32 protein-coding genes, 9 tRNA genes and 10 rRNA genes (2 of these 51 cut by a window edge) are annotated in these 57671 nt (G+C 46.7%); 10 read left to right on the forward strand and 41 right to left on the reverse strand.

Features of this window, described 5'->3' with window-relative positions; translation table 11 throughout:
- The 8 genes from H9L11_RS05710 to zntR all read right to left on the reverse strand — a co-directional run.
- Window positions 1-1342 (reverse strand): 16S ribosomal RNA (locus H9L11_RS05710) (it extends 211 nt beyond the left edge of the window).
- A 318-nt stretch (window positions 1343-1660) separates the two neighbouring features.
- Window positions 1661-1777 (reverse strand): 5S ribosomal RNA (gene rrf / locus H9L11_RS05715).
- A gap of 94 nt (window positions 1778-1871) precedes the next feature.
- Window positions 1872-4761, reverse strand: a 23S ribosomal RNA gene (locus H9L11_RS05720).
- 306 nt (window positions 4762-5067) lie between these two features.
- Window positions 5068-6617: ribosomal RNA gene (locus H9L11_RS05725) — 16S ribosomal RNA — on the reverse strand.
- Together the 16S, 23S and 5S rRNA genes form the textbook arrangement of a ribosomal RNA operon.
- 817 nt (window positions 6618-7434) lie before the next feature.
- Window positions 7435-9570, reverse strand: coding sequence for a lysine decarboxylase CadA (locus H9L11_RS05730; RefSeq protein WP_005451159.1), 2136 nt, complete (start codon window positions 9568-9570; stop codon window positions 7435-7437).
- Window positions 9571-9687: 117 nt separating this feature from the next.
- On the reverse strand, window positions 9688-11031 hold the full coding sequence (gene cadB / locus H9L11_RS05735; protein WP_205391030.1) for a cadaverine/lysine antiporter: 1344 nt from the start codon (window positions 11029-11031) through the stop codon (window positions 9688-9690).
- A gap of 709 nt (window positions 11032-11740) precedes the next feature.
- Window positions 11741-13303 carry a lysine decarboxylation/transport transcriptional activator CadC gene (cadC, locus tag H9L11_RS05740; RefSeq protein WP_005382530.1) on the reverse strand — a complete coding sequence of 521 codons (1563 nt, stop codon included), beginning with the start codon at window positions 13301-13303 and terminating at the stop codon, window positions 11741-11743.
- A gap of 163 nt (window positions 13304-13466) precedes the next feature.
- Entirely contained in the window at window positions 13467-13865 is a 399-nt protein-coding gene (gene zntR, locus H9L11_RS05745; RefSeq protein WP_005382529.1) for a Zn(2+)-responsive transcriptional regulator, read from the reverse strand.
- Between the two features lie 265 nt (window positions 13866-14130).
- Here zntR and purH point away from each other — a divergent pair, with 265 nt between their 5' ends.
- Window positions 14131-15723: a bifunctional phosphoribosylaminoimidazolecarboxamide formyltransferase/IMP cyclohydrolase gene (purH, locus tag H9L11_RS05750; protein WP_033907147.1), complete on the forward strand. Its 1593-nt coding sequence runs from the start codon at window positions 14131-14133 to the stop codon at window positions 15721-15723.
- 194 nt (window positions 15724-15917) lie between these two features.
- Complete coding sequence (purD, locus tag H9L11_RS05755; RefSeq protein ID WP_054577303.1) at window positions 15918-17207, forward strand: phosphoribosylamine--glycine ligase; 1290 nt, start codon at window positions 15918-15920, stop codon at window positions 17205-17207.
- Between the two features lie 83 nt (window positions 17208-17290).
- Here the strand turns inward: purD and H9L11_RS05760 are convergent, their stop codons facing one another.
- Both H9L11_RS05760 and hupA read right to left on the reverse strand, forming a co-directional pair.
- Entirely contained in the window at window positions 17291-17989 is a 699-nt protein-coding gene (locus H9L11_RS05760; RefSeq protein WP_033907149.1) for a DUF1481 domain-containing protein, read from the reverse strand.
- A 39-nt stretch (window positions 17990-18028) separates the two neighbouring features.
- Window positions 18029-18301, reverse strand: a complete 273-nt coding sequence (gene hupA, locus H9L11_RS05765) for a nucleoid-associated protein HU-alpha (RefSeq protein ID WP_005382524.1) — start codon at window positions 18299-18301, stop codon at window positions 18029-18031.
- A gap of 253 nt (window positions 18302-18554) precedes the next feature.
- On the opposite strand from hupA, the gene H9L11_RS05770 reads away from it, so the two are divergent.
- A complete protein-coding gene (locus H9L11_RS05770; protein ID WP_205391031.1) occupies window positions 18555-19688 on the forward strand; it encodes a hemolysin family protein in 1134 nt (377 codons plus the stop codon).
- A 79-nt stretch (window positions 19689-19767) separates the two neighbouring features.
- On the opposite strand, the gene H9L11_RS05775 is transcribed toward H9L11_RS05770, so the two are convergent.
- The gene (locus H9L11_RS05775) at window positions 19768-20355 is read right to left on the reverse strand and encodes a DUF416 family protein (RefSeq protein ID WP_005382520.1); all 588 of its coding nucleotides are present in this window, start codon (window positions 20353-20355) and stop codon (window positions 19768-19770) included.
- Window positions 20356-20421: 66 nt separating this feature from the next.
- Here H9L11_RS05775 and H9L11_RS05780 point away from each other — a divergent pair, with 66 nt between their 5' ends.
- Both H9L11_RS05780 and H9L11_RS05785 read left to right on the forward strand, forming a co-directional pair.
- Complete coding sequence (locus tag H9L11_RS05780; RefSeq protein ID WP_205391032.1) at window positions 20422-21345, forward strand: D-2-hydroxyacid dehydrogenase; 924 nt, start codon at window positions 20422-20424, stop codon at window positions 21343-21345.
- Between the two features lie 2 nt (window positions 21346-21347).
- Entirely contained in the window at window positions 21348-21920 is a 573-nt protein-coding gene (locus tag H9L11_RS05785; RefSeq protein ID WP_005382518.1) for a uracil-DNA glycosylase family protein, read from the forward strand.
- A gap of 241 nt (window positions 21921-22161) precedes the next feature.
- Here H9L11_RS05785 and hemE read toward each other — a convergent pair whose 3' ends face one another.
- A complete protein-coding gene (hemE, locus tag H9L11_RS05790) occupies window positions 22162-23229 on the reverse strand; it encodes a uroporphyrinogen decarboxylase (RefSeq protein ID WP_005397282.1) in 1068 nt (355 codons plus the stop codon).
- A gap of 247 nt (window positions 23230-23476) precedes the next feature.
- Window positions 23477-24274 carry an NAD(+) diphosphatase gene (gene nudC / locus H9L11_RS05795; protein WP_005382516.1) on the reverse strand — a complete coding sequence of 266 codons (798 nt, stop codon included), beginning with the start codon at window positions 24272-24274 and terminating at the stop codon, window positions 23477-23479.
- Window positions 24275-24451: 177 nt separating this feature from the next.
- Here nudC and H9L11_RS05800 point away from each other — a divergent pair, with 177 nt between their 5' ends.
- On the forward strand, window positions 24452-24943 hold the full coding sequence (locus H9L11_RS05800) for an Rsd/AlgQ family anti-sigma factor (RefSeq protein WP_005382515.1): 492 nt from the start codon (window positions 24452-24454) through the stop codon (window positions 24941-24943).
- A gap of 173 nt (window positions 24944-25116) precedes the next feature.
- Here H9L11_RS05800 and rpoC read toward each other — a convergent pair whose 3' ends face one another.
- From rpoC to H9L11_RS05865, 13 genes are all read right to left on the reverse strand, one after another.
- Complete coding sequence (rpoC, locus tag H9L11_RS05805) at window positions 25117-29319, reverse strand: DNA-directed RNA polymerase subunit beta' (protein WP_005382514.1); 4203 nt, start codon at window positions 29317-29319, stop codon at window positions 25117-25119.
- A 104-nt stretch (window positions 29320-29423) separates the two neighbouring features.
- Window positions 29424-33452 (reverse strand): DNA-directed RNA polymerase subunit beta, encoded by a 4029-nt coding sequence (gene rpoB, locus H9L11_RS05810; protein WP_005384685.1) that lies wholly within the window; start codon window positions 33450-33452, stop codon window positions 29424-29426.
- Between the two features lie 252 nt (window positions 33453-33704).
- Window positions 33705-34073, reverse strand: a complete 369-nt coding sequence (gene rplL, locus H9L11_RS05815; protein WP_005382540.1) for a 50S ribosomal protein L7/L12 — start codon at window positions 34071-34073, stop codon at window positions 33705-33707.
- Between the two features lie 57 nt (window positions 34074-34130).
- A complete protein-coding gene (rplJ, locus tag H9L11_RS05820) occupies window positions 34131-34625 on the reverse strand; it encodes a 50S ribosomal protein L10 (RefSeq protein WP_005382538.1) in 495 nt (164 codons plus the stop codon).
- Window positions 34626-34918: 293 nt separating this feature from the next.
- Entirely contained in the window at window positions 34919-35620 is a 702-nt protein-coding gene (rplA, locus tag H9L11_RS05825) for a 50S ribosomal protein L1 (RefSeq protein WP_005384683.1), read from the reverse strand.
- 4 nt (window positions 35621-35624) lie between these two features.
- The gene (gene rplK / locus H9L11_RS05830) at window positions 35625-36053 is read right to left on the reverse strand and encodes a 50S ribosomal protein L11 (RefSeq protein WP_005384682.1); all 429 of its coding nucleotides are present in this window, start codon (window positions 36051-36053) and stop codon (window positions 35625-35627) included.
- 164 nt (window positions 36054-36217) lie between these two features.
- Complete coding sequence (gene nusG / locus H9L11_RS05835) at window positions 36218-36766, reverse strand: transcription termination/antitermination protein NusG (protein WP_005384681.1); 549 nt, start codon at window positions 36764-36766, stop codon at window positions 36218-36220.
- A gap of 13 nt (window positions 36767-36779) precedes the next feature.
- On the reverse strand, window positions 36780-37160 hold the full coding sequence (gene secE, locus H9L11_RS05840; RefSeq protein ID WP_005384680.1) for a preprotein translocase subunit SecE: 381 nt from the start codon (window positions 37158-37160) through the stop codon (window positions 36780-36782).
- Between the two features lie 266 nt (window positions 37161-37426).
- Entirely contained in the window at window positions 37427-38611 is a 1185-nt protein-coding gene (tuf, locus tag H9L11_RS05845) for an elongation factor Tu (RefSeq protein WP_005381361.1), read from the reverse strand.
- Between the two features lie 102 nt (window positions 38612-38713).
- Window positions 38714-38789: transfer RNA gene (locus tag H9L11_RS05850), tRNA-Thr, on the reverse strand.
- Window positions 38790-38802: 13 nt separating this feature from the next.
- Window positions 38803-38877 (reverse strand) — tRNA-Gly (locus tag H9L11_RS05855).
- A gap of 35 nt (window positions 38878-38912) precedes the next feature.
- Window positions 38913-38997 (reverse strand) — tRNA-Tyr (locus H9L11_RS05860).
- 36 nt (window positions 38998-39033) lie between these two features.
- Window positions 39034-39109, reverse strand: a tRNA-Thr gene (locus tag H9L11_RS05865).
- 205 nt (window positions 39110-39314) lie between these two features.
- Here H9L11_RS05865 and coaA point away from each other — a divergent pair.
- Window positions 39315-40238, forward strand: a complete 924-nt coding sequence (gene coaA / locus H9L11_RS05870) for a type I pantothenate kinase (RefSeq protein WP_005388683.1) — start codon at window positions 39315-39317, stop codon at window positions 40236-40238.
- 7 nt (window positions 40239-40245) lie between these two features.
- Here the strand turns inward: coaA and birA are convergent, their stop codons facing one another.
- Together birA and murB are read right to left on the reverse strand one after the other, a co-directional pair.
- Complete coding sequence (gene birA / locus H9L11_RS05875) at window positions 40246-41211, reverse strand: bifunctional biotin--[acetyl-CoA-carboxylase] ligase/biotin operon repressor BirA (RefSeq protein WP_033907505.1); 966 nt, start codon at window positions 41209-41211, stop codon at window positions 40246-40248.
- A complete protein-coding gene (murB, locus tag H9L11_RS05880; RefSeq protein WP_033907506.1) occupies window positions 41208-42251 on the reverse strand; it encodes a UDP-N-acetylmuramate dehydrogenase in 1044 nt (347 codons plus the stop codon). The genes birA and murB overlap by 4 nt, the downstream gene beginning before the upstream one ends.
- A 101-nt stretch (window positions 42252-42352) precedes the next feature.
- Between murB and H9L11_RS05885 the strand changes: the two genes are divergently transcribed.
- Window positions 42353-42784, forward strand: coding sequence for a GNAT family N-acetyltransferase (locus H9L11_RS05885; RefSeq protein ID WP_031781233.1), 432 nt, complete (start codon window positions 42353-42355; stop codon window positions 42782-42784).
- 71 nt (window positions 42785-42855) lie between these two features.
- Window positions 42856-44196 carry a CDP-diacylglycerol--serine O-phosphatidyltransferase gene (pssA, locus tag H9L11_RS05890; protein WP_033907507.1) on the forward strand — a complete coding sequence of 447 codons (1341 nt, stop codon included), beginning with the start codon at window positions 42856-42858 and terminating at the stop codon, window positions 44194-44196.
- A 672-nt stretch (window positions 44197-44868) separates the two neighbouring features.
- Here the strand turns inward: pssA and H9L11_RS05895 are convergent.
- The 11 genes from H9L11_RS05895 to H9L11_RS05945 form a co-directional block, all read right to left on the reverse strand.
- Window positions 44869-44945 (reverse strand) — tRNA-Asp (locus H9L11_RS05895).
- Window positions 44946-45022: 77 nt separating this feature from the next.
- Window positions 45023-45139, reverse strand: a 5S ribosomal RNA gene (gene rrf, locus H9L11_RS05900).
- A 94-nt stretch (window positions 45140-45233) separates the two neighbouring features.
- Window positions 45234-48123, reverse strand: a 23S ribosomal RNA gene (locus H9L11_RS05905).
- Between the two features lie 303 nt (window positions 48124-48426).
- Window positions 48427-48502 (reverse strand) — tRNA-Val (locus tag H9L11_RS05910).
- Between the two features lie 38 nt (window positions 48503-48540).
- Window positions 48541-48616, reverse strand: a tRNA-Ala gene (locus tag H9L11_RS05915).
- A gap of 9 nt (window positions 48617-48625) precedes the next feature.
- Window positions 48626-48701, reverse strand: a tRNA-Lys gene (locus H9L11_RS05920).
- Between the two features lie 2 nt (window positions 48702-48703).
- A tRNA-Glu gene (locus H9L11_RS05925) sits at window positions 48704-48779 on the reverse strand.
- An 89-nt stretch (window positions 48780-48868) separates the two neighbouring features.
- Window positions 48869-50419 (reverse strand): 16S ribosomal RNA (locus tag H9L11_RS05930).
- Between the two features lie 318 nt (window positions 50420-50737).
- Window positions 50738-50854: ribosomal RNA gene (gene rrf / locus H9L11_RS05935) — 5S ribosomal RNA — on the reverse strand.
- A 94-nt stretch (window positions 50855-50948) separates the two neighbouring features.
- Window positions 50949-53839, reverse strand: a 23S ribosomal RNA gene (locus H9L11_RS05940).
- Window positions 53840-54146: 307 nt separating this feature from the next.
- A 16S ribosomal RNA gene (locus tag H9L11_RS05945) occupies window positions 54147-55698 on the reverse strand.
- 554 nt (window positions 55699-56252) lie between these two features.
- Between H9L11_RS05945 and H9L11_RS05950 the strand changes: the two genes are divergently transcribed.
- The gene (locus H9L11_RS05950; RefSeq protein WP_017821270.1) at window positions 56253-56708 is read left to right on the forward strand and encodes an RNA-binding protein; all 456 of its coding nucleotides are present in this window, start codon (window positions 56253-56255) and stop codon (window positions 56706-56708) included.
- Here the strand turns inward: H9L11_RS05950 and murI are convergent.
- Window positions 56671-57474 carry a glutamate racemase gene (gene murI / locus H9L11_RS05955; RefSeq protein ID WP_205391033.1) on the reverse strand — a complete coding sequence of 268 codons (804 nt, stop codon included), beginning with the start codon at window positions 57472-57474 and terminating at the stop codon, window positions 56671-56673. The genes H9L11_RS05950 and murI overlap by 38 nt on opposite strands.
- A 31-nt stretch (window positions 57475-57505) precedes the next feature.
- On the reverse strand, window positions 57506-57671 hold the final stretch of the coding sequence (locus H9L11_RS05960) for an ATPase (protein ID WP_017821272.1). The gene runs 527 nt beyond the window's last position; the window shows 166 of its 693 coding nt (coding positions 528-693); its start codon lies beyond the right edge, outside the window; its stop codon occupies window positions 57506-57508.

Below are 57671 nucleotides of genomic sequence, written 5' to 3' on the forward strand. Positions count from 1 at the left end.
CATGGAGTCGAGTTGCAGACTCCAATCCGGACTACGACGCACTTTTTGGGATTCGCTCACTTTCGCAAGTTGGCCGCCCTCTGTATGCGCCATTGTAGCACGTGTGTAGCCCTACTCGTAAGGGCCATGATGACTTGACGTCGTCCCCACCTTCCTCCGGTTTATCACCGGCAGTCTCCCTGGAGTTCCCGACATTACTCGCTGGCAAACAAGGATAAGGGTTGCGCTCGTTGCGGGACTTAACCCAACATTTCACAACACGAGCTGACGACAGCCATGCAGCACCTGTCTCAGAGTTCCCGAAGGCACCAATCCATCTCTGGAAAGTTCTCTGGATGTCAAGAGTAGGTAAGGTTCTTCGCGTTGCATCGAATTAAACCACATGCTCCACCGCTTGTGCGGGCCCCCGTCAATTCATTTGAGTTTTAATCTTGCGACCGTACTCCCCAGGCGGTCTACTTAACGCGTTAGCTCCGAAAGCCACGGCTCAAGGCCACAACCTCCAAGTAGACATCGTTTACGGCGTGGACTACCAGGGTATCTAATCCTGTTTGCTCCCCACGCTTTCGCATCTGAGTGTCAGTATCTGTCCAGGGGGCCGCCTTCGCCACCGGTATTCCTTCAGATCTCTACGCATTTCACCGCTACACCTGAAATTCTACCCCCCTCTACAGTACTCTAGTCTGCCAGTTTCAAATGCTATTCCGAGGTTGAGCCCCGGGCTTTCACATCTGACTTAACAAACCACCTGCATGCGCTTTACGCCCAGTAATTCCGATTAACGCTCGCACCCTCCGTATTACCGCGGCTGCTGGCACGGAGTTAGCCGGTGCTTCTTCTGTCGCTAACGTCAAATAATGCAGCTATTAACTACACTACCTTCCTCACGACTGAAAGTGCTTTACAACCCGAAGGCCTTCTTCACACACGCGGCATGGCTGCATCAGGCTTGCGCCCATTGTGCAATATTCCCCACTGCTGCCTCCCGTAGGAGTCTGGACCGTGTCTCAGTTCCAGTGTGGCTGATCATCCTCTCAGACCAGCTAGGGATCGTTGCCTTGGTGAGCCCTTACCTCACCAACTAGCTAATCCCACCTAGGCATATCCTGACGCGAGAGGCCCGAAGGTCCCCCTCTTTGGCCCGTAGGCATCATGCGGTATTAGCCATCGTTTCCAATGGTTATCCCCCACATCAGGGCAATTTCCTAGGCATTACTCACCCGTCCGCCGCTCGACGCCGTTATCGTTCCCCGAAGGTTCAGATAACTCGTTTCCGCTCGACTTGCATGTGTTAGGCCTGCCGCCAGCGTTCAATCTGAGCCATGATCAAACTCTTCAATTTAAGATTTTGTTCGGCTCAATGAATACTGAACATTACATAAAGTAATGTTTGAATTGACTGTGCTGAATCCGAAGATTCAATGGTCACTTCGTTTCATTGAAACCTAATTTGATACCGAGGTATCGAATTGGATTATCATCAACGAGTGCCCACACAGATTGATAGGTCTATATTGTTAAAGAGCTTGGCTTTCAGTGCCTTAGCACTTAAGCGAGGTGCGTATAATACGCTTTCCACTTTGAAAGTCAACATAAAATTCTAAACTTTTGTTTAAAACCTTATGTTGACTCGTCTATATTCAGACAAGTCGGAAATAAAGCCTGGCGATGTCCTACTCTCACATGGGGAAACCCCACACTACCATCGGCGCTATTTCGTTTCACTTCTGAGTTCGGCATGGAAATCAGGTGGGTCCAAAACGCTATGGTCGCCAAGCAAATTCTTTAATTCGGAAAGCTGTTTTTTTAATTCTCGTTCTTACACATTCAATGTTCTTTCATTGAGTCCATCAAAACCCCTTGGGTGTTGTATAGTTAAGCCTCACGGGCAATTAGTACAGGTTAGCTCAACGCCTCACAACGCTTACACACCCTGCCTATCGACGTCGTAGTCTACGACAACCCTTTAGGATACTTAAAGTATCAGGGAGAACTCATCTCAAGGCTCGCTTCCCGCTTAGATGCTTTCAGCGGTTATCGATCCCGAACTTAGCTACCGGGCAATGCGTCTGGCGACACAACCCGAACACCAGAGGTTCGTCCACTCCGGTCCTCTCGTACTAGGAGCAGCCCCTTTCAATTCTCCAACGCCCACGGCAGATAGGGACCGAACTGTCTCACGACGTTCTAAACCCAGCTCGCGTACCACTTTAAATGGCGAACAGCCATACCCTTGGGACCGACTTCAGCCCCAGGATGTGATGAGCCGACATCGAGGTGCCAAACACCGCCGTCGATATGAACTCTTGGGCGGTATCAGCCTGTTATCCCCGGAGTACCTTTTATCCGTTGAGCGATGGCCCTTCCATTCAGAACCACCGGATCACTATGACCTGCTTTCGCACCTGCTCGAATTGTCATTCTCGCAGTCAAGCGGGCTTATGCCATTGCACTAACCTCACGATGTCCAACCGTGATTAGCCCACCTTCGTGCTCCTCCGTTACGCTTTGGGAGGAGACCGCCCCAGTCAAACTACCCACCAGGCACTGTCCGCAACCCCGATAAGGGGTCAACGTTAGAACATCAACACTACAAGGGTGGTATTTCAAGGACGGCTCCACGCAATCTAGCGACTGCGTTTCAAAGCCTCCCACCTATCCTACACATGTAGGGTCAATGTTCAGTGCCAAGCTGTAGTAAAGGTTCACGGGGTCTTTCCGTCTAGCCGCGGGTACACTGCATCTTCACAGCGATTTCAATTTCACTGAGTCTCGGGTGGAGACAGCGTGGCCATCATTACGCCATTCGTGCAGGTCGGAACTTACCCGACAAGGAATTTCGCTACCTTAGGACCGTTATAGTTACGGCCGCCGTTTACCGGGGCTTCGATCAAGAGCTTCGACCGAAGTCTAACCCCATCAATTAACCTTCCGGCACCGGGCAGGCGTCACACCGTATACGTCATCTTGCGATTTTGCACAGTGCTGTGTTTTTAATAAACAGTTGCAGCCACCTGGTATCTGCGACTCTCAATAGCTCCATCCGCGAGGGACTTCACCGTCGAGAGCGTACCTTCTCCCGAAGTTACGGTACCATTTTGCCTAGTTCCTTCACCCGAGTTCTCTCAAGCGCCTTGGTATTCTCTACCCGACCACCTGTGTCGGTTTGGGGTACGATTCCTTACAATCTGAAGCTTAGAGGCTTTTCCTGGAAGCATGGCATCAATGACTTCACTACCGTAGTAGCTCGACGTCGTGTCTCAGCCTTAGAAAGAGCCGGATTTACCTAACTCTTCAGCCTACGCACTTGAACCTGGACAACCGTCGCCAGGTCCACCTAGCCTTCTCCGTCCCCCATCGCAATTGTAAGAAGTACGGGAATATTAACCCGTTTCCCATCGACTACGCCTTTCGGCCTCGCCTTAGGGGTCGACTTACCCTGCCCCGATTAACGTTGGACAGGAACCCTTGGTCTTCCGGCGAGGAGGTTTTTCACCCCCTTTATCGTTACTCATGTCAGCATTCGCACTTCTGATACGTCCAGCATGCGTTACCACACACCTTCAACCGCTTACAGAACGCTCCCCTACCCAATATACAAAAGTATATTGCCGCAGCTTCGGTTTACTACTTAGCCCCGTTACATCTTCCGCGCAGGCCGACTCGACCAGTGAGCTATTACGCTTTCTTTAAATGATGGCTGCTTCTAAGCCAACATCCTGGCTGTCTGAGCCTTCCCACATCGTTTCCCACTTAGTAGTAATTTGGGACCTTAGCTGGCGGTCTGGGTTGTTTCCCTCTCCACGACGGACGTTAGCACCCGCCGTGTGTCTCCCGGATAGTACTTACTGGTATTCGGAGTTTGCAAAGGGTTGGTAAGTCGGGATGACCCCCTAGCCTTAACAGTGCTCTACCCCCAGTAGTATTCGTCCGAGGCGCTACCTAAATAGCTTTCGGGGAGAACCAGCTATCTCCAGGTTTGATTGGCCTTTCACCCCTAGCCACAAGTCATCCGCTAATTTTTCAACATTAGTCGGTTCGGTCCTCCAGTTGATGTTACTCAACCTTCAACCTGCCCATGGCTAGATCACCTGGTTTCGGGTCTATATCCAGAGACTGAACGCCCAGTTAAGACTCGGTTTCCCTACGGCTCCCCTAGATGGTTAACCTTGCCACTGAATATAAGTCGCTGACCCATTATACAAAAGGTACGCAGTCACAGGACAAAGCCTGCTCCTACTGCTTGTACGTACACGGTTTCAGGTTCTATTTCACTCCCCTCACAGGGGTTCTTTTCGCCTTTCCCTCACGGTACTGGTTCACTATCGGTCAGTCAGTAGTATTTAGCCTTGGAGGATGGTCCCCCCATATTCAGACAGGATATCACGTGTCCCGCCCTACTCGATTTCACTGAACACACGTCGTCAACTACGGGACTATCACCCTGTATCGTCGGCCTTTCCAGGCTGTTCGTCTAACGCGTGTAAAGCTTAAGGGCTAGTCCAATTTCGCTCGCCGCTACTTTCGGAATCTCGGTTGATTTCTTTTCCTCGGGGTACTTAGATGTTTCAGTTCCCCCGGTTCGCTCTGTTGAGCTATGTATTCACTCAACAGTAATACCTTATGGTATTGGGTTTCCCCATTCGGAAATCCCAGACTCAAATGGTTTTTACTACCTAATCTGGGCTTATCGCAAGTTAATACGTCCTTCATCGCCTCTGACTGCCAAGGCATCCACCGTGTACGCTTAGTCACTTAACCATACAACCCGAAGGAGTTTCGAGTTGATGTTCAAATCACCAAAGTTGTCTCTCATTATTTGAATGAGCGAGAGACATTTCGATTTTGCCGGACTCAATTTCGAATAATCACTGTAAAGTGATATTCCCAAGAACACTTGAATGTGTTTTTTGGTGTTTGTCTTAAAGACAAACATTGAGAACTTTACAATCAACAATAAATTGTTGATTTGTCAGCTTTCCAAATTGTTAAAGAGCTATGTTAACTACAAGCTTACGCTTGTGAACTATCAATCTGTGTGGACACTCATCGTGAGTAATCATCGTTTAAGGAGGTGATCCAGCGCCAGGTTCCCCTAGCGCTACCTTGTTACGACTTCACCCCAGTCATGAACCACAAAGTGGTAAGCGTCCCCCGAAGGTTAAACTACCTACTTCTTTTGCAGCCCACTCCCATGGTGTGACGGGCGGTGTGTACAAGGCCCGGGAACGTATTCACCGTGGCATTCTGATCCACGATTACTAGCGATTCCGACTTCATGGAGTCGAGTTGCAGACTCCAATCCGGACTACGACGCACTTTTTGGGATTCGCTCACTTTCGCAAGTTGGCCGCCCTCTGTATGCGCCATTGTAGCACGTGTGTAGCCCTACTCGTAAGGGCCATGATGACTTGACGTCGTCCCCACCTTCCTCCGGTTTATCACCGGCAGTCTCCCTGGAGTTCCCACCCGAAGTGCTGGCAAACAAGGATAAGGGTTGCGCTCGTTGCGGGACTTAACCCAACATTTCACAACACGAGCTGACGACAGCCATGCAGCACCTGTCTCAGAGTTCCCGAAGGCACCAATCCATCTCTGGAAAGTTCTCTGGATGTCAAGAGTAGGTAAGGTTCTTCGCGTTGCATCGAATTAAACCACATGCTCCACCGCTTGTGCGGGCCCCCGTCAATTCATTTGAGTTTTAATCTTGCGACCGTACTCCCCAGGCGGTCTACTTAACGCGTTAGCTCCGAAAGCCACGGCTCAAGGCCACAACCTCCAAGTAGACATCGTTTACGGCGTGGACTACCAGGGTATCTAATCCTGTTTGCTCCCCACGCTTTCGCATCTGAGTGTCAGTATCTGTCCAGGGGGCCGCCTTCGCCACCGGTATTCCTTCAGATCTCTACGCATTTCACCGCTACACCTGAAATTCTACCCCCCTCTACAGTACTCTAGTCTGCCAGTTTCAAATGCTATTCCGAGGTTGAGCCCCGGGCTTTCACATCTGACTTAACAAACCACCTGCATGCGCTTTACGCCCAGTAATTCCGATTAACGCTCGCACCCTCCGTATTACCGCGGCTGCTGGCACGGAGTTAGCCGGTGCTTCTTCTGTCGCTAACGTCAAATAATGCAGCTATTAACTACACTACCTTCCTCACGACTGAAAGTGCTTTACAACCCGAAGGCCTTCTTCACACACGCGGCATGGCTGCATCAGGCTTGCGCCCATTGTGCAATATTCCCCACTGCTGCCTCCCGTAGGAGTCTGGACCGTGTCTCAGTTCCAGTGTGGCTGATCATCCTCTCAGACCAGCTAGGGATCGTCGCCTTGGTGAGCCCTTACCTCACCAACTAGCTAATCCCACCTAGGCATATCCTGACGCGAGAGGCCCGAAGGTCCCCCTCTTTGGCCCGTAGGCATCATGCGGTATTAGCCATCGTTTCCAATGGTTATCCCCCACATCAGGGCAATTTCCTAGGCATTACTCACCCGTCCGCCGCTCGACGCCGTTATCGTCCCCGAAGGTTCAGATAACTCGTTTCCGCTCGACTTGCATGTGTTAGGCCTGCCGCCAGCGTTCAATCTGAGCCATGATCAAACTCTTCAATTTAAGGTTTTGTTCGGCTCAATGAATACTGAACATTACATAAGTAATGTTTGAATTGACTGTGCTGAATCTTTCGATTCAATGGTCACTTCGTTTCATTGAAACCTAATTTGATACCGAGGTATCTAATTGGATTATCATCAACGAGTGCCCACACAGATTGATAGGTTCTTATTTTTAAAGAGCTTTTCTAACATTTTCAGCAACTTAGTTGCTCGTCGTTAGGGGTGCGTATCTTACTTCACACCGTGAGAGAGTCAAGCATTTTTTCAAATTTCTTTTCTCTCAATTCCGACTCGCTGTGTGACTTTCGTCTCACTCCGTGTCGGTGGATGCGCAGTATAGGGAGTTGAGAAATTAGTACAAGCGTTTTTTGCAAAAAAACTCTCAACCGAACAAATAACGAGCATTCTGCATAGATGCTCAACGATCTTGTCTAATATTTCGGGTTGCAGAGGATCTTTTCATGATGAAACACCTGACTTCTGCATTAAAAGATCGCCGATTTCTTTGTGATTTTGATTGCTGATCTTATCTCTCTTGGTTCTTTTTTCTCTTTCTATCTATATAAAGACGAAAAAAGAGCAGAACGATGACGAACTGCTCTTTTGGTCTTTGCTTTTTATTTGGGGTACTTCAGGTGAAGTCTTGGAAAAGTGTTTCTTCTATATATAGAAGAAAAGATCAGAGCATCCTTGCCCTTCTCTTTACGACAGATTAGTTAGGGGTATATCTAAATGTCGTTATTGTTCGATGACGCATTGAGCTCGTAAGAGTGGAGCATGCTTGCATTCCCAATGACGTCATCTTCGAGAGGAACTTAGTTCTTCAATACTTTTACGGTGTAGCTACCATCTTTTTGTTGGTATAAACCGTGGATGTCGGTTTCGAAACCTGGGTAATGCGCACCGATCTCACAAAGCATCTCTAGGAAGTCCAGCACAGGGCGAGACTCTTGAGTCACCATTTCACCAGGAAGTACTAGTGGCACACCTGGAGGGTAAGGAAGGATCATGTTCGCACTTACGCGGCCAACCATTTCTTCCAGTTTGATTTCTTCTACGTTACCGCGAAGCTCTTCTTGCCATGCTGCGTGTGGTGTTACTTTCATTTCTGGAAGTACATCGAACGCTTTGTACATTAGCTCTGGTAGGTTGTATTTCTTAGTTAGGTCATGAATTGCTTGTGCTAGTTCTTGAACGCGCATGCCTTCATAGAAGCTTGGGTCTTCGTTGTATAGCGAAGGTAGGAAGCTCTTGATGGTTAGGTTCAAGTCGTAGCCACGTTTAAATTCAGTTAGGCCGCGTAGCAATTGCATTGCTTTTGATTTGTCGATACCGATTGAGAATAGGAACAACAAGTTGTATGGACCTGTTTTCTCTACCACGATGCCGCGCTCGTCTAGGAATTTAGCCACCAGCGAAGCAGGAATACCTGATTCTTCTAGTTCGCCTTCTTTATTCATCCCCGGAGTCAGTAGCGTTACTTTGATTGGGTCAAGATACATGTGGTTGTCATCCATGTTCTTGAAGCCGTGCCATGTGTCGCTAGGGTCTAGTTTCCAACATTCCGTGGTATCGATGTTTTCTGGTTGCCATACATCGAAGAACCAGCTGTCGCTTTCTGCTTCTAGACGTTTGATCTCTTTACGGAAGCGGATTGCGCGATCGATAGAGTCTTGCATCAACTTCTTACCAGTGTTGCCGCGCATCATTGCCGCTGCAGTTTCAGTAGAAGCAACAATGCCGTACTGAGGTGAAGTTGAAGTGTGCATCATGAATGCTTCGTTGAAAGATTCTTTATCAAAGTCGCCTTTCACGTGAATCATTGAAGCTTGTGAGAACGCTGCCAACAGTTTATGTGTTGATTGTGTTTCGTAGAACACTTTGCCTGGCATAGCTTCACCACTCATACCACATTTACCTTCGTAAATTGGGTTGAAGTTAGTGTAAGGCACCCAAGCACTGTCGAAGTGGATGTGTTTACAATCTAGCGACTCTTTGATGAATTGTGTGTTGTACAACAGGCCATCGTAAGTTGAGTTAGTCACTACTGCGTAAGTTGGTGCTGTTGCACCTGGTGTCTTCGCCACTTTCTCTGCAATGACATCGCGGCTGAATTCGCTTTGTGGAATACCACCAAGGATGCCGTATGCGTTACGAGTTGGGCGGAAGTAGATTGGTGTCACGTCGCTCATCATCATTAGGTGAGTCAGAGATTTGTGACAGTTACGGTCAATCAGTACTGTGCTGCCAGCAGGTGCTGAGTACATACCAACGATTTTGTTCGATGTAGACGTACCGTTAGTTACGATGTACGAGCTGTCTGCATTGAATGTGCGTGCGATGTATTCTTCTGCATCTTTATGTGGACCTGAGTGGTCGAGCAGAGAACCTAGCTCAGGCATTGAGATTGATACGTCCGCTTTGAATGTGTTTGGACCGTAAAAATCGTAGAAGATGCTACCAGCAGGGCTTTTCTGGAATGCAGTACCGCCCATGTGACCTGGAGTACAGAAGGTGTATTTACCTTCTTCTACGTATTTGAATAGCGCTTTAGTGAATGGAGGCATGATGGCATCTTTGTATGCCTCAGTCGCTTGGTTGATTTTGATAGCGATGTCGTCAGCCATACCTAAAGCGTACTCGAAGAAGCTCACGTTTAGACGTAGGTCTGTTAGTGAAATGTCTAGAGTAGACTGTTCGTTAGCAAATGCGTGAACAGGCAGTTTTTCGTTGATTTGGCTGATACGTTCACATAGCTCTAGTGAGTATTTATCCCAGTCGAACAGCACACCGCAAATGCGAGGGTTCATCTCAATCATTTTGATCAAGTCTTTATCATCTACTGGGTAAACCACTTCGTAGCCCGCTTTCTCAAGAGCAGCGTGAAGTTGACGAACTGGCTCTTCTTTAAAGAACACACCCATGTGGTTCAAGATAGCGAATATATTCATTTGGACATCTCCAAGGCAAATGAGGGCGCTCTTTGCCATTTACAGGCAATGAGTAAAGTGAGCGCCGCGTGAATTTGGGTTTTATGGGCTGGCACCTTAGTGCCAGCGTTTTGGGGATTAGTTGCTTGCTTGGGCAGGCATGTCGTCAGCGTGCATTTTCACGTACTGAGCAAGACCTACTTTTTTGCTGTAGAACATCAAGATAACTAGAGACACGATGAAGGTTGCTGTTAGCGTACCGCCCTCTGCACCTGCTAGTGCGATGAAGCAGAACAGACAAGCCACACCAGAGAACAGCATTACGAAGCCGTTGCGTGTTGTCATACCTTCGAAGCGAATCAAGTTAATGCTTGAGTAGAAGTAAGGCAGCATTGTTAGTAGAACTGCGTCAGTCGTTAGCTGGTTGAACAGGTCTGATGCGTGTGCTGTTTTAGAGCTGAAGAACATCAGTACAACCATCAGTGCAGTCATCTTGATTGACGCAAGGATTAGACCTTTCTTAGGCACACCGTTTTTGTCAGTTTCGCCGTAGATTTTAGGGAAGTTGCCATCGCTTGCTGCACGTTTACCAGCCTCGCCCACCAGCATCATCCAAGAACCTAGCGAAGTGAAACATGCTAGTGCTGTGAATGCTGATACGAATGGTGCAGTCCAGCTACCGAATAGCTCAGTGGTTGCCAATGCAAATGGCGCACCTGATGCCGCAACTTCTGACGCTGGGAACATGCCGCTGATCATCTGAGTTGATAGGATGTAAATCACACCTGCGATACCAGTACCTAACATAGTTGCTAGTGGTACAGTACGTTTAGGGTTTTCTACCATACCCGTCGATACCGCTGCTGATTCCACACCTACGAATGACCATAGACAGATAAGAACCGCTGTTACTACCGCGTGGCTGTCAGTGCCTGCTGATACGTTCCAGTTTTGGCTGTAAAGCGCAGTATCGAAGTGCGTCCAACCAAATGCAGCTGTACCAACAACTGGGATAAGGATAAGAACTAAACCAAGCGTACATAGACGGCTTACCCAGCTACCACCAAGTAGGTTGACGAAAGTGAAGATCCATACCGATGCAATCGTCGCAATACCTGCTGGAATTGGGTTATTAAGCACAGGGAAGAATACTGAAAGGTAAGAAACACCTGTAATGGCAATAGCCAGGTTACCAATCCAGTTCGCGTGGTAATAAAGAACGCCCGTTTGGAAACCAAATACCGGAGACACTTCGCCAGCATAAGCGATAGGACCACCTTCTTGTGGGTTTTTGGTTGCCAGACGAGCGTAAACGAACGCCAGACTCAGTGCACCGACCAAACAGATCAGCCAACTGAAGATTGAAACAGAGCCTACAGAGGCAAGACTAGAAGGTAATAGTGCAATACCACTACCCATCATGTTACCGGCTACGACACCCGTACAGGCAATAAGGCCGATTTTTTTCGCATTCGATGACATAACATCTCCAAATCTATTCTACTCGAGTCAACATGACTCAAACTGAATGGTTATTAGCGAGATGCTATGAGGAGGAACCTTCTCGACCTCGCTAAATTTCGAAGTGAAGACTACGCCCAAAAATCGGGAAAAAAATAAACTTGGTGTTATCAATAAAATGATTAGTTCATCAACATCAAGTTGAGATAAACATGATAAACACAAAAATATAAAACCATATTATTTATACGGTTATAAGAAAAACATCAAACCTTCTACCGATAGATAAACTCTCATCAACTCGTTGGTCATCGCGATAAAAGTTATCAACCTCTATCAACTTCCCCATCCCGAAGGGTTAATTCCCTGAAGTGTTAATTCCATAAATCTCTCCCTGATCGCGCTTTTTGACCCACATCAATATTCATCTCGCCTGCAAGAAAGCATCAAAATCATTCTCGCCACATAACTCAGCCAGACACTTCATACAATCAATAGAGATAGAGATAGAGATAGAGATAGAGATAGAGATAGAGATAGAGATAGAGATAGAGATAGAGATAGAGATAGAGAAGCAAAGCGGGTATGTATTCCCGTTGCAAGCTTGCGCTGTTAGCTCCTTCGTAAGTCATTGCCCCACCGCCTCACCCTTTTCACTTTTCGACAGCGACAAAAAAGCCCCTCACCGAAATGAGGGGCTAGCATTAGACTGACGTTGAGTCCGAGAGAATTAAAGCATTCGAACGACAGAAGGGTGAACGGCGCGATACATGGCGTAATCAATCGCCTTCATGTTACTTGGGAAGACCAAGTTTTCGCACAGCAGGTACGTCTCAACCGACGTATCAATATAGAAAGCTTCACTGTAAGACTCACTGGCTAAATCCAGATCACCATCCAATTCGGCGTGCTTACCGCGAATCACATAGGAAAGCACTGAATCACGTAACCTCAATGCCTGTCCGAGATGCCGCTTGGCTAACGCCATGTCACCAATGATGGTTTCGTGCAGTGCTAAAGCTTCATAAATTCGCGGTTGAATTGGCCCCACCATCATTTTCACATTAGTCTCTAGTGCTTCACTGAGCTGCTGCATTCGCCCTTTCTTCAACTCCTGTGAGAAATCAAGTGCCTTTTGTACATGGTAAGCAATCAACAACTCAGCTTGAACGTAAGCATTATCCGGCTCGATTTCTAAAATGTTTTCCATCAAGTCGATACCTTGGCGGAATTGTTTAGTATCAGAGACATTAAGGTAATGGTTAGCCTGAACAAACAACTCCAACGCGTCGGGATTCATTGGCATTCCCGCCACCAGCATCGTAGATTTCAATTTGGCATCCGACACTTTCAGCACTTGCATCAAATCCAACGACGCTTGTTGAAGCACTGTCTTTAAATGACTACTGGTTAACGCGTATTGACGACTAAACAACACTTTCTCAGATGAGTTATTGCGATATTCCACCTCTAAAAAGCTGCCACCGTCATTCTCACGAACTCTCACCACAACCGATTTACCAGGCACAATGCCAGAAGTAAACGACGCCTTCTTTAGCATGACTCGGTAATCACTGACTTGAGCAATGTCGGACATCAACTTTTGGGCGAATCCGTCTGCCAAATCGTAGCTTAATCCTTCATTCGTAAAATTATCTTGAAACTTGAACTCAATCAGATGGGTATCGATGGCTTGGGTAATACGCACTTCCGACTGCTTGTAGGTAAACACGCCCATCACTACGACCAACATACTGATCCAGATGAAGTTCATAATTCCCAATCGCCAAGGGCTGATTTTGTTTTTGCTCTGAGGTGCTTTTTTCTCTTTTGACATCTCGCAGACTGCGCGAGTTAGAGGACCGGCAGGAAAGGTAACGGCTGGTGCTATAGGTAGACAATCCTCTTCCGATTCTTCAACAGAAGGTGGGATCTCTTCATTTTGCCGACTTGTGACAAACTCTTCATGCGTCATAGTAACCACGTTCGCTACCAGCTTATAGCCACGCTTGGGCACCGTGATAACGTAGTTGGTATTTTCCTCTCGACCGTCACGTAGTAGCTTACGCAACTCAAAGATGGATTGAGTCACCACTTGATCGGTCACAATCGCTCCAGCCCAAACGTACTGAATCAATTCCTCGCGGTTGAACACCTCATTCGCATGCTCCGCTAAGAAGTGCAAAAGATTAATTAAGCGTGGCTCAACAGTAACTTCCCTATCTTGTCGATACAGCTTATTTTCATCAACGCTCAAAACCCAGTCATTGATTTGAAAATAGACTCCAACCATGTATGAAAACTCTCGTATCTACAGACAGCGTTACGCTAGGAATCAGACAATGGTCGATTCCTACAAGTAACTAAAGGCAAGATTATAGGTGGGAAAGCAGCGTGTACCTAGAAAAGCAAGTCGCCAAAAATGCAAACTTAAGTTAAGTGATGCAAGAATGAGACTACTCAAGTGCTGCGAGGATAGAGCAATGTGTGGCGTCATCGTCTGTATGACCACAACAAGCATCATTAATCTTCTTCAAAGCTCGGCGAATTTTCGTCAGCTCGTTAATTTTCCCATCAATCAGCTCTAACTTAGCAGAAGTAATGGCTTTTACCTCTGCACAGCTGTGTTCTGTCGCTTCTAACTTAATTTCTAACAGGTCTTTAATTTCATCCAGACTCAAGCCAAGATCTTTACCTTTGAGGATAAAGTGCACCTGCTTTTGATTCTCTTCATCATACAAGCGGTAGCCTGACTCACTTCGTCCTGCGGGTTTTATTAGCGCGTTTTTCTCGTAGAAACGCAATGTATCGGCAGTCACACCACAACGTTTTGCCAGTTCACCTATCTGAAACATAACTTTCCCTATTAACTATCTCGTTACTTTTAAAGCTAAAGAACGACTTTTTTGCAATTATTTTTGAGATGCCAAACGATTGCGCGAGCTTTTTTGTAATAAATTGGTTAGAATACGCGCCATCAAATGTGGAGACTGTTTTCTAACCAGAAAACACCCTGCAAAGGTCTTTACCAAAACTGGCCAATATTTTACCCCAAGAGGTAAAAACAAGTTCATTTTTGGCAAACATCTTTAACTCCGTGAATTTGAGGAAAATGGAAGCATGAATAACGCTCGTCCTATTCGCCGTGCGCTTATCAGCGTATCAGACAAAACAGGTATTGTTGAGTTTGCGCAAGCTCTTGCTGAGCGCGGTGTCGATATCCTATCTACTGGTGGTACAGCTCGCCTACTTGCCGAACAAGGCATCGCCGTAACCGAAGTCTCTGACTACACTGGTTTCCCAGAAATGATGGACGGCCGCGTTAAAACGCTTCACCCAAAAGTTCACGGTGGTGTGCTTGGTCGTCGTGGCCAAGATGATGACGTGATGGAAAAGCACGGCATCAACCCTATCGATATGGTTGTCGTAAACCTATACCCATTCGCAGAAACCGTTGCCAAAGAAGGCTGTACACTAGCCGACGCGGTTGAAAACATCGATATCGGCGGCCCAACCATGGTTCGTTCTGCAGCGAAAAACCACAAAGACGTGACTATCGTTGTTAACGCAGGTGATTACGGCCGCGTAATTGCAGAGATGGACGCAAACGACAAATCTCTCACTCTCGAAACTCGCTTCGACCTTGCCATCGCTGCTTTTGAACACACTGCCGCTTACGATGGCATGATCGCAAACTACTTCGGCACTATGGTTCCATCTTACGGTGAGAACAAAGAAGGTGATGAAGAGTCTAAATTCCCACGTACTTTCAACCAACAGTTCGAGAAGAAACAAGACATGCGCTACGGTGAGAACAGCCACCAAGCAGCCGCATTCTACGTTGAAGCAAACCCACAAGAAGCATCCGTTTCTACTGCTCGCCAAATCCAAGGTAAAGCCCTTTCTTACAACAACATCGCAGACACGGACGCCGCACTTGAGTGTGTGAAAGAGTTCAACGAGCCAGCATGTGTGATCGTAAAACACGCGAACCCATGTGGTGTAGCGCTGGGTAAAGACATTCTAGAAGCATACAACCGCGCTTACCAAACTGACCCAACATCAGCGTTCGGCGGCATCATTGCATTCAACCAAGAGCTAGATGCTGAAACAGCAACCGCTATTGTTGAACGTCAATTCGTTGAGGTCATCATCGCTCCTTCCGTTTCTGCTGAAGCGATTGAAGTGGTTGCAGCGAAGAAGAACGTGCGTCTACTTGAATGTGGCGAATGGACAACGAAGACAACTGGCTTTGACGTGAAACGGGTGAATGGCGGTCTACTGGTTCAAGACCGTGACCAAGGCATGGTAAGCCTAGACGATCTAAAAGTGGTTTCTAAGCGCCAGCCAACAGAAGAAGAGCTGAAAGATGCCCTATTCTGCTGGAAAGTAGCGAAATACGTGAAATCTAACGCAATCGTTTACTCGAAAGGCGACATGACTATCGGTGTAGGTGCTGGCCAAATGAGCCGCGTTTACTCTGCGAAAATCGCAGGCATCAAAGCTGCAGACGAAGGTCTACAGGTTGAAGGTTGTGTAATGGCATCAGATGCATTCTTCCCATTCCGTGACGGTATCGACGCGGCTGCAGAAGCGGGCATCAAGTGTGTGATCCAACCAGGTGGTTCTATGCGTGATGACGAAGTTATCGCAGCGGCAGACGAACACGGCATGGCGATGATCTTTACCGGTATGCGTCACTTCCGCCACTAATCCTCTCGTCTTCACTGGGACGATAACTGCGTTGACGGCGTTCACTTATCCTAATCACATAGCATACTATGCTCATAGGAATAAGTTCACTTGTCGCCTTGTCCTCGTCCCATTGAATTAGAGAGGCCATACTCAGGTCTTTGCGAAATATCTGAGTTTGAGCAAACGGTATTTATAAGATTAAGGATTTTCATATGCGAGTTTTAATCATTGGTTCAGGCGGTCGTGAACATGCGCTAGGCTGGAAAGCAGCGCAAAACCCAAATGTTGAGACTATTTTCATTGCTCCAGGCAACGCAGGTACAGCACTAGAGCCAAAACTAGAGAACGTAAACATCGATGTAGAAGACATCGCTGGCCTTGTTGCTTTCGCCAAAGAGAAGGCGATTGAACTGACTATCGTTGGCCCAGAAGCACCGCTGGTTATTGGTGTGGTTGATGCGTTCCGCGAAGCGGGCTTACCAATCTTTGGTCCTACCCAAGCCGCAGCGCAACTTGAAGGCTCTAAAGCGTTTACCAAAGACTTCCTTGCTCGTCACCAAATTCCAACGGGTGCCTACGCGAATTTCACTGAAATCGAGCCTGCACTGGCTTACGTGCGTGAGCAAGGTGCACCGATCGTGGTGAAAGCCGACGGCCTTGCAGCTGGTAAAGGCGTGATTGTGGCAATGACGCTAGAAGAAGCTGAGGACGCAATCAAAGACATGCTAGCAGGCAACGCATTTGGTGATGCTGGTAGTCGTGTCGTTATCGAAGAGTTCCTAGATGGTGAAGAAGCAAGCTTCATCGTGATGGTGGATGGTGAGAACGTTCTGCCAATGGCCACCAGCCAAGACCACAAACGCGTAGGCGACAAAGATACTGGTCCTAACACCGGTGGCATGGGAGCATACTCTCCAGCTCCAGTGGTAACACAGGAAATCCACAACCGCATCATGGAAGAAGTGATTTACCCAACAGTACGTGGCATGGCCTCTGAAGGTAACCCTTACACTGGTTTCCTATACGCGGGTCTGATGATCGACAAAGACGGCACTCCGAAAGTAATCGAGTACAACTGCCGCTTCGGTGATCCTGAGACACAACCTATCATGATGCGCATGGAATCGGATCTTGTTGATCTGTGCCTAGCGGCAATCGACGAGAAACTGGATCAAGCGGAATCGAAGTGGGATCCACGAGCATCGATTGGTATCGTGCTAGCAGCCGGTGGTTATCCAGCAGCGTACAACAAAGGCGACGTTATTTCGGGTCTGCCACAAGTTGAAATTGAAGGCGAAAAAGTCTTCCATGCTGGTACAGATAACAAAGATGGCGACATCGTGACAAACGGTGGTCGTGTTCTTTGTGCAACCGCACTTGGCAACAGTGTATCAGAAGCGCAGCAGCGTGCTTACGAGCTTGCAAAACAGATCCGTTGGGATGGCATGTTCCATCGCAACGACATCGGCTACCGTGCAATTGCACGTGAGCAAGAAAAATAAAAACAACATGAGTTGGCTAAAAAACAAAAGGCGCACTCAGCGCCTTTTTTATTGTTCTTGTTCGACAGAATTCGAAGCAATGTTTATTCAGAGATCAACGTTGGCCGAGAAACACAATCAAAGTCATCGTCATTGAGCATCAACAGTTCATCGACCATTGCTTTGTTTCGTGACTGCTTGCCGACAAAAGCCACATAACTGTCTACCGATGAGAGACGCTCGATAATAAATTTTGGCAACGTCTGATTAAACTCGAGCGTCGAGAACACCTTACCTTTGCAGGTTTCAAACGATTGACCATTCCAATAACCTTGAATAAGGCTCTGATTGTTACGAGACTGCGCCTTAACCGATGCCACTACGTCATTCGCTTCTGCTTTGTAGCGCTCTAATTGGTCATGCTGAAGTGGTAAGACTTTACGGTTAACACGATATTTTTGGTAAACCGCTTCGCCATCTTTATTGAAACGGATGTGGATTTGAAAAGGCACCAACTCTTGTTTGGTATCAACTTGCTCGCCTTTTCGAATCAACTCTCGCAACTCACCTTCATCCCAGCGATAATCACTCTGGAACCAACCATTGTCCACCATAGTCACATAATCAGCCGCCGTACTCACACGAGTGAGTTTCTCTGTCATCCAGTACAAGCTGCTAGCATCTCCCGCAACTTTACCACCAGAAAAATGCGTGAATTGTTCTAAATTAGGAGTTTCAACCGACGAACAGCCAAAAAGGGTAAGGCTAGATAGGAGAAGTGAAGTGAGTAGATGTTTTTTCATGAAATTGCACCGAGGCAGGATACCTCGGTGCATTCTAACTTAGTTTACTGATTCTTTCAGCGCTTTACCTGCTACGAATGCTGGTACGTTAGCTGCTGCGATTTGAATCTCGTCACCAGTCTTAGGGTTACGACCAGTACGTGCAGCGCGGTGGTTTACTTTGAATGTACCAAAACCAATTAGTTGAACTTGGTCACCCTCTTTAAGTGCGCCAGTTACACCATCAAGAGTCGCTTCAAGAGCAGCTTTTGCTTGTGCTTTTGATAGGTCGGCTTTCTCTGCGATAAAGTCGATTAATTGGGTCTTGTTCATTAGGTTTCCCTTCTCATAGGTTATCGAATTCGTCTCACTCTAAAACATAAATGCCCCATCTGGCAAAGGTTTGTAAGCGATCTTTCGATTTTCTGACGTACTTTTAGCCATAATATGAGTAATAACTCACAATTTGTTACCACATACCCCCTGAAAACCCTTGCTTTCCAAGGTATTTGGACCAATTTATAAGTCACTTTTGCGGTTATAATAGCTGCAAATAACCACTATCAAACTACATTCAAGGGCAACTATGCTGCTGTTATCCATTTATATCTCTATTGCAATCGGCATTTCGTTTATCTGTTCGGTGCTGGAGGCGGTACTGCTGAGTATCAGTCCGAGCTACATTGCGCAGCTCAATCAACAGGGGCATCCCGCAGCTGGGCAATTGGCTAAGCTGAAATCAGATATCGACCGACCACTGGCATCTATTCTGACTTTAAACACCATCGCTCACACTATCGGCGCGGCCACTGCTGGTGCACAAGCTGCGGTTGTATTTGGTAGCGAAGCATTAGGTATCTTTTCGGCAGTGCTGACATTGGCGATCTTAGTGCTTTCAGAAATCGTACCGAAGACGATTGGCGCGACCTACTGGCGTCAGTTGGCACCCACTGCCGCGGTCGCATTGCGTTGGATGGTATGGGCGCTTACACCCTTTGTTTGGTTCTCAGAGCAAATCACCAAGCGTCTTGCTCGTAACCACGAAGCTCCAAAGATGCGTGATGAGCTGTCTGCAATGGCGATTCTGGCACGTGAAAGCGGTGAGTTTGCCGAGGGTGAATCAAAAATCTTAAGCAACCTGCTTGGCATCCAAGATGTACCCGTAACGCAGGTTATGACGCCACGACCAGTAGTATTCCGTGTCGATGCCACAATGACCATCAATGAGTTCCTAGAAAAACACAAAGATACGCCTTTCTCACGCCCATTGGTTTACAGCGAGCAGAAAGATAACATCATTGGTTTTGTGCATCGCCTTGAGTTGTTCAAACTACAACAATCAGGTAGTGGGCAGAAACAGTTGGGAGCAATCATGCGCCCAATTCAAGTGGTGCTAAACAATACCACTTTACCTAAAGTATTCGACCAGATGATGACTCATCGCTTACAGCTGGCACTTGTTGTTGATGAATACGGTACCGTGCTAGGTTTGGTAACGTTGGAAGATATTTTTGAACACCTCGTAGGCGTGGAGATCATCGACGAAGCAGATAAAAGCACTGACATGCAGGAGCTGGCTTACCAACGCTGGGAAAGCTGGAAAGAAATGCACGGCGTAATCGAAAGCCGCGATGACGATGAAGAAGATAACGAGCTGGAGAAGCAGGATAAAGAGCCAGAAGCTCAAGAGCCACCGAAACCCGACTCGAAAGAATCGTAATCAGCATTAGGTATAACAGCTTAAACGCACAAACAAAAAAGGCATCCAGTTAGGATGCCTTTTTCTATTTATTCAACAATTAAAGTGCAATACCGATGTTGCTCACACCTTCTTCACGTAGCTCTTCACGCAAATCTTTAATCAAGCTGATGTCACGTTCTACTGCTTCACGCAGCGGACGGAAGATAGCCCACTGGACGTCCCACTCTTCACATACGGCTTCGTTTTCTTTCTGGTTGTCGTTAGTGATTGGCTCTGCGCCTTGTGCTTGCTCTAGATCAGCAACGGTTTGTACCGACTGTTGACTCACTTTAAGCATTGAATCGAAAAGGTAGTCGCGGTCCAATAGACCATGCAGTAACGTAGACAACCCCTGACACGCGTCCATCGCTGGGTAAACGCCGTAAAAATCGAACTCATCCGCACTTGGGAACAACTCTTCTAACTTCTCCAATTGACGTTCGAAGTTAATTTTCGCGTTCTTAACTGTCAAAATTTCCCATACACTATCAAGAATCGCTCGGTAAGCACGCGGGTCAGCAAATTCTGTATTCTCACAAAACATCGCATAGTTTGGATACATGCGTTCACACAGACACGCCATAAAGGTAATTTGTTGCCAAGGTTCTAGTTTTTCTAAACGAACCTGAAGAGGATTCTTAAGCATAGTCACTCAATCATTGAAGAAAAAAACAGCGAAAGTGTACTTGATTCATCACAGGGAAAAAAGTTAATGCCGCATTCAAATCAGATTTTCCTGCTCTCAGAGCATCGCGACACCTACAAAACGTTACTGGCAGAGAAAAATCTGCCCGATCTTTGCCTCACCGACCAACCAGAAGCCGCTCAGATCGTACTAGCGGATCCACCCTTACTATCACAAAGCTTAGACGAGTTTTCACAGCTTGAATGGGTGCAATCCACGTTTGCTGGTGTCAACGCCTTAACATCCCCTAGCCTTCGTCAGGACTATACTCTAACTAACGTTCGAGGCATCTTTGGTCCACTGATTGCTGAATATGTTTTGGGTTACAGTATTGCCCATTACCGCCACTTTGCCCGATACCACCAGCAGCAACAAAACAAACAATGGCAGCCTCACCTGTACACGTCATTAAAAAGTAAAACCATGGTAATTCTTGGTACCGGTAGCATTGGGGGCTATCTGGGCAACGCCGCTAAAGCAATGGGGATAAAAACTATCGGTATTAACCGCACAGGTATCCCTACTCCAGGCGGCGAGTTTCATCAGACCTTTCATATCAATGAACTAAGTAAGGCATTTGAGCAAGCCGACATCGTTGTGAATACTCTACCAAGTACAGCTGAGACGCGACAGTTACTTAATCGTCAAACGCTCAGCCAACTAAATCAGGCGTTATTGTTTAACGTAGGTCGTGGCGACGTACTGGATGAGGCAGGGTTGCTCTTCGCTCTGAAAAACCGTTGGGTAGAACACGCCTTCTTAGATGTGTTTGAGCAAGAACCGTTGTCGGTAGAGCATCCATTTTGGAAACTACCGCAAGTCACCATCACTCCACACATTGCTGCGCTGAGTTTTCCCGAGCAAGTCATCGAGATTTTTGCTGACAACTATCTACGCTGGCGCGATGGGTTTTCATTAAATTATCAAGTGGATTTCGAAAAGGGTTACTAAGAATGTCGTTAGACGAGCTATTGCAGCAAGTGAGGGCCTGCCAGATCTGCGCGGATAACTTACCTTTGGGTGCAAACCCTGTCGTGCAAGCAGCAAAAGGGGCACGCATCCTAATCATCGGTCAGGCCCCTGGCACACGTGTACACAAAACCTCGATACCTTGGAATGACCCAAGTGGTGATCGATTACGCCAATGGCTCGATATCGACAAAGACGTTTTCTACGACCCAAATAAAATTGCCATTGTCCCAATGGGATTCTGTTATCCAGGCAAAGGGAACTCTGGTGATTTACCGCCTCGTAAAGAATGTGCGCCCACTTGGCATAAAAAGATTCTTGAGCAACTGCCCAATATAGAGCTCACTCTACTAATTGGTCAGTACTCGCAGCAGTACTATCTCACCAACAAACCAAAGACGCTCACGCAAACTGTTCAGCAATGGCAAGATTGGGAACCGGACTTTATCCCGCTCCCTCACCCATCCCCACGCAATACATTGTGGTTAAAGAAGAATCCTTGGTTTGAATCTGACGTCGTGCCATACCTTAAAAAACGCGTTCACTCGATGCTTTAGGTTACCCATGATCTAATTGCTTGTTTATCTGTACAAGAAAATTAGAACATAAAACCAGAAATCATAAGTATTTGTTTATATTAAACTTTAATGTCTAGTGTACAGCTAGAGTAGTAATTAGATCATAGTAGGCCAAATACTACTAGAGCTGTACAGCCTTGAGTCTCAGATAGAAAAGCTGAATTTTAGGCAAAAAAATACCGGCACTGAATGCCGGCATTTGATTTCAAAAAAATCTAACTTACTTGTGGTATGGCTTAGATAACTCGTGTACCGCATCCACAAATACGCCCGCGTTTTCTGGCGGTACATCCAAGTGGATACCGTGACCTAGGTTGAACACATGACCAGTCCCCGTATCACCAAATCCTTCTAGGATATCCGCTACTTCTTCGCGGATGCGCTCTGGTGAAGCGTAAAGCATTGATGGGTCCATATTACCTTGCAGCGCCACTTTATCACCGATACGTGCTTTCGCGTCAGCAATGTTGATTGTCCAGTCTAGACCAACCGCATCACAGCCCGTAGCTGCGATTTGCTCAAGCCACATGCCGCCATTCTTAGTAAACAGTGTGACTGGCACGCGACGACCGTCGTTTTCACGAATCAGACCATCTACAATCTTGTGCATGTATTGCAGTGAGAACAGATTGTAATCACGAGGCGTTAGTACGCCACCCCATGTGTCAAATACCATTACCGATTGCGCACCCGCTTTAATTTGCGCGTTTAAGTACTCGATAACGCTGTCTGCCAGCTTATCTAGAAGTAGGTGCAGAGTTTGTGGTTCCGCGTACATCATCTTCTTGATCTTGGTAAACGCTTTAGAGCTACCACCTTCGATCATGTACGTCGCAAGAGTCCAAGGACTACCAGAAAAACCAATCAGCGGCACTTCACCCTTCAGGTCTTTACGGATCTGGCGTACTGCGTTCATTACGTATTGCAGTTCACCTTCAGGATCTGGCAAACCAATTTTTTCCACATCGGCTTTGCATGTAATTGGGTTATCAAAAACAGGTCCTTCACCCGCAGCAAAACGCAAACCAAGCCCCATTGCATCTGGAATCGTTAAGATGTCCGAGAATAAGATCGCGGCATCAAGAGGAAAACGGCGTAATGGTTGAAGTGTCACTTCGGATGCTAATTCTGCATTTCGACACAAAGACATGAAATCACCCGCTTCTGCACGAGTCGCTTTGTATTCTGGTAGGTAACGACCTGCCTGGCGCATCATCCATACTGGCGTGTAATCTACCGGCTCTTTTAAAAGCGCACGCAGATAACGATCATTTTTTAATTCAGTCATTCCGTAATTCCAACTGTTAGGCTTTCTGTGAAAGGGGGTATTCTATCACTGATTTAAGTCCAATAGCTGTGTGCTTTGCAACCTGGATCAAGTTATTAACTTTTAAATCAATGCTTAATTTGCACCCAATCGGTATCAGTGTTAAAAATTTGTTCGCTAGCGAAAACTACAATTATAAACTGAGTACTTAGTACTCAGCATCTCATAACGACATCTTACTTACCCCCTCCCTCTCGGAGGGTTTTTTTTATCTATTTATCAGACAATTAGAGTCTATATCTTTCAGCGTTTGTTCGATAAGTGCTCTTGCAATCGTTCCTTTAGGCGCAACAGGCGGCATCTCGTCGATACCAAACCATTGTGCATCAGACAGCTCAGTGTAGTCTGGGCTTAACTCTCCGGATTCATAGTCAGCTAAAAACCCCATCATCATACTGGATGGGAAAGCCCAAGGCTGGCTGCCAAAGTAACGAATATTTTTAACGAGAATTCCCGTTTCTTCATGAATTTCTCGAGCCACGCACTCTTCTAATGTCTCACCGACTTCTAGAAAACCCGCAATAACCGTATACATACCATTTCGATGCCTTGGATGTTGGGCTAATAAGATCTGATTTTCTTTACGTACAGCAACGATAATACACGGAAATATTCTAGGATAATGAAGGGTGCGACATTCACCACACTGCATGGCTAACTGGTTATTATTAAGAAAGTTTCTTCCTCCGCACTGTGGACAAAAGCGCAAACTTTGCGTCATGTGCCCATATTGCACAGCTTTACTTAACAACATAAATAATGGCTCAGGAAAATGCAGGCAGTCACGCAGGGATACTAAAGGTAGATCATGCTCTAAATCGGCCAAGTTAAGCCACATGACGGGCGAACCAGAATACTCACCAATGGGTCTTGCACTCGTTACTGGCAGTGATAACTGCTCTGCAGACCCGAAGGGCACAGCACCATCCACCAGCCAAATTTCACTTCCTGCAACAACACACCAGTATGCATTTATCGCGCGGTTAACATCACCTTTTCTTAACATTACACCATCCCTTTGCTTGAAGTTCGTTCATTTTACTGGCAATCTAATTTCATACTAGAGTTTATCGTTAAGTAAATGTGCACTCTAAATTCTAGTAAGGACAAGAGTTTGTAATAACTTTACTAACTTTGCTTTGCAAAGGATACGTTCGCCGATGGGCGATCAGATCATGAGGGCATGGTCATGCTAAGAAAATTCAAACAAACACAAGACCAGTGGGGTGGCTCAAGTGATGTCATTGATCACTGGTTAGAGACACGACAATCCCTGATTGTTGAATATTGTAAGCTTGCAGCGCTGCAACCTTGTTCGAAAACCAATGTTATTGAACTCCCATCTCCTTCCGAACTGCAGGATTTCTGTCAGCACCTCGTTGATTACATCTCCGAAGGCCACTTTAAAATTTATGACATGGTTATGGACCGTTGGAAAGCAACCGGCTTTGTCGTGACTAATGAGATCAATCAAACCTATGGTCAAATTGTTCTAACGACTGAACCATTATTGAACTTTAACGATAAGTACTCAGAAGTGACTGAAGATGATGAATTAAATGATTTCGATTCTGATATGTGTCTCATTGGGGAAATTCTTGAGACTCGCTTTGAAGTCGAGGACTATCTGATACAGCAAATCGCAGAAAGCCTGTCTATGCCACCTGGAGCTTAGTATTTGCAAACATTCAGAAATAGAGTGAGAGAAAAGACTGACGATCATCGTCGGTCTTTTTTGTTTCTAGCTTTATCGAAAATCCCACCGGAAGAACAAAGTAGTATAAAAAACTAAAAAGGCACCCGAAGGTGCCTTTTTCTTAAGCTTTTAACGATTACTCGTTATATGACTTACTCTTCAGAAGAGAAACCAGCGTTTAGAAGTGCCGCTAGGTTATCCGTTGCTTGCTCAGCAGAAGGACCATCTTGCGCTTCAGAACGTTTAGCTTGACGCTCTTGGTGGTATGCGAAACCAGTACCAGCTGGGATCAGACGACCAACAATTACGTTCTCTTTCAGACCACGTAGGTCATCACGCTTACCAGAAACCGCAGCTTCTGTTAGTACGCGAGTTGTCTCCTGGAACGATGCCGCAGAGATGAACGACTCAGTCGCTAGAGATGCTTTAGTAATACCTAGTAGTTCACGTTCGAAACGTGCAGGCTCTTTGCCTTCAGCTTCTAGGTTACGGTTAGCAATCTTAACTTGTGAGTACTCAATCTGTTCACCAGGTAGGAACTCAGAGTCACCAGAGTGAGTAATAGTACACTTACGTAGCATCTGACGAACGATAGTTTCAATGTGCTTATCGTTAATCTTAACGCCTTGTAGACGGTAAACTTCCTGTACTTCGTTAGCAATGTACTGCGTTACCGCGTGTACGCCACGTAGACGTAGGATGTCATGTGGAGACTCTGGACCATCTGCGATCACATCACCACGTTCAACTTTTTCACCTTCGAATACGTTCAACTGACGATGCTTAGGAATCATCTCTTCGTAAGCTTCACCGCTTTCACGTGTGATCACTAGGCGACGTTTACCTTTCGTCTCTTTACCAAAGCTCACAGTACCTGTGTGCTCAGCAAGGATTGCAGGCTCTTTCGGCTTACGTGCTTCAAATAGGTCAGCAACTCGTGGAAGACCACCGGTGATATCTTTGTTACCGCCAGACTTCTGAGGAATACGTGCTAGTGTTGCACCAACACCTACTGCTGCGCCATCTTCGATGTTCACAATCGCTTTACCAGGTAGGAAGTAGTGAGCTGGCATATCAGTACCAGGGATCATTACATCGTTACCTTGCTCGTCAACAAGTTTGATAGCTGGACGCATATCTTTACCTGCTGAAGGGCGAGCTGCTGGGTCAGTTACTTCACTTGAAGATAGACCAGTTAGGTCATCAGTTTGACGAGATACTGTTACGCCGTCGATCATATCTACGAACTGGATGCGACCTGCTACCTCAGTAATGATAGGTAGTGTGTGCGCTTCCCAGTTTGCAACTGTTTCGCCAGCTTGAACTGTATCACCATCGCCTTTGCTTAGTAGCGTACCGTAAGGCAGTTTGTGCTTCTCTTTAGTACGACCAAACTCATCAACGATAGTTAACTCTGTCGCACGAGAAGTGATAACGATCTTACCGTCATCAGCCAATACAGATTTAGCGTTGTGTAGCTTGATAGAACCGTTGTTCTTAACTTGAACACTGTTCTCTGCCGCTGCTGTCGATGCCGCACCACCGATGTGGAACGTACGCATCGTTAGCTGTGTACCTGGCTCACCGATAGACTGAGCAGCAATAACACCCACTGCTTCACCTTGGTTCACTAGGTGACCACGTGCTAGGTCACGACCGTAACATTGTGCACAACAACCGAAGTCAGAATCACACGTTACTACAGAGCGCACTTTCATGCTGTCTACTGAGTTCTCTTCCATGATTTGACACCACTTCTCATCGATCAGGGTGTTACGTGGAATAAGAACGTCTTCAGTGCCAGGTTTTAGTACGTCTTCAGCAACAACACGACCAAGAGCAAGCTCAGAAAGTGCAACTTTAACATCACCACCCTCGATGTGAGGCATCATGTCGACACCTTCGTGAGTGCCACAGTCATGTTCAGTTACAACAACGTCTTGAGCAACGTCTACTAGACGACGAGTTAGGTAACCCGAGTTCGCTGTTTTCAGTGCCGTATCCGCAAGACCCTTACGAGCACCGTGCGTTGAGATAAAGTACTGAAGTACGTTTAGACCTTCTTTAAAGTTCGCTGTGATCGGCGTTTCGATGATTGAACCATCTGGACGCGCCATCAGACCACGCATACCCGCAAGCTGACGAATCTGTGCTGCAGAACCACGAGCGCCCGAGTCCGCCATCATATAGATGCTGTTGAATGACTCTTGCTGTTCCTCTTCACCGTCACGGTTAACTACCGTTTCAGATGAAAGGTTTTCCATCATTGCTTTCGCAACACGGTCGTTGGTCGATGCCCAGATATCGATAACTTTGTTGTAGCGTTCGCCCGCAGTAACAAGACCTGATTGGTACTGTTCCTGGATTTCACGTACTTCTTCTTCCGCTTCTGCGATTTCAGTGTACTTAGCTGCTGGTACAACCATATCGTCGATACCAACAGATACACCAGAAAGTGCCGCGTATGCGAAACCTGTGTACATGATTTGGTCAGCGAAGATTACTGTGTCTTTCAGACCTAGTTTACGGTACGCCTCGTTAAGTAGGTTAGAGATTTGCTTCTTACCTAGCTTTTGGTTAACGATGCTGTACGGTAGACCAGCTGGCACGATTTGCCATAGCATTGCACGACCAACAGTGGTGTCTACCATCTTGGTTTCTGTAGTGCTGTTGCCGTCTTCGTCTACAACAGTTTCTGTAATACGTACTTTAACGCGTGCGTGAAGCTCAGCTTGTTTAGTGCGGTATGCTTTCTCAGCCTCTTCTGGGCCAGAAAGGTACATGCCTTCACCTTTCACGTTGATCTTTTCACGAGTCATGTAGTACAGACCCAATACAACGTCCTGAGAAGGTACGATGATCGGATCACCTGACGCTGGCGACAGAATGTTGTTTGTCGACATCATCAGAGTACGAGCTTCAAGTTGTGCCTCTAGAGTTAGAGGTACGTGAACCGCCATTTGGTCACCATCGAAGTCCGCGTTGTACGCCGCACAAACAAGTGGGTGTAGCTGAATCGCTTTACCTTCGATCAGTACTGGTTCGAACGCCTGGATACCTAGACGGTGAAGTGTCGGTGCACGGTTCAATAGTACTGGGTGTTCACGGATTACTTCGTCTAGGATATCCCAAACGACCGCTTCTTCACGCTCTACCATTTTCTTAGCAGCTTTGATTGTAGTCGCAAGACCACGAGTCTCTAGCTTGCTGTAGATAAATGGTTTGAATAGCTCAAGTGCCATCTTCTTAGGAAGACCACACTGGTGTAGACGAAGGTATGGACCTACTGTGATTACAGAACGGCCAGAGTAGTCTACACGTTTACCTAGAAGGTTCTGACGGAAACGACCTTGTTTACCCTTGATCATATCAGCAAGAGATTTCAGAGGACGCTTGTTAGAACCTGTGATCGCACGACCACGACGACCGTTATCTAGTAGCGCATCAACAGACTCTTGCAGCATACGTTTTTCGTTACGTACGATGATGTCCGGAGCAGCTAGCTCTAGAAGACGCTTCAAACGGTTGTTACGGTTGATCACACGACGGTATAGATCGTTAAGATCAGAAGTCGCAAAGCGACCGCCATCTAGAGGTACTAGAGGACGTAGATCTGGCGGAAGTACTGGAAGTACAGTTAGGATCATCCACTCAGGGTTGTTACCCGATGCGATGAACGCTTCTACCAGCTTAAGACGCTTAGTTACTTTCTTACGCTTAGTTTCAGAGTTTGTTGTCTCTAACTCTTCACGCATTTGTTCTGCTTCAGCGTGCATATCCATAGAACCTAGTAGGTCCTTGATAGCTTCCGCACCCATCTTAGCAGTGAACTCGTCGCCCCACTCTTCTAGACGATCTAGATACTCTTCTTCAGTAAGCATCTGACCTTTTTCTAGATCAGTCATACCAGGCTCTGTTACTACGTACATTTCGAAGTACAGAACGCGTTCGATATCACGTAGAGGGATATCCATTAGTAGACCGATACGAGACGGTAGCGATTTTAGGAACCAGATGTGAGCTACTGGTGAAGCCAGTTCAATGTGGCCCATACGGTCACGACGAACTTTAGTTTGTGTAACTTCTACACCACACTTCTCACAGATAACACCACGGTGCTTCAGGCGCTTGTACTTACCACAAAGACATTCGTAGTCTTTAACTGGACCAAAGATACGCGCACAGAACAGACCATCGCGTTCAGGTTTGAACGTACGATAGTTGATCGTTTCAGGTTTTTTAACTTCACCGAAAGACCATGAACGGATCATGTCTGGTGAAGATAGACCGATTTTGATTGCATCAAATTCTTCGGTCTTATGCTGTGCTTTTAGAAAGTTTAATAAGTCTTTCACAATCAGCTCCTGTAAGGAGTTAAAAGGAGCTCACTTGCTAAAGTGAGCACCTTCTTCCAAATAATCGCTTTGATTCTCTCGACTTTCATCAAGAGAGAAAAGGATTACTCTTCGTCTTCTAGCTCGATGTTGATACCTAGCGAGCGGATCTCTTTCAACAGTACGTTGAACGATTCTGGCATGCCAGGTTCCATGCTGTGGTTGCCGTCTACGATGTTCTTGTACATCTTAGTACGGCCGTTAACGTCATCCGACTTAACCGTTAGCATTTCTTGTAGCGTGTAAGCAGCACCGTATGCTTCTAGTGCCCATACTTCCATCTCACCGAAACGCTGACCACCGAACTGAGCTTTACCACCTAGTGGCTGCTGAGTTACTAGGCTGTACGAACCAGTTGAACGAGCGTGCATCTTGTCATCAACAAGGTGGTTCAGTTTCAGCATGTACATGTAACCAACAGTTACAGGACGCTCAAACGCATCACCTGTGCGACCATCAAACAGTGTTAACTGACCTGATGTTGGTAGATCTGCTAGCTCAAGAAGTGCTTTGATTGACTCTTCTGGAGCGCCATCAAATACAGGAGTCGCGATTGGTAGACCGCCACGCAAGTTCTTGATCAGAGTACGTACTTCATCATCAGATAGAGAAGCAATGTCTACTTTCTGGCGAGTGTCGCCTAGATCGTAAACTTTTTGTAGGAACTCGCGGAATTTCGCTAGTTCTTGCTGCTCTTTAACCATCTGGTTGATCTTGTCACCGATACCTTTCGCTGCCAGACCTAAGTGTACTTCTAGGATCTGACCGATGTTCATACGCGAAGGTACACCCAGTGGGTTAAGTACGATGTCTACAGGCTGACCTTTCTCATCGTATGGCATGTCTTCAACAGGGTTGATCTTAGAGATTACACCCTTGTTACCGTGACGACCCGCCATCTTATCACCAGGCTGAATGCGACGTTTAACCGCTAGGTAAACCTTAACGATCTTCAGTACACCAGGTGCTAAATCATCACCTTGAGTGATCTTACGACGCTTAGTTTCGAACTTCTTATCGAAGTCGGCTTTTAGCTCATCCCACTGCTCAGCAAGTTGCTCAAGCTGAGTTTGTAGTGCGTCATCTTCTAGCGTTAGTTCTAGCCACTTCTTACGATCAGTTGTGTCTAGTTTCGCTTCAGAGTAACCGCCTTCAATCAATACAGCTTTAACACGGTTTAGAAGGCCGCCCTCAAGAATCTGGAATTCTTCAGTTAGGTCTTTCTTCGCTTCTTTAAGCTGCATCTGTTCGATTTCAAGCGCACGCTTGTCTTTCTCTACGCCATCGCGAGTAAAGACTTGAACGTCGATGATCGTACCTGATACAGAGTTAGGTACACGTAGTGAAGTATCTTTAACGTCAGATGCTTTTTCACCGAAGATTGCACGTAGTAGCTTCTCTTCAGGCGTTAGCTGAGTTTCACCTTTAGGTGTAACTTTACCAACTAGGATGTCGCCACCCTTAACTTCAGCACCGATGTAAACGATACCTGACTCGTCTAGTTTAGACAGAGCAGACTCACCTACGTTTGGAATATCCGCTGTGATCTCTTCAGAACCAAGCTTAGTATCACGCGCCACACAAGTCAGTTCTTGGATGTGGATAGTCGTGAAACGGTCTTCTTGAACTACGCGCTCAGATACTAAGATCGAGTCTTCGAAGTTGTAACCGTTCCAAGGCATGAACGCGATACGCATGTTTTGACCAAGCGCTAGTTCACCAAGGTCTGTTGAAGGACCATCAGCAAGAACGTCACCGCGTGATACAGGCTCACCTGGCATCACACATGGGCGCTGGTTAATACATGTGTTCTGGTTAGAACGTGTGTATTTAGTCAGGTTGTAGATGTCGATACCAGCTTCACCTGGTACTAGCTCTTCTTCGTTAACTTTAACAACGATACGAGAAGCATCTACTGACTGGATTACACCACCACGTTTAGCAACTGCAGTTACACCTGAGTCAACGGCTACGTTACGTTCAATACCAGTACCAACAAGCGGTTTGTCAGCTTTCAGTGTTGGAACTGCCTGACGTTGCATGTTCGCACCCATCAATGCACGGTTCGCATCATCGTGTTCTAGGAACGGGATAAGCGATGCAGCGATAGATACAACCTGGTTTGTCGCAACGTCCATGTACTGAGCGTGCTCACGAGGGTGTAGACCAGATTCACCTTTCTGACGAGCTGTGATCAGCTCATCTGCAAAAGTACCATCTTCGTTTAGCTTAGCGTTCGCCTGTGCGATAACGAATTGGCCTTCTTCGATTGCAGATAGGTAATCTACTTCGTCTGTTACTACGCCATCTACAACGCGACGGTATGGTGTCTCTAGGAAACCGTACTCGTTACAACGCGCAAACGCAGATAGAGAGTTGATCAGACCGATGTTTGGACCTTCAGGCGTTTCGATAGGACATAGACGACCGTAGTGAGTTACGTGTACGTCACGTACTTCGAAGCCAGCACGTTCACGAGTTAGACCGCCAGGACCCAATGCAGAAATACGACGCTTGTGCGTTACTTCTGATAGCGGGTTGTTTTGGTCCATGAACTGTGAAAGCTGTGAAGAGCCAAAGAATTCTTTAACTGCCGCAGAAATTGGCTTCGCGTTGATCAAGTCTTGAGGCATGATTGCGTCAAGATCGCCTAGGCTTAGACGCTCTTTAACTGCACGCTCAACACGTACTAGACCTACACGGAACTGGTTCTCAGCCATTTCGCCTACAGAACGGATACGACGGTTGCCTAGGTGGTCGATATCGTCCACTTCGCCCTTACCGTTACGGATCGCGATCAGCTTCTTCATCACTTCGATGATATCAGTTTCATCAAGTGTGCCTTGCTCTTGAGCATCTTCACGGCCGATAGAGCTGTTGAACTTCATACGACCAACAGTCGATAGATCGTAACGCTCTTCAGAGAAGAATAGGCTTTCGAATAGAGCTTCTGCAGCTTCTTTTGTTGGCGGCTCACCAGGGCGCATCATGCGGTAGATTTCTACCAATGCAGAAATACGATCAACCGTGCTGTCGATACGTAGTGTTTCTGACATGAATGGACCATGGTCTAGATCGTTCGTGAATAGAACTTCTAGCGCTTTGTGGCCAGCCTGAGATAGGTTCGCTAGTGCTTCCAGGCTGATTTCCTGGTTAGCGTTAACAATGATCTCGCCTGTTGCTTCATTGATATAATCTTTTGATGCAACTTTACCTACGATGTACTCAACTGGTACTTCGATGTGATCAACACCATCTTTTTCTAGTTGGCGGATATGACGAGCTGTTACGCGACGACCTTGCTCAACGTAAACTTTACCATTTGCTTCGATGTCGAATGACGCAGTTTCACCACGTAGACGATCCGGAACCAACTCCATCAATAGAGTTTGGTCTTTCACTTCGAAGTTCACTTTCTCGAAGAAGATATCTAGGATTTCTTCTGTCGACTTACCTAGTGCTCGAAGGATGATCGATGCTGGTAGCTTACGACGGCGGTCGATACGAACGTATAAGTTATCCTTAGGATCAAACTCGAAATCAAGCCATGAACCACGGTAAGGAATAACACGTGCGTTGTATAAAACTTTACCTGAAGAGTGGGTCTTACCCTTATCGCTGTCGAAGAACACGCCTGGGCTTCGGTGCAGCTGGGATACGATAACCCTCTCGGTACCGTTGATTACGAAGGTACCATTGTCTGTCATGAGTGGAATTTCACCCATGTAGACTTCTTGTTCTTTAATGTCTTTTACAGTACCTGCTGGCGCGTCTTTATCAAAGATAACTAGGCGTAGTTTTACACGTAGTGGCTTTGAGTAAGTTACACCGCGGATTTGACATTCTTTAACGTCAAAAACTGGCTCACCAAGACGGTAGCTAACGTATTGCAGCTCAGAATTGCCGTTGTAGCTCTGAATCGGGAATACAGAACGGAAAGCGGCTTCAAGACCGTATTGACCTTCAGGATCCTGTTCGATAAATTTGTCGAACGAATCGAGCTGGATCGATAGCAGGTATGGAATGTCCAAAACTTGTGGACGAGTACCAAAGTCCTTACGGATGCGCTTTTTCTCGGTATAAGAGTAAACCATGGGGTTCCTCAGCTCGCTGATAAGTGACCCAAACTGTCCGCCCGCTCCTAGTTACTTAAGGGGGGTAAGGGACAGTGACTAATATAGCTGTTTACTGTAGTGACATTTCATTTCGTAAGAATGAAATGTTTTTTGCATGGATATCAGGCGCTTAAACAGCGGGAAAATTCGCCTATACCCTACAGCGCAAAAAGGCCGGTGGTTAAAAAACCACCAGCCAATTAGCCGTTAGGCTAAGAAACTATGCAATAATTACTTAACAGCAACAGTTGCACCAGCTTCTTCTAGCTGAGCTTTAAGAGCTTCAGCTTCTGCTTTCTCAACACCTTCTTTAAGAGGTGCTGGAGCGCCGTCTACTAGAGCTTTAGCTTCTTTAAGACCTAGGCCAGTTGCGCCACGTACTGCTTTGATTACAGCAACTTTGTTACCGCCAGCAGCTTCTAGGATTACGTCGAATTCAGTTTGCTCAGCAGCAGCTTCGCCTGCAGCAGCGCCGCCAGCTACAACAGCAGCAGCAGCAGAAACACCGAATTTCTCTTCCATTGCTTCGATTAGTTCAACAACTTGCATTACAGACATTTCTGCAACTGCGTCTAGGATTTGCTCGTTAGTAATAGACATAACAATTCTCTTTTAAGTCAACAATAAGTTTATTAAGCAACCAGTAAAAAGCAAGGCTTATGCCGCTGCTTCTTGTTTTTGATCGCGGATAGCTGCGATAGTACGCGCCAGCTTGCCAGCCGAAGCTTCTTTCATGCACATCATTAGGCGTGCGATTGCTTCGTCGTAAGTTGGTAGTGTTGCTAGTACTTCAGCGTCAGTTAAAGCGCCTTCAAATGCAGCAGCTTTGATCTCGAAATCTTTGTTCTCTTTAGCGAAGTCTTTGAAAAGACGCGCTGCAGCACCTGGGTGCTCATTAGAGAATGCGATTAGAGTAGGACCAGTGAAAGTGTCAGTTAGACACTCGTACTCAGTACCTTCAACCGCACGACGAGCAAGAGTGTTACGAACAACTCTCATGTAAACGCCAGCTTCACGAGCTTGTTTACGTAGAGAAGTCATCGCGCCAACTTGAACGCCACGAGAATCAGCTACAACTGCAGAAAGTGCACCACTGGCAGCTTCGTTGACTTCAGCAACAATTGCTTTTTTGTCTTGAAGGTTTAAAGCCATCTTGGATTTACTCCTGGTTGTCGTTACACCACTCACTATCATCACGACAGTGAGAGCTATTGAGGTGCTTCCCCAGAAGAAAGTTAACTATATTACATAGAGCTTTCTGTCAGTTCGGGCACCATCTACGTAGGATAATTAAGTTTGCTTTTACACAAACACCTACGGTCTTGGACGGAGACTGGGTCTTAATTCATTTCGAACTAGGAGACAGTTCAAAGAACCAAAGTTCAGCCCCAACCACAAATATTAGGCGCAAAATTATACACTAATTTTGCGCCTAAGCAAATAAATTATGCTTGAGTGTTCAGGCTAGCCTGATCAACAGCAACACCAGCACCCATAGTAGTAGAGATGCTTACTTTCTTCAGGAAAGTACCTTTCGCTGAAGATGGCTTAGCTTTCTTCAGAGCAACTAGAAGTGCTTCTAGGTTCTCTTTGATCTGCTCAGCAGAGAAGTTTGCTTTACCGATAGTAGTGTGGATGATGCCGTTTTTGTCGTTACGGTAACGAACCTGACCAGCTTTAGCGTTTTTAACTGCTTCAGCAACGTTAGGAGTTACAGTACCAACTTTAGGGTTTGGCATAAGACCGCGAGGACCTAGGATAGTACCTAGTTGACCTACAACGCGCATTGCATCTGGAGAAGCAACAACTACGTCAAAGTTCATTTCGCCTTTCTTAACTTGCTCAGCAAGATCTTCCATACCTACGATGTCTGCGCCAGCTTCTTTAGCTGCTTCAGCGTTAGCACCTTGAGTGAACACTGCAACTCGGATTTCGCGGCCAGTACCGTGAGGTAGTACAGTTGCACCACGTACGTTCTGGTCAGATTTACGAGCATCAATGCCTAGGTTAACAGCAACGTCTACAGACTCAACGAATTTAGCAGTCGCTAGTTCTTGAAGAAGAGCAACAGCTTCGTTGATTTCGTATTCTTTAGTTACGTCAACTTTTTCGCGGATTACGCGCATGCGCTTAGTTAGTTTTGCCATCTTATTAACCCTCTACCACTAGGCCCATTGAACGAGCAGTACCAGCGATAGAACGCTTCATCGCTTCGATGTCAGCACCAGTCATATCAGCAGCTTTAGTTTCTGCGATTTCTTGGATTTGAGCGTCAGTTACAGTACCAACTTTTTCAGTGTTTGGACGACCTGAACCAGACTTAACGCCAGCAGCTTTCTTAAGAAGAACAGCAGCAGGTGGAGTCTTAGTTACGAACGTGAAAGAACGGTCGCTGTATACTGTGATAACTACTGGAGTTGGTAGACCTTTCTCAATAGATTCTGTTTTTGCGTTGAACGCTTTACAGAATTCCATGATGTTCACACCGTGTTGACCTAGTGCAGGACCTACTGGTGGACTAGGGTTAGCCATACCAGCAGCAACTTGTAGCTTGATGTAAGCTTCAACTTTCTTAGCCATGATAATTCCTAAGTTTGGGTACAAACGCTAATCGCGGATCAGCTCCCCGTTTGTGTAAGAAACTTTTTACTTCACTTGAAGTAAAAAGGCGCGAAATTATAGTCATAATCCGCGCCTTATACAACCCTAAAAAGGTGATTTTTTATACTCTTTAACGAAGAGTCTTAGTCCAGCTTTTCAACCTGACCAAATTCAAGCTCAACTGGTGTCGCACGACCAAAGATCGATACAGACACTTTCAGGCGGCTCTTCTCGTAATCCACTTCTTCAACAGTACCGTTGAAGTCAGCAAATGGACCTTCGTTAACACGTACCACTTCACCCGCTTCGTACATTGTACGCGGACGAGGCGCTTCACTCGCTTTCTCAAGACGATTAAGAATCGCGTCAGCCTCTTTATCCGTGATAGGTGCCGGACGGTCTGAGGTACCACCAATGAAGCCCATGACACGCGGCACACTGCGTACTAGGTGCCATGATTCATCGTTCATAATCATCTGAACAAGGACGTAACCTGGGAAGAACTTACGCTCAGATTTGCGACGCTGACCCGCGCGCATTTCCACTACTTCTTCAGTAGGAACCAGTACTTCACCGAATAGCTCTTCCATGCCGTGCATTTTGATATGCTCGCGCAGAGATTGAGCTACACGACCTTCAAATCCAGAGAAGGCTTGAACCACATACCAGCGTTTTTTTGGAGCTTCACTCATGAATAAAAACCCTCTATACCCCAGTTGCTAGAGCTACTAGACGAACCATAATTCCGTCAATACCCCATAGCACTAGAGCCATTACAATACTTACAGCTAAAACGATCAGTGTTGTTTGCATGGTTTCTTGGCGAGTAGGCCAAACAACTTTACGTACTTCCATACGAGATTCTTTTGCAAAACTGATCGCTGCTTTACCTTTAGTCGTTGTTGCTGCAACGCCTAAGGCAGCTGCAATAAGAACAACAACGCCTGCAGCACGAACCACTACAGACATTTCACCATACAGGTAATTACCCACAACAGCGGCAGCTGCCAATACGAAAGCGGCTACCCACTTAAACGTATCTGCTGCGTTTGAGCTATCAGGAGTTTCAGCATTATTTGCTTTCATAAAACCAACCTGTTACAAGTCTTAATATAGACGACAACAACCCCGCTGTTGCAGGGCAAACTCCATATCGCTGAAAAAATCAGCGTACTCTTCTTAAGATTAAGCCTCTTTGCTTAATCTTGCTCTGCGCCCAACCCACTTCTGAACAAGAAAACAGCAAAAATAATGTTGAGTGCAGAAAAAGGGCATCAAATGATGCCCTTTTTGCTACTGGTTCGTCAAATCTAATTCAAGATTTTCCGAAAGCATCGCTAATTCGCTATGAATTAGTCGAAGATCTTAGCAACAACACCAGCACCTACTGTACGGCCACCTTCACGGATCGCGAAACGTAGACCTTCGTCCATTGCGATTGGTGCGATTAGCTCTACAGTCATCTGTACGTTGTCGCCTGGCATTACCATTTCTACGCCGTCTGGTAGCTGGATGTCACCAGTTACGTCAGTTGTACGGAAGTAGAACTGTGGACGGTAGCCTTTGAAGAATGGAGTGTGACGACCACCTTCATCTTTAGACAGTACGTATACTTCTGATTCGAACTTAGTGTGTGGAGTGATTGAACCAGGCTTAGCTAGTACTTGACCACGTTCAACTTCGTCACGCTTAGTACCACGTAGAAGTGCACCAACGTTCTCACCTGCACGGCCTTCGTCTAGAAGCTTACGGAACATCTCAACACCAGTACATGTAGTTGTAGTAGTGTCTTTGATACCTACGATAGCAACTTCGTCACCTACAGTTAGGATACCACGCTCGATACGGCCAGTTACTACTGTACCACGACCTTGGATTGAGAATACGTCTTCGATAGGCATTAGGAATGGCTGATCTACCGCACGCTCTGGCTCAGGGATGTAAGTATCTAGAGCTTCTGCTAGTTCAACGATTTTCGCTTCCCACTGCTCTTCGCCGTTTAGTGCGCCTAGTGCAGAACCTTGGATAACTGGTAGGTCATCACCTGGGAAATCGTATTCAGATAGAAGTTCACGAACTTCCATTTCTACTAGTTCTAGTAGCTCTTCATCGTCAACCATGTCACATTTGTTCATGAATACGATGATGTATGGGATACCAACCTGACGGCCTAGTAGGATGTGCTCACGAGTTTGTGGCATTGGGCCATCTGTCGCAGCAACAACTAGGATACCACCGTCCATCTGTGCAGCACCAGTGATCATGTTTTTAACATAGTCAGCGTGTCCTGGACAGTCAACGTGTGCGTAGTGGCGTGATGGAGTGTCGTACTCAACGTGAGAAGTTGCGATTGTGATACCGCGCTCACGCTCTTCTGGAGCGTTATCGATAGATGCGAAGTCTTTAGCTACACCGCCGTAAACTTTAGCAAGAGTAGTACAGATAGCTGCAGTTAGAGTTGTTTTACCGTGGTCAACGTGGCCGATAGTACCAACGTTAACGTGCGGTTTCGTACGTTCAAATTTTTCTTTAGACATGAGTGGTCCCTCTAGGTACGGATTTAGGTGGCCCAAATTGACCACGCAACCAAAAAAAGATAATTGGTAAATCTAATATCAAAAGGAAATAAACTTGAGAGCTGGTGCTGATAGGCAGACTCGAACTGCCGACCTCATCCTTACCAAGGATGCGCTCTACCACCTGAGCTATATCAGCACTCAAATTAGAGTGGAGCGGGCAGCGGGAATCGAACCCGCATCATCAGCTTGGAAGGCTGAGGTAATAGCCATTATACGATGCCCGCAACACGTAACTCTGAGAGCTATTTCCTAAAGAATATGGTGGAGGGGGACGGATTCGAACCATCGAAGGCAGTGCCGGCAGATTTACAGTCTGCTCCCTTTGGCCACTCGGGAACCCCTCCAAATTTTCAAGCCATTCAGACTACTAAAGGAAAGAATGGTGCCGACTACCGGAATCGAACTGGTGACCTACTGATTACAAGTCAGTTGCTCTACCTACTGAGCTAAGTCGGCATAAGTGGTGCGCATTCTATTGAATGATTTTCTAGGTTGCAATAGTAATTTGAAAAAAAATCATAAATTTCGATTTTTTAGATTCGTTTGCTGCAAATTCGTACAAACTTAGCTTTTTTAAAGCAAACTTCGACCTTTGTCGTTTGCTTTGAAGTTCGCTTGATGTATGTTCTTGCTTCTATTAAACCAAGGATAAAAGAGACCCATGAGTCCATTTTTGTCATTTGACCGTGCAAATTGGGCCGAGTTAAGAAACTCTGTACCGATGACACTTTCTGAAGACGACTTGACTGCGCTTCAGGGCATTAATGAAAACCTAACCATGGAGGAAGCGGTAGAGATCTACCTTCCTTTGTCTCGTCTTTTGAATCTGTATGTCCAAGCTCGTCAAAGCCGCAATTCCGTATTACAACAATTCTTAAATACAGAGGAACATGCTCCCCCTTTCGTAATTGGTATCGCTGGCAGTGTTGCTGTAGGCAAAAGTACGACTGCTCGTATTCTAACGGCATTGCTTTCTCGTTGGGAGAATCATCCCAAAGTCTCCTTGGTTACAACAGATGGCTTCCTATATCCGAAAAAAGTACTAGAAGAACGCGGTATCATGCATCGTAAAGGCTTCCCTGAATCCTATGATATCAAGCGTTTAGTCGAGTTCATGTCTGACGTAAAGGCAGGAAAGCCCGATCTTGAAGTACCCATCTACTCTCACATCACGTATGACATTACTGATGAACTAAGAAAAGTGGATAGACCGGATGTTCTTATTATTGAAGGTTTAAACGTTCTGCAAAGTGGAATGGACTATCCACATGACCCGCATCGTGTCTTCGTCTCTGACTTTTTAGATTTTTCAATTTATGTCGACGCAGAAACAGAGACCATTGAACATTGGTATGTAGAACGCTTTTTAAAGTTTCGCCAAGGGGCCTTTACGAAACCTGGCTCTTATTTTAGCCACTACACACAACTCTCTGTCGATGACGCAAAGAAAAAAGCGAAGCAAATTTGGCATGATATTAATGGGCTCAATTTAGAATTGAATATTCTTCCAACTCGTGAGAGAGCCCACTTGATTCTACACAAAGGCGTTAACCACTTGGTTGATAAAGTCTCGTTGCGAAAGTAATCGAAGATTAGTCACTTTTACGCAACGAGATTTCACCACCAATATAAGTCTCTAGTCCTTGGGAGGTTTCAATTAATATTCCACCTTGATGATCGATGCCTCGAACGACGCCATATACCTCTCTAGGACCAATAAGCAGTTTGACCTGACGATTAAGGAAATTGTCTAACCGATTCCAACGTTCGATAAAGCCAGTAAGTCCTTTCATTTCATATTCGACAAGTGCGGAATTCCAATGCTTGATAAGTGTCATTGCTAGAACATTTCTATCGATCTTGAGACTCTGATTTACTTGGTTCAACGTGGTCCATGGCTGGTCAATCTCAGGCTGGTCGTCAGGCATTCCAATATTCAGGCCCATCCCAATCACTAGATGAGCAGCCCCACCGGCCTGACCCGACATTTCAACCAAGATTCCGGCCAGTTTTTTATCTTGATAATACAAGTCATTCGGCCACTTGAGTTTAACACCTTGCATGCCTACTTCTTCCAGAGCTTCCACTGCGGCAATCCCAATCACCAAGCTCAAGCCCATTGCCGCAGCCATTCCCGCATCCAGTCGCCAATACATAGAGAGATATAAGTTAGAGCCAAACGGTGAGACCCATTGTCTACCGCGGCGACCACGCCCTTGTGCTTGATATTCAGCAATACAAACACGGCCCTTTTCCGAATCCACGACTCTGTCGAGCAAATACTGGTTCGTTGAGTCAATCACAGGGACAAGTTCAACAAGTGACTCCGAGCTAGTGGTCAGGAGTGTCTCGTCTAACAACTGCAATGGTGAAGCTAATTGGTAACCACGCCCTTGCACTCGATAAATATCAATACCCCATTCACTAAGACCTTTAATGTGCTTAGCGATTGCCGCTCTGGAAACATTAAGATCGTCGCCCAACGCTTCTCCTGAATGAAACTCTCCATCACTTAATAACCTTAAAATATGAAGTTTCGTAGAGTGATCTTTTCTCATCTAGATGCCTCGATCTGAGTCAAATTCGTCTCCCCGGTACGATTGAGAAAGCGTACTTCATGCTCAAGTATGATTTGGTATTTATCCCATACCGTCTGCTTCACTAAAGAAGCAAGCGCGACAATGTCATCAGCACTACAATTATCCATGTTGGTCAAAACCAAAGCTTGCATAGGGTTGACCTGCGCACCGTGTACAGACTTCCCTTTTAATCCACACTGATCGATAAGCCAACCAGCAGCAATTTTCATTCCTCCAGAAGCTGGGTAGGCCACTACGTTAGGGTATTTTTTTGTGAGTCGATCATAGTGATCTTGCGTGATCACTGGGTTTTTAAAGAAACTACCTGCGTTACCTATCTTGGTTGGATCTGGCAGTTTTGCCTTTCGCACTTGGCATACTCGTTCGAAGATAGAAGCAGGGCTGAGTTGTTCTTCTGGGATACTTTGTAAAGGTCCGTACTGGTTAATCGGCTGCCATTGCTTCGCCAACTTAAGCCCTAATGCGGTGATAAAGCACTTTCCGTGCAACGCATGTTTAAATATGGAATCCCTATAGGCAAACTCACAGTCTTGGGCGTGCATTCTTTTGTTTTCAAACGTAGTTAGATCAAGAACATCTACATAATCACAGATGTCTTTTAGCTCTAGGCCATACGCACCAATGTTCTGAATAGGAGCCGAGCCAGCACAACCTGGAATCAAAGCTAAGTTCTCGATCCCACCGATCCCCTGATTCACACACCAGGAAACCAATTCAGGCCAATCTTCACCACCGGCAATATGTAATAGGTAGTGCTCATCCGTTTCCGTGACTTCTTTACCCATGATTCGATTAACAATCACTAATCCCTCAAAATGTTCTGTAAAAAGAACATTACTTCCTTTACCTAAAAAAAGTTTCGGTAAATGGGTGAATCTTGGGTTTTGAAATAGCTCAATAACATCTTCAAGCGACTCAACGATAGCTAAATAGGAACACGATTGTTCAATTCCAAAAGTATGGTAAGCCTTTAGGCTCGCATTTGTTTTAATTTGCATAGTAGGTTTGCAACACCAGATAAGATTCTCTTAAACTGTCGACATTCTACATTAGTTATCTTTTAACCGCAGTGACAATACCAGACTCATTAATCATAGAAGTGTTAAATCCCATCAAGCTCCCCCTCATTAAGAAACTATACAAAGCGTATTACCCTGCGGGTCGAGCCAAAAAAGATGAATTGATCATTACAGCAAGCCATAAAGGTGAAATCATTGCGTTACTACGTTTAAAAAGTGTAGATAAAGTTCGTCTATTGACAGGAATGTTGGTCATTCCGAAAGTTAGGGGAACAGGGATTGGAAAAGAACTACTAACTCATTGTAAAAACAATGTTTTCACTGATGGCGATTATTGCTTCGCGTTTACACATCTCGAATCCTATTATTCCAAGCATGGATTCACAACAATTGATTGCTCTGAGCTACCACACCCGCTAAAAATGGCATTTCAACGTTATGTAGATAGCGGTAAAGATCTCATTCCAATGCAATTCATCTCTTCAACGACATCAAAACGCGTGCTTTTGTAGCCAGGTAAATCATATCTTTGATAAAATGGCAGGTTCGCAATATTGCACTAAACTAAGGTACTCATACCGATATGATAGTAAGTAGGAATCCATTCGAACAGTTGCCAAGTCTCGCTGTCAATCCGGAAGACTTTGATGTTCTGTATTCAGCAGAATCATTCAGAACCCGTCTTTTAGATGCTATCAGCAAAGCAACGTCGCGAATTTACCTAGTCGCTCTATATCTGGAAGATGATGAAGCTGGACGTGAAATTCTCACTGCGCTTTATGAAGCGAAACAGCGCAATCCTGGGTTGGACATCAATATCTGTGTCGACTGGCATCGAGCGCAGCGTGGCCTGATTGGTGCGGAGACATCTGAGGGTAATTCAGCGCTTTACAAAGCATATGCCAGCAAATACCAACACCCAATCCCTGTCTATGGCATACCAGTGCGTGGCAGAGAAGTTTTTGGGGTACTGCATTTAAAAGGCTTCATTGTCGATGATACTGTTATCTACAGTGGGGCGAGCTTAAATAACGTTTATCTCCATTATCATGAACGTTATCGATTTGATCGTTACCATGTGATTCGACATGAATCTTTAGCGAATTCAATGGTGCAATTCATTCAGGAAGAAATGATTGCTCACCCTGCCGTTAATGATCTTGCAGGAAAAGATAAGCCAGAAACCAAAGAAATTAAGTCGGCGATTCGCCAACTGAGGGCTTCTCTTGCTCAAGCCAATTATAAGTTTGAAGACCAAGCTGCAACAGAAGAAAGCGTAAAAGTCACTCCGTTAGTTGGGCTAGGCAAACGCCGTAATCTACTCAATCAACAGATTGTAAAGTTATTGGCAGCAGCCCAAGACGAAATTTTCATTTGTACGCCTTACTTTAACTTCCCTAAAGCACTTCATCGTGAAGTGAAACGAGCCATGAAGCGTGGTGTGAAAGTAACTATTGTTGTGGGTGATAAAACCGCCAACGACTTTTACATTGCACCTGAGGAAGACTTTAAAACCATTGGCGGACTTCCATATCTTTACGAAGTGAATTTACGTCGCTTTGCGAAAACCAATGAAGCGAATATCGCCGCACGTAAATTGTCAATTCACCTATGGAAGCATGACAATAACAGCTTCCACCTTAAGGGTATTTGGGTTGATAAACGCTATATGCTACTTACTGGGAATAACTTAAATCCACGTGCTTGGTCACTCGACCTAGAAAATGGACTACTCATACAAGACAATTATGCGAAGCTCACTGAGAAGTTTGAAGACGAAGTTTCGCGTATTCTTGAGCATACTCACCTTATCTGTACTTATAAGCAATTAGAGAAAGTAGAAGACTATCCTATAGGGGTACAGCGACTGGTCAGAAAAATTACCCGCCTAAAGGCAGATGGTGTTTTAAAGCGTATTCTTTAGACATCATTTCTCGCTCTAAAGTACGTCGAGATTTTTATACTAAGCCAACCGCTTTAGCAGTTGGCTTTTTCATATAATCCATTTGGGATACTTAACTATTTTCTAGTACCGCTAGTGAGCACATAACCACTTAGATCTAGAGCGACTCTCTTAATGGGTTTGAGCTTTGACGTTTGTGAGTTATTCCGCATAGCTTACAGCCTCGAGCTAAGCTCCCCCTCTCTGTTCTGGCGCTTCTTACCCCTTGGCGATATATTTTTTCTGAGACTCATCAAATGTTCAGCGTCGAAAATCATCACCTCGCTAATGAAGAGCTCCTTCAATCTTTCACCTTCCAATTCTTTTCAAGTCGTTTGATTTTTGAGCCAGGAGAGATTGGGGGTATATATGACGCTTTTCTGGATTATGCGCACAGTTCGTTTTTTCTTTCTCATCAAGATTCAAGCCGTTGAACGCCTTTGAATACCATAGATTACTTAGGTTTGTTTGTAGGTCATATTGTCTTTCCACAGCATCAACGGCCTATATTAATTAAAGCCTAGTGTGTAATCACGCAGAGTTCGCTTAGTAGGGATTATGGGGAGTAGTCTAGTTAGGTGTAAACACACTTCAGGGAAACGCCGCAGTAGAAACGAAAAAAGCCTCAGTCTTTCGACTGAGGCTTAATATAAGTGGCGGAGTGGACGGGACTCGAACCCGCGACCCCCGGCGTGACAGGCCGGTATTCTAACCAACTGAACTACCACTCCGCAGTGGTATCACTCGCTTTAATAAGCAAGTGTCCGCTTTTGTCTTCACTTTTCGAAAAAGTGAAAATAAAACTAAAGCCTGGCGATGTCCTACTCTCACATAGGGAAACCCCACACTACCATCGGCGCTATTTCGTTTCACTTCTGAGTTCGGCATGGAAATCAGGTGGGTCCAAAACGCTATGGTCGCCAAGCAAATTCTTTAATTCGGAAAGCTGTTTTTTTAATTCTCGTTCTTACACATTCAATGTTCTTTCATTGAGTCCATCAAAACCCCTTGGGTGTTGTATGGTTAAGCCTCACGGGCAATTAGTACAGGTTAGCTCAACGCCTCACAACGCTTACACACCCTGCCTATCAACGTCGTAGTCTACGACAACCCTTTAGGATACTTAAAGTATCAGGGAGAACTCATCTCAAGGCTCGCTTCCCGCTTAGATGCTTTCAGCGGTTATCGATCCCGAACTTAGCTACCGGGCAATGCGTCTGGCGACACAACCCGAACACCAGAGGTTCGTCCACTCCGGTCCTCTCGTACTAGGAGCAGCCCCTTTCAATTCTCCAACGCCCACGGCAGATAGGGACCGAACTGTCTCACGACGTTCTAAACCCAGCTCGCGTACCACTTTAAATGGCGAACAGCCATACCCTTGGGACCGACTTCAGCCCCAGGATGTGATGAGCCGACATCGAGGTGCCAAACACCGCCGTCGATATGAACTCTTGGGCGGTATCAGCCTGTTATCCCCGGAGTACCTTTTATCCGTTGAGCGATGGCCCTTCCATTCAGAACCACCGGATCACTATGACCTGCTTTCGCACCTGCTCGAATTGTCATTCTCGCAGTCAAGCGGGCTTATGCCATTGCACTAACCTCACGATGTCCAACCGTGATTAGCCCACCTTCGTGCTCCTCCGTTACGCTTTGGGAGGAGACCGCCCCAGTCAAACTACCCACCAGGCACTGTCCGCAACCCCGATAAGGGGTCGACGTTAGAACATCAACACTACAAGGGTGGTATTTCAAGGACGGCTCCACGCAATCTAGCGACTGCGCTTCAAAGCCTCCCACCTATCCTACACATGTAGGGTCAATGTTCAGTGCCAAGCTGTAGTAAAGGTTCACGGGGTCTTTCCGTCTAGCCGCGGGTACACTGCATCTTCACAGCGATTTCAATTTCACTGAGTCTCGGGTGGAGACAGCGTGGCCATCATTACGCCATTCGTGCAGGTCGGAACTTACCCGACAAGGAATTTCGCTACCTTAGGACCGTTATAGTTACGGCCGCCGTTTACCGGGGCTTCGATCAAGAGCTTCGACCGAAGTCTAACCCCATCAATTAACCTTCCGGCACCGGGCAGGCGTCACACCGTATACGTCATCTTGCGATTTTGCACAGTGCTGTGTTTTTAATAAACAGTTGCAGCCACCTGGTATCTGCGACTCTCAATAGCTCCATCCGCGAGGGACTTCACCGTCGAGAGCGTACCTTCTCCCGAAGTTACGGTACCATTTTGCCTAGTTCCTTCACCCGAGTTCTCTCAAGCGCCTTGGTATTCTCTACCCGACCACCTGTGTCGGTTTGGGGTACGATTCCTTACAATCTGAAGCTTAGAGGCTTTTCCTGGAAGCATGGCATCAATGACTTCACATCCGTAGATGCTCGACGTCGTGTCTCAGCCTTAAGAGAAACCGGATTTACCTAATTTCTCAGCCTACGCACTTGAACCTGGACAACCGTCGCCAGGCCCACCTAGCCTTCTCCGTCCCCCATCGCAATTGTAAGAAGTACGGGAATATTAACCCGTTTCCCATCGACTACGCCTTTCGGCCTCGCCTTAGGGGTCGACTTACCCTGCCCCGATTAACGTTGGACAGGAACCCTTGGTCTTCCGGCGAGGAGGTTTTTCACCCCCTTTATCGTTACTCATGTCAGCATTCGCACTTCTGATACGTCCAGCATGCGTTACCACACACCTTCAACCGCTTACAGAACGCTCCCCTACCCAATATACAAAAGTATATTGCCGCAGCTTCGGTTTACTACTTAGCCCCGTTACATCTTCCGCGCAGGCCGACTCGACCAGTGAGCTATTACGCTTTCTTTAAATGATGGCTGCTTCTAAGCCAACATCCTGGCTGTCTGAGCCTTCCCACATCGTTTCCCACTTAGTAGTAATTTGGGACCTTAGCTGGCGGTCTGGGTTGTTTCCCTCTCCACGACGGACGTTAGCACCCGCCGTGTGTCTCCCGGATAGTACTTACTGGTATTCGGAGTTTGCAAAGGGTTGGTAAGTCGGGATGACCCCCTAGCCTTAACAGTGCTCTACCCCCAGTAGTATTCGTCCGAGGCGCTACCTAAATAGCTTTCGGGGAGAACCAGCTATCTCCAGGTTTGATTGGCCTTTCACCCCTAGCCACAAGTCATCCGCTAATTTTTCAACATTAGTCGGTTCGGTCCTCCAGTTGATGTTACTCAACCTTCAACCTGCCCATGGCTAGATCACCTGGTTTCGGGTCTATATCCAGAGACTGAACGCCCAGTTAAGACTCGGTTTCCCTACGGCTCCCCTAGATGGTTAACCTTGCCACTGAATATAAGTCGCTGACCCATTATACAAAAGGTACGCAGTCACAGGACAAAGCCTGCTCCTACTGCTTGTACGTACACGGTTTCAGGTTCTATTTCACTCCCCTCACAGGGGTTCTTTTCGCCTTTCCCTCACGGTACTGGTTCACTATCGGTCAGTCAGTAGTATTTAGCCTTGGAGGATGGTCCCCCCATATTCAGACAGGATATCACGTGTCCCGCCCTACTCGATTTCACTGAACACACGTCGTCAACTACGGGACTATCACCCTGTATCGTCGGACTTTCCAGACCGTTCGTCTAACGCGTGTAAAGCTTAAGGGCTAGTCCAATTTCGCTCGCCGCTACTTTCGGAATCTCGGTTGATTTCTTTTCCTCGGGGTACTTAGATGTTTCAGTTCCCCCGGTTCGCCCTGTTGAGCTATGTATTCACTCAACAGTAATACCTTATGGTATTGGGTTTCCCCATTCGGAAATCCCAGACTCAAATGGTTTTTACTACCTAATCTGGGCTTATCGCAAGTTAATACGTCCTTCATCGCCTCTGACTGCCAAGGCATCCACCGTGTACGCTTAGTCACTTAACCATACAACCCGAAGGAGTTTCGAGTTGACGTTCAAATCACCAAAGTTGTCTCTCATTATTTGAATGAGCGAGAGACATTCGATTTTGCCGGACTCATCTTTTTACCTTCATTTTTAGAAAAAATGAAAACAAAAAGCCAAGAACACTTGAATGTGTTTTTTGGTGTTTGTCTTAAAGACAAACATTGAGAACTTTACAAACAACAATAAATTGTTGTTTTGTCAGCTTTCCAAATTGTTAAAGAGCTAATCACTTCTAATGAAGTAACCATTTTTAAAAACTCTCAAGAGAGAATGTTTAAAGATGGTGGGCGATACCGGGCTCGAACCAGTGACCCCCTGCTTGTAAGGCAGGTGCTCTCCCAACTGAGCTAATCGCCCACATTAGTTTTACTTCTTAGTGGAAGAAGTTCCTCGAATGGTGGAGCTATGCGGGATCGAACCGCAGACCTCCTGCGTGCAAGGCAGGCGCTCTCCCAGCTGAGCTATAGCCCCATCGAGAAATGGTGGGTCGTGCAGGATTCGAACCTGCGACCAATTGATTAAAAGTCAACTGCTCTACCAACTGAGCTAACGACCCAATGGTATCCCGTAGGGGAGTCGAACCCCTGTTACCGCCGTGAAAGGGCGGTGTCCTAGGCCTCTAGACGAACGGGACACTAAGTGAACATCTTGGGGGATGTTCTATCTCTTAAACTTCATAAACCGTATCAATCTGTGTGAACACTCATCGCAATAATCATCGTATAAGGAGGTGATCCAGCGCCAGGTTCCCCTAGCGCTACCTTGTTACGACTTCACCCCAGTCATGAACCACAAAGTGGTAAGCGTCCCCCGAAGGTTAAACTACCTACTTCTTTTGCAGCCCACTCCCATGGTGTGACGGGCGGTGTGTACAAGGCCCGGGAACGTATTCACCGTGGCATTCTGATCCACGATTACTAGCGATTCCGACTTCATGGAGTCGAGTTGCAGACTCCAATCCGGACTACGACGCACTTTTTGGGATTCGCTCACTTTCGCAAGTTGGCCGCCCTCTGTATGCGCCATTGTAGCACGTGTGTAGCCCTACTCGTAAGGGCCATGATGACTTGACGTCGTCCCCACCTTCCTCCGGTTTATCACCGGCAGTCTCCCTGGAGTTCCCGACATTACTCGCTGGCAAACAAGGATAAGGGTTGCGCTCGTTGCGGGACTTAACCCAACATTTCACAACACGAGCTGACGACAGCCATGCAGCACCTGTCTCAGAGTTCCCGAAGGCACCAATCCATCTCTGGAAAGTTCTCTGGATGTCAAGAGTAGGTAAGGTTCTTCGCGTTGCATCGAATTAAACCACATGCTCCACCGCTTGTGCGGGCCCCCGTCAATTCATTTGAGTTTTAATCTTGCGACCGTACTCCCCAGGCGGTCTACTTAACGCGTTAGCTCCGAAAGCCACGGCTCAAGGCCACAACCTCCAAGTAGACATCGTTTACGGCGTGGACTACCAGGGTATCTAATCCTGTTTGCTCCCCACGCTTTCGCATCTGAGTGTCAGTATCTGTCCAGGGGGCCGCCTTCGCCACCGGTATTCCTTCAGATCTCTACGCATTTCACCGCTACACCTGAAATTCTACCCCCTCTACAGTACTCTAGTCTGCCAGTTTCAAATGCTATTCCGAGGTTGAGCCCCGGGCTTTCACATCTGACTTAACAAACCACCTGCATGCGCTTTACGCCCAGTAATTCCGATTAACGCTCGCACCCTCCGTATTACCGCGGCTGCTGGCACGGAGTTAGCCGGTGCTTCTTCTGTCGCTAACGTCAAATGATAGTGCTATTAACACTACCACCTTCCTCACGACTGAAAGTGCTTTACAACCCGAAGGCCTTCTTCACACACGCGGCATGGCTGCATCAGGCTTGCGCCCATTGTGCAATATTCCCCACTGCTGCCTCCCGTAGGAGTCTGGACCGTGTCTCAGTTCCAGTGTGGCTGATCATCCTCTCAGACCAGCTAGGGATCGTTGCCTTGGTGAGCCCTTACCTCACCAACTAGCTAATCCCACCTAGGCATATCCTGACGCGAGAGGCCCGAAGGTCCCCCTCTTTGGCCCGTAGGCATCATGCGGTATTAGCCATCGTTTCCAATGGTTATCCCCCACATCAGGGCAATTTCCTAGGCATTACTCACCCGTCCGCCGCTCGACGCCGTTATCGTTCCCCGAAGGTTCAGATAACTCGTTTCCGCTCGACTTGCATGTGTTAGGCCTGCCGCCAGCGTTCAATCTGAGCCATGATCAAACTCTTCAATTTAAGATTTTGTTCGGCTCAATGAATACTGAACATTACATAACGTAATGTTTGAATTGACTGTGCTGAATCCGAAGATTCAATGGTCACTTCGTTTCATTGAAACCTAATTTGATACCGAGGTATCTAATTGGATTATCATCAACGAGTGCCCACACAGATTGATAGGTCTATATTGTTAAAGAGCTTGGCTTTCAGTGCCTTAGCACTTAAGCGAGGTGCGTATAATACGCTTTCCACTTTGAAAGTCAACATAAAATTCTAAACTTTTGTTTAAAACCTTATGTTGACTCGTCTATATTCAGACAAGTCGGAAATAAAGCCTGGCGATGTCCTACTCTCACATGGGGAAACCCCACACTACCATCGGCGCTATTTCGTTTCACTTCTGAGTTCGGCATGGAAATCAGGTGGGTCCAAAACGCTATGGTCGCCAAGCAAATTCTTTAATTCGGAAAGCTGTTTTTTTAATTCTCGTTCTTACACATTCAATGTTCTTTCATTGAGTCCATCAAAACCCCTTGGGTGTTGTATGGTTAAGCCTCACGGGCAATTAGTACAGGTTAGCTCAACGCCTCACAACGCTTACACACCCTGCCTATCAACGTCGTAGTCTACGACAACCCTTTAGGATACTTAAAGTATCAGGGAGAACTCATCTCAAGGCTCGCTTCCCGCTTAGATGCTTTCAGCGGTTATCGATCCCGAACTTAGCTACCGGGCAATGCGTCTGGCGACACAACCCGAACACCAGAGGTTCGTCCACTCCGGTCCTCTCGTACTAGGAGCAGCCCCTTTCAATTCTCCAACGCCCACGGCAGATAGGGACCGAACTGTCTCACGACGTTCTAAACCCAGCTCGCGTACCACTTTAAATGGCGAACAGCCATACCCTTGGGACCGACTTCAGCCCCAGGATGTGATGAGCCGACATCGAGGTGCCAAACACCGCCGTCGATATGAACTCTTGGGCGGTATCAGCCTGTTATCCCCGGAGTACCTTTTATCCGTTGAGCGATGGCCCTTCCATTCAGAACCACCGGATCACTATGACCTGCTTTCGCACCTGCTCGAATTGTCATTCTCGCAGTCAAGCGGGCTTATGCCATTGCACTAACCTCACGATGTCCAACCGTGATTAGCCCACCTTCGTGCTCCTCCGTTACGCTTTGGGAGGAGACCGCCCCAGTCAAACTACCCACCAGGCACTGTCCGCAACCCCGATAAGGGGTCGACGTTAGAACATCAACACTACAAGGGTGGTATTTCAAGGACGGCTCCACGCAATCTAGCGACTGCGTTTCAAAGCCTCCCACCTATCCTACACATGTAGGGTCAATGTTCAGTGCCAAGCTGTAGTAAAGGTTCACGGGGTCTTTCCGTCTAGCCGCGGGTACACTGCATCTTCACAGCGATTTCAATTTCACTGAGTCTCGGGTGGAGACAGCGTGGCCATCATTACGCCATTCGTGCAGGTCGGAACTTACCCGACAAGGAATTTCGCTACCTTAGGACCGTTATAGTTACGGCCGCCGTTTACCGGGGCTTCGATCAAGAGCTTCGACCGAAGTCTAACCCCATCAATTAACCTTCCGGCACCGGGCAGGCGTCACACCGTATACGTCATCTTGCGATTTTGCACAGTGCTGTGTTTTTAATAAACAGTTGCAGCCACCTGGTATCTGCGACTCTCAATAGCTCCATCCGCGAGGGACTTCACCGTCGAGAGCGTACCTTCTCCCGAAGTTACGGTACCATTTTGCCTAGTTCCTTCACCCGAGTTCTCTCAAGCGCCTTGGTATTCTCTACCCGACCACCTGTGTCGGTTTGGGGTACGATTCCTTACAATCTGAAGCTTAGAGGCTTTTCCTGGAAGCATGGCATCAATGACTTCACATCCGTAGATGCTCGACGTCGTGTCTCAGCCTTAAGAGAAACCGGATTTACCTAATTTCTCAGCCTACGCACTTGAACCTGGACAACCGTCGCCAGGCCCACCTAGCCTTCTCCGTCCCCCCATCGCAATTGTAAGAAGTACGGGAATATTAACCCGTTTCCCATCGACTACGCCTTTCGGCCTCGCCTTAGGGGTCGACTTACCCTGCCCCGATTAACGTTGGACAGGAACCCTTGGTCTTCCGGCGAGGAGGTTTTTCACCCCCTTTATCGTTACTCATGTCAGCATTCGCACTTCTGATACGTCCAGCATGCGTTACCACACACCTTCAACCGCTTACAGAACGCTCCCCTACCCAATATACAAAAGTATATTGCCGCAGCTTCGGTTTACTACTTAGCCCCGTTACATCTTCCGCGCAGGCCGACTCGACCAGTGAGCTATTACGCTTTCTTTAAATGATGGCTGCTTCTAAGCCAACATCCTGGCTGTCTGAGCCTTCCCACATCGTTTCCCACTTAGTAGTAATTTGGGACCTTAGCTGGCGGTCTGGGTTGTTTCCCTCTCCACGACGGACGTTAGCACCCGCCGTGTGTCTCCCGGATAGTACTTACTGGTATTCGGAGTTTGCAAAGGGTTGGTAAGTCGGGATGACCCCCTAGCCTTAACAGTGCTCTACCCCCAGTAGTATTCGTCCGAGGCGCTACCTAAATAGCTTTCGGGGAGAACCAGCTATCTCCAGGTTTGATTGGCCTTTCACCCCTAGCCACAAGTCATCCGCTAATTTTTCAACATTAGTCGGTTCGGTCCTCCAGTTGATGTTACTCAACCTTCAACCTGCCCATGGCTAGATCACCTGGTTTCGGGTCTATATCCAGAGACTGAACGCCCAGTTAAGACTCGGTTTCCCTACGGCTCCCCTAGATGGTTAACCTTGCCACTGAATATAAGTCGCTGACCCATTATACAAAAGGTACGCAGTCACAGGACAAAGCCTGCTCCTACTGCTTGTACGTACACGGTTTCAGGTTCTATTTCACTCCCCTCACAGGGGTTCTTTTCGCCTTTCCCTCACGGTACTGGTTCACTATCGGTCAGTCAGTAGTATTTAGCCTTGGAGGATGGTCCCCCCATATTCAGACAGGATATCACGTGTCCCGCCCTACTCGATTTCACTGAACACACGTCGTCAACTACGGGACTATCACCCTGTATCGTCGGCCTTTCCAGGCTGTTCGTCTAACGCGTGTAAAGCTTAAGGGCTAGTCCAATTTCGCTCGCCGCTACTTTCGGAATCTCGGTTGATTTCTTTTCCTCGGGGTACTTAGATGTTTCAGTTCCCCCGGTTCGCTCTGTTGAGCTATGTATTCACTCAACAGTAATACCTTATGGTATTGGGTTTCCCCATTCGGAAATCCCAGACTCAAATGGTTTTTACTACCTAATCTGGGCTTATCGCAAGTTAATACGTCCTTCATCGCCTCTGACTGCCAAGGCATCCACCGTGTACGCTTAGTCACTTAACCATACAACCCGAAGGAGTTTCGAGTTGATGTTCAAATCACCAAAGTTGTCTCTCATTATTTGAATGAGCGAGAGACATTTCGATTTTGCCGGACTCAATTTCGAATAATCACTGTAAAAGTGATATTCCCAAGAACACTTGAATGTGTTTTTTGGTGTTTGTCTTAAAGACAAACATTGAGAACTTTACAATCAACAATAAATTGTTGATTTGTCAGCTTTCCAAATTGTTAAAGAGCTATGTTAACTACAAGCTTACGCTTGTGAACTATCAATCTGTGTGGACACTCATCGTGAGTAATCATCGTTTAAGGAGGTGATCCAGCGCCAGGTTCCCCTAGCGCTACCTTGTTACGACTTCACCCCAGTCATGAACCACAAAGTGGTAAGCGTCCCCCCGAAGGTTAAACTACCTACTTCTTTTGCAGCCCACTCCCATGGTGTGACGGGCGGTGTGTACAAGGCCCGGGAACGTATTCACCGTGGCATTCTGATCCACGATTACTAGCGATTCCGACTTCATGGAGTCGAGTTGCAGACTCCAATCCGGACTACGACGCACTTTTTGGGATTCGCTCACTTTCGCAAGTTGGCCGCCCTCTGTATGCGCCATTGTAGCACGTGTGTAGCCCTACTCGTAAGGGCCATGATGACTTGACGTCGTCCCCACCTTCCTCCGGTTTATCACCGGCAGTCTCCCTGGAGTTCCCACCCGAAGTGCTGGCAAACAAGGATAAGGGTTGCGCTCGTTGCGGGACTTAACCCAACATTTCACAACACGAGCTGACGACAGCCATGCAGCACCTGTCTCAGAGTTCCCGAAGGCACCAATCCATCTCTGGAAAGTTCTCTGGATGTCAAGAGTAGGTAAGGTTCTTCGCGTTGCATCGAATTAAACCACATGCTCCACCGCTTGTGCGGGCCCCCGTCAATTCATTTGAGTTTTAATCTTGCGACCGTACTCCCCAGGCGGTCTACTTAACGCGTTAGCTCCGAAAGCCACGGCTCAAGGCCACAACCTCCAAGTAGACATCGTTTACGGCGTGGACTACCAGGGTATCTAATCCTGTTTGCTCCCCACGCTTTCGCATCTGAGTGTCAGTATCTGTCCAGGGGGCCGCCTTCGCCACCGGTATTCCTTCAGATCTCTACGCATTTCACCGCTACACCTGAAATTCTACCCCCCTCTACAGTACTCTAGTCTGCCAGTTTCAAATGCTATTCCGAGGTTGAGCCCCGGGCTTTCACATCTGACTTAACAAACCACCTGCATGCGCTTTACGCCCAGTAATTCCGATTAACGCTCGCACCCTCCGTATTACCGCGGCTGCTGGCACGGAGTTAGCCGGTGCTTCTTCTGTCGCTAACGTCAAATAATGCAGCTATTAACTACACTACCTTCCTCACGACTGAAAGTGCTTTACAACCCGAAGGCCTTCTTCACACACGCGGCATGGCTGCATCAGGCTTGCGCCCATTGTGCAATATTCCCCACTGCTGCCTCCCGTAGGAGTCTGGACCGTGTCTCAGTTCCAGTGTGGCTGATCATCCTCTCAGACCAGCTAGGGATCGTCGCCTTGGTGAGCCCTTACCTCACCAACTAGCTAATCCCACCTAGGCATATCCTGACGCGAGAGGCCCGAAGGTCCCCCTCTTTGGCCCGTAGGCATCATGCGGTATTAGCCATCGTTTCCAATGGTTATCCCCCACATCAGGGCAATTTCCTAGGCATTACTCACCCGTCCGCCGCTCGACGCCGTTATCGCCACCCGAAGGCTTTGATAACTCGTTTCCGCTCGACTTGCATGTGTTAGGCCTGCCGCCAGCGTTCAATCTGAGCCATGATCAAACTCTTCAATTTAAGATTTTGTTCGGCTCAATGAATACTAAACATTACATAAAGTAATGTTTGAATTGACTGTGCTGAATCTTTCGATTCAATGGTCACTTCGTTTCATTGAAACCTAATTTGATACCGAAGTATCTAATTGGATTATCATCAACGAGTGCCCACACAGATTGATAGGTTCTTATTTTTAAAGAGCTTTTCTAACATTTTCAGCAACTTAATTGCTCGTCGTTAGGGGTGCGTATCTTACTTCACACCGTGAGAGAGTCAAGCATTTTTTTCAAATTCTTTTTTCTCTCTTCCCGACTCGCTGTGTGACTTTCGTCTCACTCCGTGTCGGTGGATGCGCAGTATAGGGGGTTGAGAAATTAGCACAAGCGTTTTTTGCAAATAAAAAACCAACCGGTCACAAATTAGCCAAAAGTGCGATATTTGCATATTTCTTCGTCACATTTGAGACATATCACAGCAATTGGTTGGAAAAACACCAACCATATACGTAAGATTCATGTGTCTATTCTGTTAATGGACAATCGATCTCTTTATCACTATGTGTAGTAATTAAAATGACGTCTAAAAAAAATCTGATTTTATGTGTTGGGCTGGCCATCGTTGGGGGAATCATTTTCTCTCAATTCATCATCCCACCAGCCTTGAGCTTCCTCATTGGTGTTATCGCTACTGCTTTTCTTTTTTCATTTTCTAGCAAAACACCTGTTCTTCAATCTTCGGAGCCTGATCCTTCAACTAAAACGCTGTATGTCGGCAACCTTCCTTATAAGGCCAATGAGAGTCATGTTCGCGATTTGTTTGCTGAATATGGACAGGTCTATGCGGTACGCTTAATGAAAGATAAGCGTACTGGAAAAAGAAGAGGGTTTGGTTTTGTAGTGATGGCTGCGGCAGATGCCAAGCCAGCTATCGCTAAACTTAATGAAAAGGAATATATGGAGAGAACGCTAAAAGTGAGAATTGCGAACGATCCTAAACATCCGGATGGTGGTAAACCTGAACAGGATTAAAACCTAGCTTCTTTAAACAAATGTTCAGTGCATCTTCCTGCCAAGGAGTTGCACTGGCATAAATCGACTTACTTCCCTCTTCTGTATCCTCAATTTCATCACTTAATAGCAATGCTTTTACTCGACGTGCAATCGCTGCGCCTGAATCAATTAAAGTAACGTCCCCACCCAAAGCTTGATGAATCTCCTCTCTGATTAAAGGGAAGTGAGTACAACCGAGCACCGCAACATCGACTTTATCTCGAAGGGGAAGCAGGATATTTGTCAGTTCGTCGAGAGAAACGCTGTTGCCTCGCAACTTCTCTTCGGCCATATCTACCAAGCGAGTTGATCCCACCAGCTCAACTGGTTTGCCTTGCGCAAAGTCCCGTATTAACTCGTGAGTATATTGGCGTGTTACTGTCGCCGGAGTGGCGATCAGCCCTACCCCTTTTGATGCTAAAAGCGATGCGGGTTTAATCGCAGGGACAACACCAACAACGGGAATCGATAAATTTTCGCGTAAGGAAGGAAGCACTATGGTGCTCGCCGTGTTGCAAGCAATGACAACAACGTCGACTTGGTGTTCTTCGACTAAAGAAGAGACCAGTTGGTTAACTCGTGAAACGAGTACAGCCTGATCGAGTTCACCATAAGGGTAAGCCTGATTATCGAATAAGTATAAGTAGTCTAGCTGGGGCAATAGGCGATGTATCTCTTGGAATACAGAAAGACCACCAACACCAGAGTCAAAAACTAGGACTTTTTTCTTACTTGCTACTCGCACGAGTCTTACCTAAAGAACAGAAACGTTGCGATCATACTGCGTAGATTTGTTTTGGCAATGCTTTAGCATGGTATCTTTGATGGCTGAATCTATCTCCAGATTCTACATCTCGCTTCGTCAACTCGATATGTCCTTGAAAAGATGGCGAAGACGTAACCAATGTGTGAAATTCACCATTTTCCCCACAGGGATCAATT

The organism is Vibrio sp. sp1, assembly GCF_016920955.1.
Classification (GTDB): Bacteria; Pseudomonadota; Gammaproteobacteria; order Enterobacterales; family Vibrionaceae; genus Vibrio; species Vibrio alginolyticus.

Bases quoted from the DNA above. Each gene is read 5' to 3' on its own strand.
- H9L11_RS05785 (WP_005382518.1), top strand. From the start codon at position 21,348: ATGTCGTTAGACGAGCTATTGCAGCAAGTGAGGGCCTGCCAGATCTGC.
- rplK (WP_005384682.1), bottom strand. From the start codon at position 36,053: ATGGCTAAGAAAGTTGAAGCTTACATCAAGCTACAAGTTGCTGCTGGT.
- H9L11_RS05950 (WP_017821270.1), top strand. From the start codon at position 56,253: ATGACGTCTAAAAAAAATCTGATTTTATGTGTTGGGCTGGCCATCGTT.
- H9L11_RS05770 (WP_205391031.1), top strand. From the start codon at position 18,555: ATGCTGCTGTTATCCATTTATATCTCTATTGCAATCGGCATTTCGTTT.
- hupA (WP_005382524.1), bottom strand. From the start codon at position 18,301: ATGAACAAGACCCAATTAATCGACTTTATCGCAGAGAAAGCCGACCTA.
- murB (WP_033907506.1), bottom strand. From the start codon at position 42,251: ATGCAAATTAAAACAAATGCGAGCCTAAAGGCTTACCATACTTTTGGA.
- H9L11_RS05780 (WP_205391032.1), top strand. From the start codon at position 20,422: ATGCCGCATTCAAATCAGATTTTCCTGCTCTCAGAGCATCGCGACACC.
- H9L11_RS05730 (WP_005451159.1), bottom strand. From the start codon at position 9,570: ATGAATATATTCGCTATCTTGAACCACATGGGTGTGTTCTTTAAAGAA.
- zntR (WP_005382529.1), bottom strand. From the start codon at position 13,865: ATGTTTCAGATAGGTGAACTGGCAAAACGTTGTGGTGTGACTGCCGAT.
- rpoB (WP_005384685.1), bottom strand. From the start codon at position 33,452: ATGGTTTACTCTTATACCGAGAAAAAGCGCATCCGTAAGGACTTTGGT.
- pssA (WP_033907507.1), top strand. From the start codon at position 42,856: ATGATAGTAAGTAGGAATCCATTCGAACAGTTGCCAAGTCTCGCTGTC.
- secE (WP_005384680.1), bottom strand. From the start codon at position 37,160: ATGAAAGCAAATAATGCTGAAACTCCTGATAGCTCAAACGCAGCAGAT.
- coaA (WP_005388683.1), top strand. From the start codon at position 39,315: ATGAGTCCATTTTTGTCATTTGACCGTGCAAATTGGGCCGAGTTAAGA.
- H9L11_RS05800 (WP_005382515.1), top strand. From the start codon at position 24,452: ATGGTCATGCTAAGAAAATTCAAACAAACACAAGACCAGTGGGGTGGC.
- rplA (WP_005384683.1), bottom strand. From the start codon at position 35,620: ATGGCAAAACTAACTAAGCGCATGCGCGTAATCCGCGAAAAAGTTGAC.
- H9L11_RS05775 (WP_005382520.1), bottom strand. From the start codon at position 20,355: ATGCTTAAGAATCCTCTTCAGGTTCGTTTAGAAAAACTAGAACCTTGG.
- rplL (WP_005382540.1), bottom strand. From the start codon at position 34,073: ATGTCTATTACTAACGAGCAAATCCTAGACGCAGTTGCAGAAATGTCT.
- purH (WP_033907147.1), top strand. From the start codon at position 14,131: ATGAATAACGCTCGTCCTATTCGCCGTGCGCTTATCAGCGTATCAGAC.
- nusG (WP_005384681.1), bottom strand. From the start codon at position 36,766: ATGAGTGAAGCTCCAAAAAAACGCTGGTATGTGGTTCAAGCCTTCTCT.
- H9L11_RS05760 (WP_033907149.1), bottom strand. From the start codon at position 17,989: ATGAAAAAACATCTACTCACTTCACTTCTCCTATCTAGCCTTACCCTT.
- nudC (WP_005382516.1), bottom strand. From the start codon at position 24,274: ATGTTAAGAAAAGGTGATGTTAACCGCGCGATAAATGCATACTGGTGT.
- hemE (WP_005397282.1), bottom strand. From the start codon at position 23,229: ATGACTGAATTAAAAAATGATCGTTATCTGCGTGCGCTTTTAAAAGAG.
- cadB (WP_205391030.1), bottom strand. From the start codon at position 11,031: ATGTCATCGAATGCGAAAAAAATCGGCCTTATTGCCTGTACGGGTGTC.
- tuf (WP_005381361.1), bottom strand. From the start codon at position 38,611: ATGTCTAAAGAAAAATTTGAACGTACGAAACCGCACGTTAACGTTGGT.
- rplJ (WP_005382538.1), bottom strand. From the start codon at position 34,625: ATGGCTTTAAACCTTCAAGACAAAAAAGCAATTGTTGCTGAAGTCAAC.
- birA (WP_033907505.1), bottom strand. From the start codon at position 41,211: ATGAGAAAAGATCACTCTACGAAACTTCATATTTTAAGGTTATTAAGT.
- purD (WP_054577303.1), top strand. From the start codon at position 15,918: ATGCGAGTTTTAATCATTGGTTCAGGCGGTCGTGAACATGCGCTAGGC.
- cadC (WP_005382530.1), bottom strand. From the start codon at position 13,303: ATGGTTGGAGTCTATTTTCAAATCAATGACTGGGTTTTGAGCGTTGAT.